Origin of the sequence: Sulfitobacter sp. M85 (assembly GCF_029285915.1) — a bacterium.
Taxonomy (GTDB): Bacteria; Pseudomonadota; Alphaproteobacteria; order Rhodobacterales; family Rhodobacteraceae; genus Sulfitobacter; species Sulfitobacter faviae.
The window spans coordinates 1-57,671 of the sequence record NZ_JABECQ010000010.1; the positions used below are offsets into that span (position 1 = coordinate 1).

Consider the following 57,671-nt stretch of genomic DNA (forward strand, 5'->3'; position numbering starts at 1 on the left):
TTTCGGGTGAACTTGGTCGCGCAATCGGAACCGCGAATATCTCAGGTAGCCCCAAGGACGAATGACGGCTATCGCAAACCGCATAAAGCGGACCTTAACAGCCAAAACTCGAACGGCAGCAAAGTCCCGCACTGTGTGATTTGATGCACATCGCGGCGAATGGCGGCTTTCACAAACGCAGGTTTGTGAAACGGATGTAAAATAGGCTCTCAGATAGCGAAGTCGTGCATCTCAGCTCCTGTCTCAATGTAAATTCCGCAAAGGGTGCCAGCGTCAAGGACAAATATTCCTTAACGTAGGATTTGGCACTGAGCCGGAGCAGACCCCCAAGAAGGGGCTCTGCAGACGCTGAGCAACTCGTCGAAAGCAATCCGTTTGAGCTGAATTTTTTAGGGAACGAAGGCTTCGCGGCGAACGTTTACATATTTTAACAAACAGGAAAAGGATATTAATTTCAATTATATAGTTCACCAATAGGATTTTATGTTGATAAGAAAATTTAAGAAGGTTATAGCTGACATCAAGGCTTCGAATGCGAAGCGTCCGAACCGAAAACTGAGTCTGTGGGCTATCGCGGCGCTCATCTTCTGGGCAATCGCACTTTCAAAAGTTTTTGCAGGTCTTGTCTTGTAGTTTTGTGCTCTGCAGCACGTGACTAATTCATTTTCAGAATAGGAGAAAAACACGGTAAGCGGTGTTCCGGTTACACGGTCTAGCAACTGTATCTTCAACTTTCTGGAACGGTCCATTTCTGGCTTGATTTACAGAGGGCGTTGACGATTGTGACGAGCTTTCGAGCGACAGCTGTAATGCTGACCTTGTGTGGCTTTCCTGCGGCCCGCAAACGACCGGCGAAGATTTTCAGGACTGGATTGTGATTGCTGGCGACGAGAGCAGCCTGGAACATGACATGTCGCAGCAGCCGCCGACCGCCTCCAATTGCACGCTTGCCTCGCATCGCCCCGCTGTCATGTGCAATGGGGGCCAAGCCTGTCAGGGCAGCAGCTTGCTCGCCACTGATCTGACCGAGTTCTGGCATTTCTGCAATTAACATTGTGCTGGCAACTGGGCCGATTCCAGGAACGGAACGCAGGATATCGGCAGTCATGGCAAGGCTCGCATCGGCCGCGATGATATCTTCAATCTGAGCTTCGAGCCCGGCAATTTGCCTGTCGAGCAAGCCTTTGAAGTCTTCGTCCATGGCTGCAAACATCTCGGTTGATCCGAGCTTCCCCTGCGCCTTGATCTGCCCAAGAAGGCGTTTTCGGGTTTTAACCAGCTGCGCCCGCTTAGAGGTCAAGGCTCTGAGAAGACGTAACTTTCCATGTGGGAGGGTTCGCCCGGCATCAGGTCTGAAAGCCACGAAACGCGCAATCAGTTCCGCGTCGATCCGGTCGGTTTTGGCCCGTGTGCCCCTGCTCGGGTCGTTTGCGGGAGAGTGTGAAATCCTACGCTAAGCTGACAGCGGTCGTTCGTGCAGCGCGCGGCGAAGGTCGGCTTCGAGCCCAAAGTCACCAATGCTGCGGAGCGAGTGAACGACCGCTTCAGACGTTTCACATGGGCCCAGGCCCGCCATCTGTTCCGTTTCGAAGCGCTGGAACGACCCCGTTGTAACGGTCTAAATGTTCCACTAAGAGGCTTTGTAAGAGCGCAGCCGATCGGGCCGTGGCCTGGAAATAGGTCGGTTTGGACCAGTCGATTCCGATACGCGCCGGTGCAGGTTTGTCCTCGACCTGCGATCCGTCAGGCTTATATTTCCGGCAGATATATCGAGGACACCGGCGTTGGGTAAACAGGTCATCCACATCACACTTGCGGCCTTGTCGTTGATGGCCTCGCCCCTCGGCGCCGAGGATATCGCTTCATCGGCTTGCCCTTATCACACCTCCGACGAGCCGATCCTTGTCTTTCCTATGGGGTTCGAGCGTTTTCTCGATGGTCCCGATGTGCAAGTCGCTGTGCCCGAGGGATACATTCGGCCTTTCGAGCGCAAGCGCTACGCTCGCGACGGCACCGATGGAGCGGCGCGCCTTTTCGTCGAGATACCTTCATTCGCACCGATGTACCTCGCGGACGGGCCATCCTCCTCCTTCAGGCTCGAGACCTCGGTGCCGCAAGAGGATCGGGGCACCATCCTTCTCGGGCCCGGCGTCCCCCTGGAGGAGCATCTTGCAGCGGTGGTGGGCCCGGATGCAGCCGCGTCGGCCATCAAGACGGGCGATCCGTCAGACGGCAGTTCGGCGACGGATATGCCTGACGGCCTACAAGCCGTTCCCGGAGCGCTCCTTGGCCAGACCCTCGTCGCCGTCGAAGACGGGACGGTGACATTCCTCGCGAACTGTCAAGATGGCCGGGTCCCGATCTGCACGGGTCGCGTTACGCGCGACGTCCTCACAGCGCAGCTCACGTTCCGCCGTCTCCATCTGGATGCATGGCGCGATATACGGCAGCGCACGGACGCCCTTCTACGATGCTTCCTCACCAATCAGCCTTCTCCAGCCCTCGAATAGGACCATCACAATGCCCCTCGCGCTGACCTATCGGATAGCTTCTTTGGAACAGGAGCCGGGTATGCGCGACGGCCGAGCCACAATGGATCTCGACGCAGACGGCTTCTTCGCCTTCACGAACGTGAATGGCGAGGTTTTCCTAACCATTGAGGAGTTCAACTTCGCCGATGCGGGCGTCTTCATTGAGGCCGGGCGGGAAGAAGATGCTACTATAGGCACGGGTGGACGCGACCGCATCTTCGGCGACGATGACGCCGACCTGATCGCTGCCGACGCTGGCGACGACATAGTGTTCGGGCGCGGCGGCGCGGACGAGATCAGCGGCGAGGGCGGGCGCGATCGGTTGTTCGGCCAAGACGGAGATGATCGGCTCTTCGGAGATCGAGGCGAAGACGCGCTTTACGGCGGCAAAGGCAACGACCTGCTCTCGGGCGGAGCGGACGACGATCGGCTCTTTGGGCAGAATGGCGGTGACATCGTCGTCGGTGGGCAAGGCGACGACCGGCTCTACGGCCAAGGCGGTGATGATACCTTGCTCGGAGGCTCTGGCGACGACCGCATTTTCGCAGGGTTGGGAAATGACAGCGTGGCGGGTGGAGCGGGTGACGATCGCATCTTCCTCGGCAGCGGAGACGACGTGCTGGTCTTCGCCAACGGCGGTGGAAGGGACCGAGTCTACGGCTTTGGGCAAGGCGATCAGATCGCCTTCGACATCGAGGGCATCGAGACCTTTACCGATGTACTAGCCTTCGCATCGGGCTCACGAGGGCGAACCGAATTTGAGTTCGACGATGTGACTACGCTCACGGTCTACGGACTCGACGCGCACACCCTTACGGAGGATCAGTTCCTCTTCACCTGACTGATACGACGTCGCCGGTTGCACGCAGTCTGGTTCGCTTGGGCATGGCCTATTGAAGCGGACCTTCGTCGCCGATGCAGCGAAAGCCCGCTCCGTCCGCAAAGCTGCCGGATGGCCAGATGGAGACTAAGGTCTGCTTTTCGCCACATCTGGACCGAACTCAGACGTTTATGTCACTGGCTAAATCCACCGTTTTTGACCTGCTAGTTATGACATGGGGTTTCTGTCCAATCTGCGAAGAACAAACCATGGTCTCTCAAGTCAGAACGACCGCAATGAATCTTTAAGTTATGAGTGTTGATCTCCCCCGTCATTTCTGCTGATTTGAACAAGGTCCAATTACGACAATAGATACCAGAGAAGAGGATCGCCGATTGCCTGAAGTACCAACTTGGTCTTGGGCTTTACCCCTGATTGCTTCACTGCTGGCGCTAGCTGGCGTGACTGCAACTATCATTGTTCAGTGGCGAAACTTCAATCGCCAGCTACGATCAGCACATGCGTTAAGAATCGCCGAGATGCGGCAGGCGTGGATAAACAATCTTCGAGACGCGATGGTGACTTTCCAATCGTATGGAGTGACGCCCGGCTTGGATCAAGAAGGTCAGCGCGAATTTTATGAGGCTGGCACGAGAATTGAACTCATGATGAACCGAAACGATAAAAACTATGAACGGCTAAATTTGGCGATGTACGCTTTTCTGGGAGCGGAAAGTACTAGAGAGAAGTATCAGCAGAACCCCGAATATCTATCTGTTTGTCAGGATATTTTAAAAGAGGAGTGGGAAATACTGAAGCGGGACGTAAAGGACGCCGCCAAACCTTAGGATCTCTTCTAACTGTCTACATAGTATTGGGTTGCGCCCTCCGAGAAAAGTTTCCAGCGGCCGTCCTCGCATCGTGGAGCAGAGATAGAAGGCTCGTCTCAGTCCCTCTCCGCATTGTAGGATGAACCAAAATTCAAACTTTTCTGTCGCCGGCAAAAAAACCGCTGTTAAAGGCTACCTACAAGAGAATCGACAAAGAGTTTTAAGCCACCTCGTCCTGAAATACCACAAACGCTGACTTCTATCGCTCGGATCAGAACACCATCTGCCGTAGCTCTGGCAAACTCGGTGGCATACCCGACCTGGTCCCGAATGGAAGGTGCACTGTTTACAGGTCTTGGATACACAAGCACAACCTCAGAAATTCCCGTTGCTCGGGAGAACGCGAGGGATTCATAAATGTCCGCGTTGGAAATTGATATGGCCGTGCGGTCCATGCGCCCCTTATATTTGGCGTCTACGATGACTTGGCGTGATCCTGAAACATCGGAAATCGTAACGATAGCATCAGGAACGACATTGAGCACCCTGACGGCCCCATCCTGCGTTCGCGTCCCAAGCCTATTTGGTGACTGGAGCAGCACATTCTGGGCTAGGAGTGCATTGCGAAGCGATAGCGAAACGAGTTGCTCCCAAACTTGCCACGTCTGCATGACGTAGCCTGGTGCAAAAGCATTCTTCGGATCATAAGCGCCACCGAGCCCCCGCAGAATGTCGAGAGAAAGATCGAACGTTGGTTGCCAAGCGCGTGATCGGCTAGGCAGCCGTCGATCCTGCAGACGTAACGGTCTTTTCTGATGCGGAAGATGCTGCGCAAGGCGCTCGAGACGCACACGGGTTTCAACGTCCGGAACGATGGGCGCCAGCCCCGCCGCAGCCGCTCTAATTACCGCATTGTAGGGGTTCTCGCGGGTGAACGACGTCACCGATTGCGGAAAACCTTCCTCCGTTGGAACAAATAAATTCTCGGGGTCAAAATCCCCTTCAATAGCAAACTCGCTGTGGGACAGGCGGCGATAGGTTCGCAGCGGTCTACGCTGGTTCTTCCAGTACATCTCGATCAGAGAGCGACCGATCAGCGTTGCAAGATCAGATGTCGCGCGGGCCGATGAATTCAGTCCCTCGTTGTCGAGTAGCCGCCCATGGTGTGAAAGCGTGGCCAGAAGGAAGAAGTCCTCGCGCCATCCGGGTGCATTTCCGAGAAATTTAGGCGCAATTTCAAGCTCTAGGCCTGACGCCAGGACAAGCAAACCCGCCACGTTCTGAAACTGAAAGCGGTCGGCATTGATGGATAGCGGAACGCTCTCCAGTCCGAGGATACCGCGCACACGGTCGCCGGCGCGGAGCAAAAGCTCGCGCGCGGTGGACGCCGAAACATCGCTGCGCTTGGCAATTTCTTCGTGGAGAGCCGAAGGCTTCGCATACTCAATAGCTGTGAAGCGCTGCCACGGGCGCATGACGATTAAACAGCCTTTTGGGACAGAGCGACGAACAGATCATAAACCTGCGAAGCATCAATGCTCACAGGACCATTGATCATAGCACGGGGTGCATCCCCGAAGGGCGTCTCTTCCAAGCTGTAGGGGTTTCCGGCAATGCCGCGATCTGCGTTCAAGACGATGGCAGTTCCGCGTACATCACCGAAGAACGCTTCATCGACGTGATTTTTGAGCGTCCGCCATGCCGTCGCAAAATGGGCAAGAGCGTCAGCCACGTTTGAAGGTTTGGCATTGTTGGCCATGAGCACGCCGTGACCAATCCTGAATTCAGACCCTCGTCCGAGCTCAATTCTTTGGTTTATCGCATCAAAAGCCTGAATCGCAGCCTCGCTCACATCGTCGGCGGAGCTTGGGCTCGGCGGCAAACTTGCCATCGGTGTTGCGGCAACACCGAAATGCGCCCGCAAGACCGAAGACTTGGGTTCCAGATTGAACGGAGCCCAACGCCGAAGGAAGGCTACATCCAGCGGCTCGACCGAGACATCCGCCTGGTTCATTGCTGCAAGAATGTAGAGCCGCGATGGAAAAGCATACTCGATCAGATCGCCGTTCACCGGATTGATCAAATCGAAGTACTGTGTTGCAGCCGTCGGCTTGCCGTCCGGCGCAAGGCGCTTATCGGATTCGATGGCCACGATAGCTCCGCCGAATACTTGTACGGTAGGGCCGCGGTTAATCTCATCAATAATGAAAAGCGCCGCGCTGTCCGGCTGCTTTGCATACTCACTGGCACGGTAGAGAATGCCTTCGGTAATTCTGAATGTGCCCGGCGGCGTGCCTGTGCGGACGTCCGGCATCACGCCAGTCAAGAAATCTCTGTACTTGCTAGACTGATGAAGAACGCAGCGAAAGACTTTCCGGTTGGAGGACGTGCCGATCGCCCCTGGCAGGGTTGTCGTGGGCGTTGGCGGGATGGGGACTGGTGCACCTGGTTGATGCGTCGGAGTGCTGGAGTACCCCTTAGCTTCAAAGAGGTTCGCAACCTCGCTCAGTAGCATGGACTTACCCGTACCCGGCGGTCCAGCGAGCAGGACGTTGCGGCGGTTCTCAAGCAGGTCCAGAATGTCGTTGGCATCAGCCATGTGGGTATTGCTCTTTTGTTACCAAGTCTAGAAAGGCTGACTTGCACCCGTCGTCGAACCAATCCTGCGCAAACCTCTTGATCTTCGGGTCCCAGTTTTGGCTAAGAAGGCTCGTCTCGGTCGTGAAATACAGCCAAATATCTCCATTGGCTTGCTGGAACATCATGAACACCGAACGACCGCCATTGGGATCGTTTTGAATCAAGCCATCAAGAGCATACTCAGAGATGCGTGCTATTCGGCATTCATTCGGGCGCGCATCTGTAGCAGGCCATATCTCCATCGTGGCGCTCTTGTGGCCAGTCGGCTCATGCCAAGTGACAGTGCCGCTCAGAACCTCGATTTGAGACGTGACTCCTTTTGCCCTGCGTGTCTTGGTTGTCTTGTTCGGGAACATGCGCTGGAAAAAAGGCAAGAACTCGGTTTCCGGTCGAAAACGCAGATCGCGAGCGCCGCCCCCGCTGTTGGCGTCATTTGACTTGGCGATAAACTTCCGGCGATCTCCGTCTTCAATATTTTGAAGGAGAACCCGCTCAATGGTCTGCGAACTACTTTTCACCGGGCAACCTCGTTGGATTTTTCTTGGATACTGCTGACAAACTCGGAGCTCACATAAGGTATAGCGCCTAGTTTGCGCGCGCGTTCTACACGATGGGCGCTTTTTTCATTTCCCGTTTCTGCGTTCCGGAGCCAAGCCGAAATCAGGACGTCTTCTGTGATGGTGGATGAGGTCTCGCCCCGTATTGGGGGTTGGCCGCGATCCAACAGAGGGAAGTCCCGCAACATGAGCCTTAGGTCATTTTCGGAACAACCATAAGCGCGTGCGACCAGAACGTCCGCTTCGCAGCGCAGTTCGGCAATGCGCCAGATATTCTCGAAGCCTGAATTTTTTGACTGGTCAAGCTCATGCAACTTTCGGGCGACGCCAATCAGGCGCTGCGCAGGGAGTGAATTGATATCAAGATTTGGGAGTCGAAGGGAAAGTAGGACAAAGTAATTTACAGTCGTCGTGACGATGCGCCGAAGAAGCCAATCGAAGGGAAGCGAGTTGACAATCGCAAGCCAAAGAAAAATCCGACTATCCGATGGATCATTGGGGAAACAAATCGTCGGAACCTTGTTTCCACAGATGACTTCTGGAGGAATCAATGCGGCCATCATAGACCGCTCGTTGGTTTGACCTGTAATATCACAAAAGCCCACGCGCATACGCTGAGAACGCCGCGTGGCTTCTGCAGATGCTGCGCTTAACGGCAGCCAGAACTGCGGGGCAACTTGGCTTTGTCCTGGCGGGAGATTGTGCCAAACGGCGCTTCGTCCTTCACCAGAGACGTAAGATTTGCACCCTAGACGGTGGGGTTGGACCATTCGGCCCTCAATGACCGGAAGGCATCCTTTTTCTGGCCGTTTAACAAAGTAGCGACGACCATGAGTCATGTCGATCTCACGGCAAAACTCAGGATACCAAGGCGAATCCTCTGATGAGACCACCAACCCGCCATTCTGCATTTTCTTGTACAGATGCCATTCCTCTGCCGAGCGCACCTCGGGCAGAGTAAGGTCGGAGCGCAAATGTCCGATATCCTTGAGCGAAAGACGTACCTGCGGTGCAGGTATCACTCGCTCGCTATCGGCGGTTGCATGGCCAATCTTTACTGCCGCAAGCGCCTTACTAGTCCTCGCCTTGCGGCTGTAATTCACGACAAGAAACTTAAACCGCGTGTCGATGGCGAAATGCCGTGCACGGTTTTCCATCACGGTGAAGGCAAGATCATCCGTACCCTCAATGAGCGCCCGCCGCAGAGTTTCAGTGCTGAGCGAGCGGATCAGACCTGCTGGAACCAAGAGAGCGCCGTGTCCACCTGCACGCGTCAGCTTGTATAGAAGCTCGGCAAAAGCGACGTAGAGATCAGGTTCGCCTTGCGCCAGGACAGGGTAGCGCTCAATGAGTGATCCCGCCATTGCGGCACGCTCGGTTTTGGCTTCTTCGTACCCAGCAAGTGATTGCAGGCGGTAGCTCGTTCCGTAGTCGCGGGTTTCGCCGTTCGCTTTGGCGTATTCATGCCTTGTAAGCTTGACCTTTTCCCAAGGAGGGTTCGCGATCACAATGTCAAAACCGCTCTTGCTTAACTCAAGCCAAGTGGCGTCAGGGGCAAGCAGGCTGTCTTGTGCTCGACAGTGGGCGTACATCGTTGCGATGGCATCCAGGTCATCGGTGAGCGATGCTAGTGAAAGCCGAGTGCCACGTAGAGCGAGCGGTGAAAGATCGGCGGCATAAACAGACTCGCGAAGCCATTCACTGGCCAGCAGGCGATCCGGCCCACAGGCTACGATTGAAACGGCAGTCAACAATATCCCGGCACCGCAGGCCGGATCGAGAACTTTTGCCCCTTTCGTGAAATGCGCCTCAACGCTGTGAGCGAGATGCAGGGCTAGCCGAAAGTCCGTGTGATACGCACCACTATTTCTCTGCTCACTGTGATCGAGAGCTTCCCGTGCCAGCGCGCTCAAGCAAAGCGAGGGGTGAATTTCGGTATCATCCAAAAGCTGAACAAGCGCTTTCGCATCGTCAAGCAGGCGCTCAGGTGCCATCAAGGGTTTGATCGCGAACTTCGAGCAAAATGCGTGAAAATCAAAGCCACCAAGGCGGGCGGATGCTGCTTCTAAGAGTTGGAAGCGCAACTCATCGTCATTCCCGCGATATCGTTTCAGGCATTGAGATATGTAGGCCTCGGCCTTTGCAAGGCGTTTACCTTCAACTGTACTTGATGGCTTCATGCGGCGGCGCGCTTTGCTTCCTTGGTCTTTTCGATGCAAAACAGCAGCTCTCCAACGTCGGAGGCAGCTTTGCTGGCAGCTTTATTAGGACGATAGCGACCAATATTCTGGAGCGAATGAACGCTAAGCTCTCCAATGCCAGCTAAAGAATCGGAAAGTGATTTAATCGGGACGTGACCTTCGGTGCTATAGGACAGGAAAATACGGCGAGCTGGAAGTTCCGAAACGAGGCGCTCGATAGCTTTCGCAGCCCTAACTTTATAACAAAAATCAGATGCTTTTTCTCGCCATGGACGAATACCGCAAACCCCTTCAACTTGAGGCTCATCTCCAAGAGCGATGGTTTCAAGAATGTGGTAATAGGCTGCGTATTGGCGCTTGGTGTAGGGTGGATCAAGATAAACTGTATCCTCCGGCGCACATGGCACCTGATGAACGTCCCGCGTGCTCATGGTCGCATGCTGAGAAGCTTCTCGATACTCTCCGGGCTCGATCACCAAGGCATCGAGCGATTGCCTCTGCCATTTAGACAGGAAGCAGCCATAGGTTCCGGCGGTGTTGGCGATGCGGTTTGAAGCCCGCATCAGATCGGCTATGAGAACACGCTCTTCATGTGACGTGATTACATCAGCTTGCCGCCAAGTACGGATTTTCTGCCGTATGCCATCGATCTTCTGAGCGTTTTCTTCGGTAAAATACATCCGAGATACCTCGCAATGATCCGATGATATCGGGCTATATTCGCGCCAAATGAAGCCTTGTACGGGCGGCGCTTCATTGAGAGCCGCAATTGCGTTGTGATATCCCGAAAGCCCTTCAAAAGGGAGGTCGGATTTTGACGTCACGCGCGCGTAGGACATAATAGCTGACGAAGCCAAATGATCGTTCACGTGAACAGGCCACCCCGCCCGAGACGCCGCTTCGGCAACTGCCCCTGTTCCAGAGAAAGCATCCACGAATACACCGCCATCGGGCGCGCCGATGTGATCAATGATGGCTTCCACTATACGCGCCTTAGAGCCGATGTACCGGAATGACATGCGTTTGGGCCTCCCTGCCTTATTTAGTTTTTGTTGTCATGCCGGGAAATGAGGTGGCATGAATCTTCTCTTAGCCCACGCAAACTGCTCAGGCGTTAATAAGGGTGGCGTGCTTCATCGGATAAGGCGGCCTAGACCTCGCGAACGGGGTAACCCGCTCTCAGCCAACATGGCATATGCAGCCAGCTGAGAGCAATATCTTGTGGGCTGATGCCGCACGAATTCATTCTCCGGAGCCCCACAAGCTGTCTCGCACCCAACCGGCGGAAGGTTGGTCCCGACAAAGCGGTCACTGTGGGAATCTGCGGCCGCTCAGAGGCGCGGATGCTGGACCAGGTGGCCAACACTACGCGGTAGATACTTTGGGAAGATGTCACTGGCTAAATCCACCGTTTTTGGCCTGGCGTTTGCTAGTACCTACTGCGCCTTCGATAACCACGCCGGGTGGGTTCTGCGAACTGGACCACTGGTAGCGGCCTCCCTTCACTAATCAATCTAGCGAACTCCGCCTTCGGGAAGTCGAAAAGGTAGCGGCTTCTGCTTTGTGCGGCTGTAAGCATGCACAGGTTATCACCACCAAAGTCAAATCCGACGATCTTGCCCAACGATCCCCATTCTTTGAGAAGCCGGATTTCCTGGCAATAAACGGTGTAGATGTCCACGCCGTCGAACCTTTGCGGGTAGTTTTCTGAAAGCATCCGTTCATATTGGGTCAGATCAGTTGGGCGACGGGTTCCATCGACAACCCAGATTACCTGGCCGTAGAACTTGGTACGCTTTTTCACCTCATCCGGCTTGATAGCAGAGTGCTGGAACTCGATCACAAGGCCATGGGGTGTTTTGATATCCGCTATATGAAGCTCGCCGGTTTCATCGCGAGCTGGCACCTCTTGCCAGTCGGTGACAAACCGGTTCTTCCATTCGCGGTGCCATTCGGTTTCGTTTTCCCACCAATGATCACAATGACGGCGGCCTTTGTGCGCCCAATGCCAGACCTTCTTTGTGCCGCATCGAGCTAGCATTTCTGCATCGCAGCTCGGACAGACACCCTGAGCACCAGGTGTCGCCTCAACTCGTTGACCATTCAAAAGTGCAAAACGCATTCTGTTTACGCCTAGTTCAAATCTGGCTTAGCGTCCTGGTCCGACGCCACCGGTAGTCACGCAGGTGAAACCCGCTTCAGAAATCTGAAGCTCGGCTCACCTGTCTCATCGTCCGTGACTTCTTCTGGCTCAATACCCAAAACATTGGTTGTCATGGCCACCGACGCTGCGTTGTCTGCCTCCACAAGACTCTCAATCCAGTAATCCGTAAGACCCTTTGCAGCCATATTCGCCTGAAAGTCTTGAAGCGCCACCGTCAAGACATAGCGACCGAGCCCTTTTTCACGCTGATCTTCTCGCACGGCGCAACCTATGTGAATGACGGGCAGATTTTCGAGCGGCTCAGTGATTACAACCACTGCAATTGCAGTAGCATGAGCACCTTTCATTCGCACATAGCTCAACCGCGGCGTCCCCTCAGGACTGTCTGCGTGAATGAAGACCTTTGGGTCCGTCGCTGTTGGCTGAACCTTTATCGCCCCCGCCTTCAGGGCTGCGTTGAAGCCTGTAAGGGCATCCATCATTTCGACGCGGTTCATAGGTCGCCTCCCTCTACTCGATCCGTTTGCAACCGAAGATGTCAGCTACTCGGCTGCATCCTCAAGCGCTGACTCGTGCAACAGCCATTTGTCTTTCATAGCTTCGAGAAGCTCTTTCTGACGCTTCTTGACGACCTTTGGCGTCCAATTCTCATGGTTGAGCACCTGGGTCGTCAGCGCGTATGAAGACACATTGTCCTTGCCCAGAAAGTAGGCTTGGCACTTTTTCTTGAACGGATAGTTTTGAGCACTTGAGTTACGACGCTTGTTCAGGGGCAAGAGATTGCCAATCCGATGCACCCACGCGGCACGCTTTTCCTCATCCGGCCACAGCTCAGCCCACTCGCTATCTTCCGTGACCGTTTGCGGCAGGACGTGCTCAATAGTCAGAATCTTAGGATCATAGACTGCCCCGCCATCAGAAATAAAAGAATCTAACCGCAACATTATGTAACTGCGCCTGCGAGGAGTGAGTTGATAAACATTTCCGTCGAGCACACCCACAAACTGTTCGATCTCTTCTTCGGACAGCTCCAACCAGGTTATCTCAGCGGCGGTTTTCCCATCCTCTATCTCACCCAAAACTTCCGCAAAAACCTCGATCCTCTCGTTCACGTTTATGCGGCAAGCGAGCATCCAGGCGGCGAGGCGTTCAAGGCGTTGAAAGAAGCCTAGTACTTCGACAGGCTCGTCTTTCATTCGAGACATGAATGCTATTGCTGGCGGAACCCAATCCGAGAAATCCAGGCGATTGAGCCACGTAAGTAGCTCATTGACTTCTTTTGATTTTTCTACTGCCACATATGAGCTTGTGCGGATCATATCGTAGGCGTTGGAATACGGCTTGAGTATTTCATCGACGAACTTCTTCGGATCAAGTTCATCTACCAAAACGTGCTGCCGAAACTCTTCCAGTAAAGACTTTCGAGCCTTCTCCTTGGCATAGATCATGCGGATGTATGAGAAGAGGTCATTGAAGCCTTCACGGCCCAGTTCCACCTCCATTTGCTCCCATTCATCATTGACATTGTCTTGGTCTGCCTCTGGGACGTTTCCGATGATGTCCGCTTTGATGATGTCGGTTGGCTGAAGTTCCATGCCTCGGCTGTTCATTACCGAGAACACCCTAAACGCCGAGTCTCTGTTCGGTGTCGAAACGGCGACTAGAAAACACCGCCCGAGGAGAAACTGGATGAAACGAACCAGTGCTTCTTCATCATCTGCAAAGGTTTTTGCTACGGCAGATCGAAAATATGCTGTGTTGGACTGGATGTTGCGCTGCGCCTCGTTCTCAAGGCCAGAAGCATCCAGCTTGTCCAGCTCATCGAGCCGCCACTCCTGCACGAATTTTCGGAAGAAATCATTATCTCGCTCTCGCAGTGTTAGGCGTGGCTTTGCCTTGAGGCCCTCCCACTTGTTACCAGGTTCGATCACGTAAGTTTTCAGGTTCTTTTTCTGCTCAGCATCCTCCTCCGTTTCCCCCGAAAGGAAGTCGACCAAGACCGCCAGAAGAATAGTCAGTGTGGTGAGGCGCTGCTGACCGTCGATCACTTCGGCATGCGGCTTTCCATCTTCCTTGATCAGCACAACGCTCCCAAGAAAGTAACCCTCATCCGGGGCCGCTTCCGCAAAATCCTTTAGGTCCTCAAATAGGTCCTGTGCTTGTTCAATCTGCCAAGCATATGGCCGCTGATAACGCGGTATAATGAACTCAAAATCTGAGCTGAAAATCTTTGCCAGTGGGTACTCAGAACCCGAAATCTTTTTCGACAATTGCAATTTCCCTTCCTAAACTCTTCAGGTCCAACGCACCTTCAGGGATGCATACTACCATTGAAAAGATGTCGCTATTTCCCGCCACCGTATTTACTCAGAGCCAACATTTGCCCATACATTCAGGGTCATAGTAATATTAAGCTGCGTATCTCGTCCGCTTCTTTGCCCCAGAGAGATTTATGCGCATCTGAATCACATCTCGCGTGACTCCCCATTCTTCCGAAAGACTGTAGAGGGTGTGGGTGCTCCCGCTAATCAGCTTGTAGGCACGAAGGGCAGCTGCGTCGGAGATCAATAACGTTGGTCCAAGCCGCTCTGCTTCCAGCTCATGCTCGGGAAGGAAGTCCCTGATGCCGTCTGGCTGAAACGGGTTTGCTGGTGGATGTCCAAGAAGGATGTGCGCCAGTTCATGGGCTATGTCTGAAACTTGTCGCTTCGGATCGTGGGCGTCATTGAGCAGGATGAACGCAGCTCTCCCCTCGAAACAGGCGGCTGCCGAAAAGTCATAGCCTGGGCGCTTCTCAAGAAGCGCCTGCTGCTCTTCACATTCTGGAAGCTTTGAAAGCGGATAGATGGGTACTTCAAGATGCCGTGCGAGCCGCTTTGGACACAGCGGGTCATGAGGGGCGAGGTCCAGCTCGCCCCTCAGATCATCGGCCCATCTATGTGCTTCAGCCACAAATCCACGGCGTAGTTTAGTCTTCGCCACCCACCTTCTCCTTACGGAACTGCTCGTAGGCGGCACGGATCATTACTTCGATTGCCTGTGCTCCTTCGGGTTTCAGGTTTTTATCCGCTCGAAGGTGGCCAACAATCTCGGCCAAAGGCTCAGGTTGCGCCGCAACTTCATCATACGCGATAAAGTCGTCTGCACTCAAACCAGACCACTTACAAAGTGCGGCTAATGTATCGACGTCCGGGCGTTTACCCTGGGCGATCCGTGTCAAGGTCGAGGCACTCACCTTGGCTTTCTCCGCAACGGCCTTCCACGTCAGTTTCTTTGCCTGACGATGGGCATCCAGCGCGTTGTAGAAGGCCTCATTGAGGAACTGCTCTTTCATGTCGATTTCACTCTTGCAATCTCCCTCCTATGTCGCAATATATGGCTTGATTGCGATCTTGCAATCGTTACTCCAACTCGCAACCGAAAGGAAAGCGAAAATGTCAAGTGGTAAGAACCAGTATGTCGTCCGCCACGGCGACAAGTGGGGCGTCCGGGGTGAAGGCAATCAGCGCCTGACCCGGGAGTTCGACACGCAGCGCGAGGCTATCGACCACGGTCGTGGCATCGCTCGAAACCAAGAGTCTGAGCTGAGGATTCAGGGCCGCGATGCGCGGTTTCGCGAAGCCTACAGCTACGGCAATGATCCCTATCCACCGAAAGGCTAATGCAATGATGAAGCTGAAATACAAAGGACGCACCTTCACGAATGGCCGCTCGCTTGCGAACGCCATTACCCGTGACTTCAACCAAGAGGTCGAGCGCAAGCTTCGGCAGGCCGCAAGTTCCTCGGGACTGCGGGTCCGCAAGACCCATAAAGGGCTCGAAGTTGAAGGGGATGCAGCAAACATGGACCGCTTCTACAAGCGGCTCGGGCGTTGAGGCCCCGGATAACCTCCTCCCATAACTTCTCAACTTAGGCGCGGTTCAGGTTTCTGATCGCGCCTTTTTTCTTTCGAAAAGCAAGAAAATATATGAGTTCTTTCAGCCTCATTGAAGTTGCACTAGCCATTACGTCGCCTCCGCCCCTTGGGGCGTCCGCGCAAAGCGCCGGGCCTGTCGGCGGGTAGCCTTCAGGTTGCCCGCCGACAGGTCACCCTGAAAACGCCACCACCTAGATCACGCCAGAACGCAAAAGCCCCCGCCTGCTGACGGGGGCCTCGATCATTGCGGCGGTGCGGGCTGTTACTCGGCGGCCACCCGGTCGGCCTGCGCGGTGCGCTCCATAATGTAGTCCACGGCCTTCTGCGCCTCGGACGCGGCCCGGAAAATCGCGCGGCTGTCTTCCTTCATCGCCTCCAGCCATCCTTCGACGTAGGCGGCGCTCTGATCGAATTCAGGCTCCACCCCGATCTGCGCGCAAAGCATGCAGTTGCCAATCTCCGCGACCAGTTCCTCGAACGCATAAGCCTTGCGGTCATTGAACCGGCCCAAACGGTCCAGCCGCTTCGTCGCCCCTGTCCAGTGGGTCAGCTCATGGGCCAAGGTGCCGTAGTAGCCTGCGGCCCGGTGGAACGTGCCAATCGGCGGCATGTGAATCCGGTCGGTCTTGATGTTGTAATAGGCGCGCGGCTCCTCGGTCACGTCGATCTGCGCGCCGGTCGCGGCAAAGAAGGCCTCCAACGCGGGGTCGGCTACGGTGTCAAGATCACGGGGCGGGTCGGGCAGGATGTAGAATTCAGCGGGCAAGCCCTCGATCTGATCGGCATTGAACACGCGGTAGGCCTTGGCATAGGGGATCTGGCGTTCCTCGCCGTTTTCGTCCTCGCGCTCGACGGTGCCGTATTTCACCACTGTTGCGGATTTTTCGCCCTTGCGAACATGGCCCCCAAGCTGCTTGGCCTGATTGAACGTCATCCAGCGGGCTGAGCTGTAATCCTTGGCCATTGCTGTCGCCCAAAGCATCAAGATGTTGATGCCCCGATAAGCTTCGCCGTTGAACCGTTCCGGCAGGCTGACCCCTACCCCGCCGCCAGTCCAAGGCTTGCGCCAGGGCGGCGTTCCCGCCTCGATCTGCGCGATGATCTGATTGGTGACATGGGAATAAACGTCAAACTTCTCTGCGGTCATTTGTGACCCTCCTTCGCGTGACGCGGGCCGGGTCTCTTCCCCTTTCCGCCGGTGGGCGGGCCTTCCTTCTCTGTTGTCTGGAATGCCCATGCATTCCGGACGGCAGAGCAGGTAAGGGCAAAGCCCGTCCTGCGGCCCGGCGGGGCCGTGACAACCGGGTGGAGGGCGTGAATTTGGGAGGGAACCGCGCGCCTCGCGCGTGGGAGGAACCGGAATTCTCGACCGGAACCGACGCCATCGGCGGCGCTTGCCGGTTTTCTCGGACCTGCCGGGATGGGAGGCGGATCAACAGAATTTGGAAACTGACAGGATTGGCCGTCAACCGAGGCTTTGCCCAAGTGATATCGCCCGCAAAGCTTGGAACCGCAGGTGAAGAGTTTGCATAAGTGCGCTCTTAGGGGCGCCGAGACATCTGGCAGCCTTGAATTTTCACGCTGTTCATTCGCGTCGCGAACGGCCCAAACCGGTCATCCACTGCGACCACCCTATGCCGCGGCGCGGCCCGTGAAAGCGGACTTTCGCCGCGGGGGCAAAGTCAGAGGAAAGTCGCGCTCCAAATTCAAGAGGCTTGTTCGATAATGTGCCAAGGGACACGATCAGGAAAAATAAGCGACGCGATCAGTGCAACACTACTTTGAAGCTGGTCTAGTTCCTGACACGCATGATCAACCCGAGGCCTCAAGTGCTTCTCGAAGAACGCAGCGAGTTCCGCAATCGTGAATACTTCGAAACCAAATCGGAAATAGAGATTGCTTCCCTTTGATATGATTTCACCCGAAAAACCTCGATAGCTTTCCGGCACGAAGGTGCCCACAACGGTACCATCAATCTCAGACAAGTCGTAGCGTATGATGTCTAATTCTTTCGAAACCCAGTAGTGAGCCAAGAGGGCGAAGAAAGCTTCACTCGGTCGGTCACAGTATTTTTCGTAATTGGGGTCTTCGTCGGAAAGACGGTGCCGTAAAAAGGAAAATGCGTCTTTGCTCGGCAGGTCATTCTTCGCGACCTTACCATTTCGATAGAAGTATGAATTGTATAGGCAGCCAATATGATTTTTGGCCCAGTCATCTTCTGCGTATTTCGCGCACAACGCAGAAATAACGACGATACAGGGTGCTTGCTTTTCGGTCATTAGCTCAAAGGAACCGGCATAGTCTCTAGCAAGGCAGGCAAGGATTTTTCTCATCGATCGTTGAACAGGCTCCGGTTCGAAGCCAACCACCTCGTGAATTCTTACGGCAGTAAGAGCCCATGCAGCGATCAGTGTGACACGTTGAGGAAGCGAGAAAAATTCGCTGTAACCCCCGGCACCATTTAAGAGAAACAGGGTGTCTGCTTCCATGTCCGAAGCCAACTCGGAGAGTGTGCTAGCGAGCTGTTCAGCAAGGACGCGAAGGAAATATTCACAAAGCTCCTCAGCTTTGTAGATATCTGCCGCGACCATAGAAAAGACCGAAGTCAGTATCACCGGCGCGAATGCATCGTCGGACTCGCGTGCTTTGTGAGAAAAGCTCTCAAACAATCCTGACAACATTGCAGACGCTACCGTATTGTCTTCAGGATAACCCAAAATGTTCGACAGGACCGAATAGAGCTTCCTTGGCTGCACCTGCTTGGACATCTGAAGGTAACATAGCCAGAGCTGTTCCCTTTGGTCTTGGGTGAGATCGGAGGAGATTGGGATTCCTTGAACGGGTGGTTCAAAAACTTCATCGCTACGGTTCCTAATAGCGTAGCAATTCCTGCAGAATGCCGGTGCCCCTTGAAGGTTGAAGGACCAGAACGATGCGATTTGTGAGCCACCTTGTATCTCGACCAGCTGCGCCACATCGGCCAAACTGAGTTCGCTTTTGTTCGTGCCAGTATCAATCGAGCCGAGCATAGTGTTCAACAGGGCCTTAGTACCGAAGCCGCCGGAACCATCGATTGCCTCACCGGCGGATTGGTTCCTAGAGCTCAAGGCAAGAAGGGAAATGCTTAGCCCCCCTGCTACACCCATTTCGAAACTCTTTGATATTGCTGGAATATCTACTGCGACACCGCCTGCTTCGCAGGCATCCACGATTACATTTACGTGGATGGAGTCAGACTCGTTCAACATCTGAAACAAATCAGTTAGTGACAAACCTGAGTGTGCGAGCTTCCTCGCTTCGCTGTCCGCGCATGCTAAATAGTAGCCTGACTTGGTTTCGCCGCCGTGCCCAGCGAAAAAGATAGTTAGGTTTGTTGTTGCAGATTCATAGATATACTCTGCAATCGCATCCCTTACTTGCTGAACGGTCGGGTTAAGCAAGAGGGAAGACTTTTCGGGGTCGCATACACCCGTTTCTTCGCCTGTTGCGGCCTCGAAGAATCCTCGCGCATCAACAACCGCTCCTGGAAGTCCCTGCAAGCGAGTGTCTTCGTATTCTGATACCCCAATTACAATGCAGGCCGTTTCATTCAATCTCACAACCTTTCAAATCGCGCTAACCGTTCTTGCTCCTTGATGCGAGCTTCCTTCCTCTTTTTCTCTTTAAGCAATTCAAACCTCTGTTCAAATTCAGGTCCCGCCTTGTCGAACTCTGCCATAATCTTGGGCGTTTGAGATGGGTGAATGAACATCGAGGGCATCGACAGTTCGCCATCTTTTCCTAGCGGTAGCTCCATTTTTTCGAGCATTTCATATATAGCTTCAGGCATTGGACGCCCCGCAGCGTTTACAACTTGCCCTGTTCGGTCTGTTGCTTCTTTCATGGTTTCGAACAGCATCCGTTCCATTTGGTCGTGCATGTCTTGCGTCACCTGATTAATTGCATCGAAAATCACATGAGCACGACCTTTGGCGATATCTGCGAGCCGTATCTCAGTTTCAGTACCATGATTTTGAATCGTACCCTTTTTGTCGCCAAGTTCGTTGGCTGGGGCCTCCCAGGAATGCCCGTGACTGAATTTGAGGTCATTTTGCGGATCCATGTATCGTTCTCGCAGATAACGGGTGTTTTCACCGACCTGCTCAGCAAAGCTGCGCATGAATTCGGAAGAGTCCTCGTTGGACAATAGCGGGCACTTCCCCATAAAAAATTCCCTAAGCAGCTTGGATCAAAATATGGCCCCGCACAACAATATCTACAACATCTAGGGTCAGGATTCCGCGAGTCACGTACTTACCGTAACCGTAGTGTTTGGGCGGTCCGCTTTTAACACTCGAAAAAGAACCAGCCTCACAAGCAGCGAAAGTCAGCTTTCCGCCCGCCGTACAGAAAAGCCATGCCCCGCCACCCTATCGAGCAACCAGCTTTTCGCCATCCCCCTCCTGCAGCATCGCTTCCATTTCAGCCAATCCATCGACTGCAGAGCGCATCTGCGCCTCATCAGCTACGCTCGCAGCTTCAGAATCCACAACGCTGCTGCCAAAATCCATCTCCATCTGGCGCTGTTCCTCGGCGATAACGGCTTGAACGACCGGCGAAGTTTTCTTTGGAGCGACATCAGTTTTCCCTGACGATTGGCCATCAGCAGCCTGGCGTTCGGCCTCAACGTCGGCCTCGGATCCGCCAGACCCGTCCAGTGGCGGTGTCATCGGCATGGCGCGCATGCTCAGCGGCAGCGTGCCTTGCGGCCCCCCTCCCCCCGGCTCTGGAAATGGCAACTCGCCTGTCTGCGCCGCATGGATGGCCTTAAACAGCCGGTCGTCAAAATACTGGATCCGCTTCGCCCGGACAGGCATTTGTGCATCGATCACCATGACGATCTCGTCGAGTGGCAGGCGGCGAGCCTCGTCTTCGGGGAGCAAAGAGCTTTCCTCGGTCCGTGTTGATTGGCTACGCCCCTCGAAGGGGTTCTTGCCGATGGATTGCGACCGCGTGACGACGGTTTTCGTGGTCTTACCGACCGCCTTGCTCAGCTCCTCGACGGTCTTCTCGTCAGAAGGCGTCAGATAGAGCTTAACGCCCGCGTTGCCCTGCAGGGCCCGGCGGGTGTTCTCGCCGTAGATTTCATCGAGGGCGGGGATGGTTTGGGTGACGACGGCCAGGTGACCTCGATAGGTGCGTAGGGTCTCGATGCTCTCGACCACTATGGGCATCTTGCCGAGGCGGTTGAACTCATCGAGCATGATCATCACCGGCCACGGCTCATCTGGCCCGGGGTCCTTTTCCTGCATGGCCGAGAGAAGATCGGAGAAGAAAAGGCGGATCAGCGGCGCTAGAGGTTTGACCATCAGCGGCTGGACCACGAGATAAACCGAAAAGGGTTTCTTCCGGATCGTCCGGAAATCAAAATCCGACACCGCCGTCGCCTCATCGATCGCCGGGTTCTGCCATTGATCGAGCCCCGAGGTCATCAGGAGCGAGACATAGGAAGTCAGGGTGTCGTTGTTGGTCGAAGCGAGCCGCGTGAAGATCAGCTTGGCAGCCCGGTTTTCCACCTCGTGGCCGCGCGCAAAATACTCCTTCTGCTTGTTCCCGCCCGAGGCAGCGATGCGGTAAATCTCGCCCAAGGTCGGGCGCTTGCGCTGGAAGGCCAAAAGCCCTGCCGCCACGAAGAGATCGATCCCGCCCTTGAGGAGGCCCTGCACCCGGTCGTTGTCACTCTGCAGGAACAGCGTCGCCAAGAGCTGCAGTTCCATCTGCTGGCGCGCAGGATCTTTCAGCTCGAAGATACGCAGGAGCGGGTTATAGCGATGGGTGCGCTTGCTCTCCCAATCCGTGGGAGCAAAGCGATAGACCTTGTCGCCCTGGGCTGCGCGGTGCCGCGCCGTGGCCTCGAAACACTCGCCCTTCACATCGAGCGTCACGGCAGAGCCTTGCCAGGTGAGCAGGTTCGGAATGACAAAGCCCGTGGTCTTGCCACGGCCCGTGGGCGCCACGATCAGCGCGTGCGGGAGTACTTTCGAGCAGATGTATTTTGCGCGGGAGCCGGGCGTCCCAAGTTTGCCCAGGATGAACCCGGTCCCGGGTGCGCCAAAAAACCCGTTGGCCTTCATCTCGCGCGCAGACTGCCAATGGGTCTGGCCAAAGCGTGTGAGGGCCGATCCCGAGAGGGCGAGGCTCAGCATCAGGCCGGCAGCGGCGAAGCTGCCGATGATCAGATGGATAAGTTGCGCGTCCTCCGGTCGGCGATCGCGGATCGCCATGTAGTTCTGCGCGATATAGGCGAAGTCGATCTCGGCGCCGAAGCCGAGATCCTGGTAGCTCAGCACTGCGGAGGCGATGGTATAGCCCATGGCCCCGGTCACCAGCGTTACCAGAAAGACCCCTGTGGCGATCCGCGCTTTTCCCATGGAGGGGCTCAATGGACCTGGCCCCGTTCGGTCTCGCCATCCACGTCTGTCGCGCGGTGTTTTTCATATTCGGCGTCGGCCAGATCATCGACCACCTGGCGCAGGGCCTCGGTATTGGCCGTCGCGGCATCCGATTGCAGATAGACCTTGGCGACATAGAGCCGGTCGAGGCGGTCCTCGAGTACCTTGTCCAGCGCATCGGCATCGCCGGATGTGAGCCGCTCAAGTTGAGGGTTATCAAGCACCCGCGCGATCTCGGTTCGGAAAGCATCTCGCTCCGCCTCCGTCTCGAAGGGCGCGGACAACTCTCCCGCCCGCTCATGGTCCAGAACACGCGCAATCTCGTCTGCGATGCGGTCGGAACGGTCAGACAGCGGCACCGTTTCATCGCGGGTGGCTAGACGTTCGTCACGCGTGCCAACCCCAAGCCCCTCGCGCAACTCGTTGTCGCGGCGAACCTGATTGATGGCCTCCGTGTCCCGGATCTCCACGACGGCCGCATAGGTCGCGCCGAGCCCACGGGCGAGGTGGGACGGCATGTCCGGATAGCGCTCCGAGACGTCATCCGCGACAGCATCTGCAACAGGCGTGCGGACATCGCGTCCCGCCATGATCCGATCGACTTCGCGGGTGATCTCGCTGGCGCGGGCCGCATCGGTGATGGTCTCCCGGTAGGGCTCAGACCGGTCGATCACATCGGCTGGGCGTGCGAGCAGCTCCGGATGTGCCTCGAGATACGCGCGTTGCTCCGCCGTGATCCGGCGCTCCGCTCGTGAGACCACCTCCCAATCCCGGTCCTCGATCTGCTGCGCGGTCAGACCCTCTGCGCGCATTTCCTGACGGATTGTCCCTTCCATCTCCCGGACCGCGTCCTCGTGATAATGGAACCGCTCGCTGACCGGTTCCGCTTCCACGACACCATCCCGGCGCAGCACGTTTTCCCGTTCCAGAAGCGTGCCGAGTTTGACATGCACATCATTGAGAATGTCGCGCGCCTGTTCCAGATCGGCACGGCGCTCGAGGTTCAGATCGCGCGCCTCGGCCACCTTGGAAAGATCATCGGCGATCCATTGATGTTCAAGCGCTGCATTTGACGCCCCGGTCTCGATCCGGGCGACCACTTCCGATGTGCTGATCCCGGTGCCGCGCAGCGCCGCGTCGATCCGCGACCGCAAGTGCGGCTCGGAAAGACGCTCTAACTGGCTCTCTTGGATGTTTGCCTCTGAGTAGACCCCGCCCTCCGAGGGCGCCTCTGACAACGTGCTCGAACGCAATCCGAGCGGCTGCATGTGCTGGACCTGCGTCTGGATCTCGATGAGGCGTTTTTCCAGCACGGGACGTTCCGTATCGGACTTCTCGGCGATCATGCCCTGCACCCGCGCCAGCTTCTCCGCATAGAGGCTTCTGAGATCCTCAAAGCTCTGATCCTCGGCCATATACACATCTCCTGTTCGGTCCACCTGCCCGCCATGCGCAAGCACCTCGCCCGCGCGGAAGAGTGCCGCCGCAATATCCTCGCGGGCTTCGCGCGAAGCCTCTGCAGCAAGCGAGTGGTAGACAGTTCTGGTGTTGGCGATCTCCGCGAGCGTCCGCGCCAGGTCGGCCCCCACGCGCTCCCGCCCGCGGGGCGCGCGACCCTCTTCTTTTGCCGCATAGACCTCGCGGGTCCGGGCGGGGTAATGCACAACACCGCGATCCACTCGGCGCGTGGCTTCCAGGCGCACGCCGTACCTTTCCGCCTCCTCGACCATGGCGAGGCGGAAGTCGTCATAGTTGAAGCGGTGGTTGCGCCCCAGAAAGAAGAACTCGCCTTCCTGCGAGCGGCGGTTCAGCACCAGATGCGCATGGGGATGATCGCGGTCCTCATGCACCGCGATGATGTAGTCGAAATGCCCTTCGCCCGTCTGGAAGAAGCGCTCCGCCACATCCGTCGCGATGTCGCGCACATCCTCGCCCCGCGTGCCGATGGGGAAGGACATGAGCATGTGCGTGGTCTGGCCCAGCTTGGGCTTGAAGCCTGCATCCCACCGCTTGGCGAAGCGCTCGGTAAGGTCCTTGATGTCACCCGCCTCGAGCTTCGCCTTGCCATCCAGGAACCCGCTGCTGTCGACGATATGGGTGGACTTGGTTGTGAGGTAATCGAGCTGGTTTGCGAGCTGCGATTTGGTATGCGTGCCCCCGCCCCGGATCGCCTTGAAGACCGCCGGACGGTGCCCTGCTGCCGCGCGCGTAAGCTGGGTCTGCTTGGCCACGTGCAGCCCTTGCATCGAGCCCCGGACGCGGCTCCAGCCATCCCGGAAGACCTCGCCCGTGACGACATGGACGGCATCATTCAGCCGCATGGGCAAATTCCCTCAGCGCGGCCGTTGCCTCCAGCTGCATCGCGTCGCGACGGCGCCGCAGGAGCAGGTCGATCTCGTCAGCAGAATCCAGAATGAACCGCGCCAGCCCGCGAATCTGCGCGAGGCGCAGTTCCGAAAACTCGGCACTCATGGAACCGTCAGCGCCCTGCCCCTGCCGGTTGGCCCGCGTCATCTGCTTGGCGATCTGTGCGACCCCGTTGCCAACCTCATGCAAAGAGGATCTGTATCGCGCCATCTCTGCTGCCATCTGCACGTCCGGAACGAACACCCCGCCTGCCGCCTGGATGAGCCGCCGCAGCCCCTCGGCACGGCTCTCGATCCCGGCCTCGGCCAGCACCTCGTCGAGCGCCACGAGCTCCGCAGCCGTGACCTTTACACTGACCGCTGAGACCGGAATTGCGGCATCCGTCTGGCGCTCGGCATCGGCTTTCAGGACGTAGCGCACGGCCCGCGATGTGACCTCGAAACGCCCAGCCAGCTCAGACGTCGACACACCCTCCGCGGCCTCGCGGACGATCTGCATCTTCTCCATCTCTGTCAGGCGTTTTGTTCGGGACATGCGGAAGAAAGACCCCCTATTTCCTGCCACCTTCCACCAAGGCTGCCCCCACCTTACGATAATATATCATACTGTCAATTATATACTTCTGTTGCATGCAGTCTCAGGCAGCCTTGGTGTCCGCTTCACGCCGCGGCCCGTAGGGACGCGGCCCTGCCGCCCCCACCACCGGGCGACCCACCTGTCCAATGGGTCCCCTTCCCCAGCAGCGCCCGGGGGTCTGGCCGAACACGCACGTGTTCGGACGGAACCGCGGGCGGGCGCAAACCCCACCGACAGGGCGGACAGGCAGGGTCAAGGAGGGCCAGATTTGGGCCCCAAATCTCTGCCGCAAAAACCGGGAGGCCCTGGCCGATAGGTTTTTGTGGATGGCCCCCTTGAGGCTGACTGGCCGGTCTGTCGCGGCCTGATCATTCCTAGCGACGACCGTCCTTTGAGCGCGCAGCGACCGGCACCAAGAGCAGGTCACCTCGGGCGATCTGACCGCCGGACACGGCATCCCTGGAACAGGGATCGGGCCGCCCCAAGATCGTCCTGGGGCGGCCCATCCTCGCCAGAGGATTTAGTCCTGGGGATCTTTCGCGCTCGGTGGGAACATCACCAGCTCCGAGACCGCGACCGGGAAGTCGAGCTTGAGGCTGAAGAACTCCGATCCATCCCCGTTGCGGGTGTTGCGGAACATCGCGCCCACGCGCTGAAAACGGGTGCGCTCCTGGCCATCGGTATCGGTGAACTTGACGGGAACGGTGGCGACGTAGTGGTTGGTCATTTGGGTTACTCCTTGTTGCGATAGGGATCACCCGGCACGGGGGCAAGAGGCCCGGTCGCAAGCGCAAATGCGGAGGGTCCGCGGCCCCGCCGTGGAAGCCGTATTTGTGCTTGCCGAAGCGTGAGCTGAGGGCACGATTGGGCCGACCCCGTGCGATCCACATCTATGAGCAAAAAGGAGTGATCCGGATGACCCCTGCCATCACGCCGCAGCCACCTTCCGCGTCCTAGTTCCGCCGATCCTGGCCGGGGTGCTGATGGAGCCCGCCCGCGTGGCTGCGATGTTCCGAAACACCCCCCGAGGGTTGTGCAGGTCTTCAGCCTCATGTGCGACGTTTCGACCCCTCGGTCTTGCGCTGCTGACGATGTGCGAGGTGCGCACCATCCCCAGCCCGTACCGATGCGGATGGGCCGAACTCTGACGGGCTGGGTAGAAGGATGACGGTGCTGGACGCCGTGAGCTGCCGATCAAGTGTGACCGATCGCACGCGCCATGAGACATGACGAAAGGGCCGCGCCAAACGCGACCCCCTCTCTTCAATCTTGCGCAGTCTTCTTCGCCGGGTCAGCAACCCGCATGACCGTCAGGCCTTTCGCTTCCGCTTTCTGCCCGAGGTTCAGCGCGACCCCGTTGCCGCCGAAGAGCACAACCCCCGTCGCCGCGAACTTGTCGTCCAGCATTTCGTCGTTGCATTTGAACGGTGCCGCCCGTCCGTGAGCGGACCAGCGCGGATCGAAGCGCGCCTGCGCGATACCCCGTGCCCGGGCCCACCGCGCCGCAATCATCTCCGCCCCGTGCTTGCCACCCTTGTGGCAGAGGAATATCTCCTGATTGCGGTTCTGCTTGATCCGCTCGCGAACCTTGTCGAGCGTATTGAAGATCACATCGACATCGGTCCAGTCGGTGGCGCCTGAGACGATCAGGGGCACCCCCTCGACTTTGGATTTCTCGGCAGTCTCGCGGTCGTGCTGCTCCAGGAGCTGCCGCGCCTCGAAGACCGCCCCGGTCTCTTGCGCCCGGGTGCTTGCGCGCGATCCGGCTGCCGGGATGAAGGCGTGGCCCGTCTCGACCTCGTAGCATTCCGCTGCGGCCTCGCTCATCACCTCGATTGCGCCGACGATATCGCGCAGCTGCAGAAAGCGCGACTGCGCCTCTTCGAGCGCGGTCTCGGCGATCTCGGATCCATCGTGGGATTTTGCGAGCGCGCCGATCTTGTCAGCGGTGCGGTCGACCTCCTTGCCGAGCGCCACCTTGCGGCGCTGCAGGATCGTGGCGAGCCCGTGCGCCAGCGGTTCGATTTCCGCTTCGAGCCCGGTCCCGCGCAGCTGCCCGAGCAGAGCCTCGAAGCTCTCGCGGATGATGCGGTCGGTCAGAACGTGATCCTCCGGGATCGGCAGCTGTGCGTCCTTCTCGGTCAGCCCGAAAAGCTCGATGGTCTCGTAGGTGTTTGCGGTGTCGTAAGCCATGTTCTTATCTCCAGTGTTCGGTTCCAAGGCCTCCACGTGAGTGTGGGGGCATGGCCGAATGCCTGGTTTCCGAATCTGCCCGGGTCAGGGACGGCGCAGCCGCCGGCTTGCCGGGCGCAAAAGTTTTCCGAGCGCAGCACCCGACACAGGCCCGCGCTCACGCACGGGATCGCCCCAAGCCATATGTACCGCCCTCGCCGAAAAGTTTTGCGATCCTTGACGCGGGCTGATTTGGGGGCCATCCGGAGGATATGCTTCCGCACTCATGTGTGTGTGTTTTGACGGTAGGTTTGCCCGACCCGAGCAGGCAAACGGCCCGACCGGACGCGGGAGACGGATGGAGTGGCGGGATCGTTTTGCTCTCAAGCAAAACAGAGCAGAGCGCAATCCGGCGGAGCGGCCGGGGAGGGACGTGCTCGCGAGGCGGGCAAACCGGGGGCCTAGGTGCAACGCCGCGGTGAGGCCGCATGGCCGAATGCGCGACGGACCGAAGGGCCGTTCTCCCCTGCGACACGCGAAGCCGAGCGGGGGAGGCCGCAAGGCAAGCATCCAAGTCGATGCTCGAGAGCACAAAACCGACACACTCTGCTTCCAAACAGCGCAAATTGTCTGGTCTGCTGAGGGGTTCGAATGTAGAAAAGACCTTAGTATCATTGAAAATGATCATTCAGAAAGAGCAACTCGACCTTGGCTTCCGCCCAACAACTCATCGGTCTCGTCAAGAGCCACGCAGAAGGGGACGCTGATCGTTTTTACGATCTGGCGATGCAACTCTCTGCGGCTGAAGAGCAGAAGGGACATACCCGGCTGGCTGAACAGTTGCGACAATGGGCCGAAGCGGGACAGAAGCCGCCTTCGAAGCGAACCCCTGCGATCACTCCTATCGCAACACCCCGCGGTGATCTGGCGGAGTTCCTTGCCGCGTCCTATCCGACCGAGCGCCTCGTCGATGTCATCTTGCCAGACAGGATTGAGAGCGAACTCGCGCATCTCGTTGTAGAGACACGAATGCGCGAAAAGCTCGAGGCGAAAGGGTTGAAGCCACGGCGGCGCGTTCTCCTCTCCGGTCCTCCCGGAACCGGCAAGACCCTGAGTGCTTCAGCGCTTGCCGGTGAGCTGCAGTACCCTCTCTTTTCGGTCATGCTCCACGGACTGATCACAAAATTCATGGGTGAAACAGCGCAGAAGCTGAAGATGATATTCGATACCGTCAAGACGACGCGCGGTATCTATCTCTTCGACGAAATCGACGCTTTGGCCGCGGCCCGGGGCGGTGAGAACGATGTCGGTGAGGCCCGGCGGGTTCTGAACTCGTTCCTGCAATTCCTGGATGAGGATACCGGGCCTTCGATCGTCATTGCCACTACAAACCTGCCGGGAATTCTTGACCGCGCTGTGCTGCGCCGCTTTGATCTTGTTTTGCCATATGTCATGCCCGATGGCCCTGCCATTCGGCAGGCGCTCGAACGCCGTTTGATCGGCTTCTCACTCGCTCGCATGGGATGGAAACGGGTTATAGACGTTGCCACAGGCCTCTCAACGGCCGATGTTGTGGCAGCGGCGGAAGATGCCGCTCGACGTGCTGTTCTGAATGATACCGACAAGATTGCGACACAGGATTTGCTTGATGCCCTCGAACGCCGACGGTCGCTCCAAGAACTAGGGACCGATGACAATGGCACGAGACCTTCGGCACTTCCACCTTCGCAATCTCGGACAACCTCGCCCGTTCCAAGCAAAGGGCGGGGGCGGGTCCAAAAGACCAAGTGATGTCCCCAATCGCGCGGCGCACGCCCAAGCATTGCTTCAGGCCATCGACGCGCTGCCAGATATTCCAGCAGCCGAACTTCCCGGCGTCTATCTGGAAGTACGCTCGCGTATCGACGAGCGCCTGAAGAAAGGCAGCCTCGACGCTAGTGGCCTGACTCTCCTTCGCGTCGCCGAGACCCCTGATCCCGGTGGCACCGAAGAGCGCGCGACGGTGTTTGCGACAGCCAAGGGTATTGAAAAGCTGCGCAAGAAGGTCGAGCAGTTTCGGACGGAAGACACACCCGACCGGGAAAAGGATGGTGAATTCATCCCAGGCCGTCCGAAGAACGCGGATCTAGTGCAGAGCGTCGCTGCCATCACGGAAGCGGGATTGCGTGCCCTCTGGCGCAGCCCTTCAGGCAAATTTCCAGCAGCGGATGTTGCGACCGTCTGGGAGGTTTGGCTCGAGCCTCAAATGACCGAAGGTTTCGTCGCGGCCGCACCAAACTATGGCGTTACCGTGGGAGCAGATCGGCTGGAGTTTCCCGAAGATATCGTTGTGATCGTAGAGGCCGATCGCAATCAGCTCGCCCAAGCCGTCCGCCGACTAGGCGGCGTGCGCGCCCTTGCTGCTCCCACCATCACAGCGGATTTCTTCGACGGCTTGCCGGTGGCAGAACAGGCGCAGTGGGTCGACGAACTCGCGGGTCGTACGACCTACACTGACAATCCCGATCCTAGCTACGTCACGCTTTTGGATACCGGTGTCAGTCGCGCGCATCCTCTCATTCAGCCGGCGCTCAGCGTGGATGACCGACATGCCGCCAACCCGGCCTGGGGGCTGGAGGATGTGAAGGGCCATGGCACGCAGATGGGAGGACTGGCGCTCTTTGGAGACCTGACGCCGAAACTGCACCAGGCGAATCCGGTTTCTGTCGTGAACCGTCTGGAATCCGTGAAGCTGCTGCCTGATGCAGGGATGAACCCGCATCATCTCCTCGGCGCGGTTACCAGGCAGGCGATCAATACAGTAGAACAGGTCGGCCCCCGGCGCCGGACCTTCACCATGACCACGACGACGGGTGAGGACACCCCGCATGACGGCGCGCCGACGTCATGGTCGACGGAGGTCGATCAGCTCGCCGCCGGTGTTTCAGGTGAGGTGAAACAACAACGCTTGGTGCTTGTCTCCGCAGGGAATACCGACAACTTCACCTTTGGTGCCGGAAACTACCTGGACCGATGCGATCACGAAGACAACGAAATCGAGTCGCCGGCCCAGGCATGGAATGTTCTGTCTGTTGGGGCCTTTACAGAGAAGACCGTACTGCCAGACGGAGAGCCGGCCCAGGCGCTTGCACCATTCGGCGATCTATCGCCAGCTTCGAGAACTGCATCGTGGTCGTCCCATTGGCCGAACAAGCCGGACGTCGTCCTTGAGGGTGGAAACTGGGCGCTAAGTGCCATGCCACCGCCAATGCGGCATGGATGGTTATCGCTGCTTTCGACTCACCACAATTACCCAGTCCGATCCTTCACATTCACCTTCGATACCAGCGCGGCGACCGCGCTTGCCGCGAAGGATGTAACGGAACTCTGGTCGGACTATCCGACGCTTTGGCCCGAGACAGTGCGTGGTCTCTACGTGTCGTCAGCGCGGTGGACGCAGCAGATGCGTGCGCATCTGCCGGCCCAGCCAAACAAGGGTCACTTCACGCCCCTTTTTCAGCGCTATGGGTATGGAGTTCCGGACATGGCGCGTGCCCGCCGCAGCGCGTCGAACGCGCTGACCCTCATCGTGGAAGATACGATTACGCCGTACGGGATTTCAGAGAAGACCGGCGGTGATGTCCACAATGAAATGAAGCTGTTCGCCCTTCCCTGGCCCGTTGAGGCTTTGCGCGCGCTCGGCAATGCCGATGTGACCTTGCGGGTGGCACTCAGTAGCTTTATCGCTCCGAACCCGTCCGAAGCCTCGCGCGGCGTTCGGTATCGCTACGCGTCCCACAACTTACGTTTCCAACTCAATCGCGCTGGCGAGAACGAAGCCCAATTTCTGGCCCGGATCAGCAAGGCGGCCGAACAGCCCGATGGTCCTGCAAGCGACGAAGATGATCTTTGGGACTTCGGTAGCAATCGGCGCCATGTCGGGTCGCTCCATATAGATCAGCTGACATGCAGGGCTTCAGATCTGGCGCGGCGCAACTTGCTGGCTGTTCACCCAGTCACCGGTTGGTGGAAGTCGAAAAAGCTTCTCGCTGAGAGTTTGCCTTCCGTACGCTACGCACTGATTGTGGAAATCGACGCAGCAGAGTTGGACACCGAGCTCTACGCCGAGGTTCAAGTTGCTGTTGACGCATTGATTGCCGCTCAAGCAGTTGTACAAGTCTGACTTTAATCGAAACTCCGCGCGGCACTTCCGATCTAGCAGTCTCATCTACACCGGAACGCCATATGAAGTGGCAGTTCGATCGCTCTATTGAAGCAAGCACAGCAAAAGGGGAACCGTGAACCCACGGCTCCCCTTGCAGTTCAGATGTTCAAGCCTCGTACCAAGGTCACGCGACCAGCGACAGCCCCGCGCCCGCATCGTGCGACGGCTCGCCGCTGTCGATGAACGGGATAATCGAGAAGGTCTGGCCGCCGCGCTGTTCTTCGTTCTGCACGGCGTTGACGCGCAGGTCGCCATCAGGCGTGTTGATCAGCAACGACAGGTAGTCATTGCCAGTGCGGCTGCTCTTGGCCATCCAGGCCGAGCCGACCCGGATCGGCTTGCCCCGGGGCGAGCTGACCTCGATCCGGTAGTCGGGGTGGGTCTCCTCGGTCTTGTAGCTGTTCTCGATCAACATGAACTCCAGATCGAACATCATGTTGGCGATGTAGCCGGTGAAGGCGTTGTCGGCGTCCATCGCGGTCAGCTCACCCGAGATCGAGCCGGATTTCATCAGGCCGTTCGAGACCAGCGGGATGATCTCGAATTCGTCGCTCTGCGCCGCGCGCGCCTCTTTCGTCTGCACCGCGTTGACCCGGAACGGGCCCAGGCCGACATCGATCTGCATCGAGATGTAGGGGTTGCCGCTGATATTGCCGGTCTCGTTCCAGGCCGTGCCGATGCGCACCTTGCGGCCCGACTTGTTGACCGCGGTCACATCAAAATCCGGGCTGCGTTCGGACATCTTGGCCCGTGCCTCGAGCTGGATGGCAATGTCAAAGCGCGTCGAATGGATCATGCCGGTGTATTCGGCGGCTGCGGTCTCGACGTTGCGGGTGAGGGTTCCTGCGAACATGGGATGGTTCCTTTTGGATTGGCCGGTGCCTGACGTCCTTGCCAGCGCATCCGGGATTGCTTTCTCGACCCCTCATGGGATCACAAATCAGAAAGCCTGCTTTCCTTTCAGCCCCGCCCACGGGTCAGAGCTGCCGTCCCAGTGGGAATGCCACGATGCCTCCGGGTGCGACGCCCCTCCCCTGCGCGTCTGGTCTTGATTGGCTGCCCGGATTTTCCGCGCTGTCCTTCGATCGCGCGATGAAGAACTCCGCCTCTTTTCCGTTCAACCCGTGCCCGCCCCGGTCGGTCAGACCGATGCAGCTACCGTTTGGCAGATAGGTGATGAGGTACTGACCGAGCCGGTCCTTGTGGACAACGTAGCCGGTATTGGCCCAATGAACGGTCTGACCGGCATCGACGGCCGCCTTGATGTCTTCGAGTGTCATGCGATCCTCCTCAAGAAGAATGGTGGGGAAACGACGCAAGAAGCCCGGTCGTCCAACCGGGCTTCCATGCAGCATTTGTTTGGCAAACGGCCGAGAGCTGTCAGGCACCTTGCGTGGCTTGCGTCGCGCGCGCCGCCATCCAATCTTTCAGGCCAAGAACCGTTCGTCCGGAGGCGACCTCGGAGGCCCAGGCAACCCTTGGATCGCCGCAGGGCTCGGAGCCGACATGCCGGTCGATATGGCCATTGGCCATCCATGGCTCGGGCTGGATCCGTCGCAGCCAGTCTGCCATGCTCGGGATGCGGCCCTGGCAGTCTTCGCGGACATGCTGTTCGCCGATCCAGCGCACGGGGATGTCCCGACCAGCGCTATTGGTCAGGGTCAAGCCGAAGACACGTTCGGCCTCAAACAGGCCTTGGGCATGATGACGCATGGCTCGGTGCGTGAAGAGCGCGAGGTGCTCTTTCGAGGCGTCAAACCAATCGTGCACGGCCTGATAGTCAGACGGCACCCCGCCGAATTTCCGGGCAGAGCTTTCAGCATGATGAAGCGGATGGGCCATCTCAAAGCCCCTCGTCATAGCTGTGCGAGCATTCGACATAGCGGTCGGCGTGATCGAGGGTGATGCTGTCTGCTGCAATGTCCCAGGTCAGCGTGCCGTAGCCGCCCTCGTTGTTCTCGAACCCCGGGTGATGGTGATAGGCGAGTGACCAGGCGAAATCACCGACCTCTGTCGCAAGCGCCTCCGACAGTTTGACCTCCGCAGGCTGCACCGTCACATCCTCGACATTGCCAGAATCGCCACAGCCTTCGTATTCGGCAGTGACCTCGTTGATGCCAAGCGCACGCAATTGCGCAAGCAGCTCCGTTCGGGTTGCTTTCAGGGTGGTTTCGCGCTCGGCGCGCCACTGAGCCGCCATTGCGGCATAGTCGATCTGGGGATTGGTCATGGGTCTGTCCTCTTGTCAGAAGTTAGGGGGCCAGGCGTCGCATTGGTCAGCGCGCGCCCGGAAAGCGCAGACCGGCCAAACCCCGATCCGCGACGCCCGACCCAAAGCCCGCTTTGACTTTTCAGGCGGCTTGGTCTGCCGCCTTGCTGGTTCCCTGCCCCACGATCCGTGCCAGAATGCCCAATGTATCGACCCCTTCCTCATGCGGCAGGAACACCCGCAGCTGGAAGGCGATGATCTCGGTGAAGCAGCCGAGGGCTTTGAGGCCATCAATCATGCCCCGATCCGCACCACCAAGCTCGAGGCGCATCTCGCCAGCGACCCGGCGGCGGGTCAGGGTCAGGCCGCGGCCCAGATCGACAGGCGCGGTGGTTCCGAGGGCTGCGGTCAGCATCTCCTGCGGCGTTTGCGGGTTGGAGACGAGGAAGCGGGCGCGCAAGGCCGCTGCCCCTTCCTCGCTCAGCGTCCGCCCGATCATGGCGGTCGCCCCATCTGGCGTCACACGGTAGATACGCTCATTGGTGGTCGGAATGTCCTTCCAGATTGGCAGCAAGAGACCAGTGAGCAGGTAAAGCTTGGTCGTGGTGGTTTTTGGCAGAGACGCAGCCTCGGCATCCCAAAGCCGCGCAAACTCAAGCTTGCCGATCTCTTCCCAGGCAGAGGCTTCAAATCGCGTCTCTCCGAGGTAGCTGGAACCGTTCGGCCGCACCGCCTTGCGCATCAGCGTGACGATATCCTCGTCATACATCTGCATGGGCCGCGCCGAGATGAGCGCCGCGCGGCCGGAAGCGCGATTGACCATGGGGAGCTTGTCGGGATTGCGCGACAGGGCGTCATCCGCCGACAGCACGTGAACCGGATCCGTCACCTCGAGCCCGATGATCCGCGTCACAGCGCCGGATTTCGGGCAGGTCCAGAGCTCCTCGGTGGAGACCTGCTCGATCTTTTCGCCACGCAGGGTTTCGACGCCGAGATCGAGCGTTCCCGCCGCGCGCGCCCGTTCGGTCTGATCGGCAATCCGCCTCATGAATTCGGCAAACAGTGCGTTCTGCATGTGGATGGGAAGGGCCAGAACCCGGTTGAGAAACCGCTGGATCGGCGGAAGCTCCTCGAGTAGCACCCCGTCCTTGTCGATCAGCCGCAGCGCGGTCCAGTCGGTGAAGCTCTCATAGCTCATCGCCTCGGCGCGACCGGCGGCAAGATCGGCGTAATAGCCGCGCAAAGCCGCCCGCGCGATCGGGCTTTCAAGATTGTCCTCCTCGCGGAACATGCCTTGCGAGCCGGTTTCTCGCTGGCCCTTGGTGAGCGCCCCCAGCTGGTCGAGGCGTTTCGCGATCGTCGAGGTAAAGCGCTTCTCGCCATGCACATCGGAGGTGCAGACCCGGAAGAAAGGCGCGCTGACCTGGGCCGATCGATGCGTGCGACCCAGCCCCTGGATCGCCGCATCGGCGCGCCAGCCAGGCTCCAGCAGGTAGTGCCGCCGCCGCTTCTGGTTCTTCGCCGTTTGGGCCGCGTGATAGGACCGGCCCGTGCCGCCCGCATCGGAGAAGATCAGGATATCCTTTTCACCATCCATGAAGGCTTGGGTCTCCGACGAATTGCTGCTGGCGGCGCGCTTTTCGATGAAGAGATGGCCATCCGCGGCCTTGAGGGGCCGGATGGACCGACCCGTGACTTCAGCGACGGCCTCGTCACCAAAGGCCCAGAGGATCTGATCCAGCGCCGACGCGATCGGGGCCAGCGTCATCAACTCCATCATGGCCGCATCACGCAGAGCGAGCGCCTCGCGCGAGACGACCAGCGCGCCGGTCTCGTCGCGTAAGGGTTCCGCTACCATGTTGCCGTCGATCTCGACCAGCTTTTGCGCGTGGATCGGGAAGGCTTGTTCGAGATAGCCCAGAACATAGTCGCGCGGCGTTAAGGCACCCTCGACGAGCTCGTCTTCTGCGTCCATCGTTTCAAGTCTGCGCTTCAACAGGCTTTCGCCCGTCGAGACCACCTGGACAACGCAGGCGTTGCCTGCGGCCAGATCCTCCTCGATGGCGCGGATGATGGTCGGGGCTTTCATGCCCATCAGGAGATGATTGAAGAAGCGCTGCTTCGTGCTCTCGAAGCGGGACTTGGCCGAGGCGCGAGCGGCCGAGGCATTGGTCTCGCCAGCGGCGTCATTGACGCCAGTCGCAGTCAGCGCCGCCTCGAGATTGTGGTGGATCGTCCGAAACGCGCCCGCATAGGCGTCGTAGATCTCGATCTGAGCCGGGGTGAGCGCGTGTTCGAGCACGTCATACTCCACGCCGTCGAAGCTGAGGGCGCGGGCCGTGTAGAGCCCGAGCGTCTTGAGATCGCGCGCGACCACCTCCATGGCAGCGACACCGCCCGCCTCCATCGCTGAAACGAAGCTCTCGCGGCTCGGGAAGGGGTATTCGGGTCCCTGCCCCCAGAGCCCCAGCCGCGCGGCATAGGCCAGGTTGTGCACGCTCGTGGCGCCCGTGGCCGAGATGTAGAAGACGCGAGCACGCGGTGCGGCCAGTTGCAGCCGCAGGCCCGCAAGACCCTGCTGCGAGGGTTTGGCCCCCCTGCCCTGCTCGGACCCTGCCGCGTTCTGCATGGCATGGGCCTCATCAAAAGCCAGCACGCCTTCGAACTCCGCGCCCATCCAGTCGAGGATCTGGCTCAGCCGCGTGGTGCCGCATTTGCCCGCGGACCGCAGCGTGGCGTAGGTGACGAAGAGGATGCCACAGGTCACGGTGATGGGCTGGTCCGGTTTCCATTTGGAAAGCGGCTGGATGTCGGCTGGCGAGCCGCCAAGGTCGGTCCAGTCGCGGATCGCGTCCTCGATGAGCGTGGCGGATTTGGAGACCCAGATCGCCTTGCGGCACCCGGCCAGCCAGTTTACAAGGATGAGCCCCGCGCATTCGCGCCCCTTGCCGCAACCGGTGCCGTCGCCGAGGAAATAGCCAAGGCGATAGGCACGAGCATCCGGGTCATCATCGGCGCGCGTCAGCTTGGTCTGGTCTTCGTCGATGGTAAACCGACCGGGCAGGTCGCGCCCATGGGCATCATGCGCCATGATGATGGTCTCGAGCTGCGCCTCGGAGAGATGTCCCTCCTCAATCAGCCTGGCGGGCAGGCGCAATTCCGCACTGGCCGCGCCAGAGGGCACGGGCGGCGCCACAGAAGCCATGGCGATGCTTTCCACCAGCGGCGTGGGATGTTCCTGTGCGCCCGCGATCTCAATCCGCTGCGGACAGTAGCGCGCATAAATATCCGAGACGGGCGTGTTGTCGCGCGCGATATCCAGGCTCGTGAAAGTGAGCGGGATAGCCGCATTGTCCCGAGGTTTGGAGATGGCGGCAGGCACAGCGGCGGTCTTGCGTGGGGCAAATGATGGAACGGTCGGCCGAGCAGGACTAACCACTGCCGCCCGTTGGACTGCGCGCATCTCGGTCCGGGTTGCGGCCACTGCATCGACATATGCCAAGGCCTCATCCAGATCCTGCGCAGGGACGCGGATCATTTCGCCGTCCTCCTGCACCTTGTCGAAGACCATCAGTTGGGTTTCCACCGAGGTGCCGAGCTTGCGGTAAACCTGTCCCGGCATCGTCAGTGCCAGGCGCGGCGTCAGGAGGCCGCAAGCGCGGCACCAATGCGCGGCATCGCGGTCGTGCGTGAACCCCGGCGGCATGATCGCCACCAGGCGCCCACCTGGTGCCAGGCGCTTTGCAGCCGCAATGAGATGTTTGGCAGCGATGTGCTTGTCGCGGGATCGGTCGACCGAGGAGGCAAAAGGCGGGTTCATCACCACGACGTCGGGTAGAACCGGTGTCTGCAGCAGATCGTCGATATGCTCGCCGTCATGGCCCGTCACCTCGCCGCTGAAAACCACCCGCAGGAGGCGCTGGCGAAAAGGGTCGATTTCATTGAGCAAAAGCGTGCCACCGGCCCGGGCGGCAAAAGCAGCCAAGGCACCGTTGCCAGCCGAGGGCTCAAGCACGGTCTCGCCTCTGCGAATGGCTGCCGCCCGCAAGACCAGCGCCGCAAACGGCAGCGGCGTGGAAAACTGCTGCAGCCGGATCTGCTGCTCTGACCGGCGGGTTTCCGTCAGAAGCCTTGAGGCAAGCAGCTTTGCAGCGGCGATGTCACATGCCGCGCCGTCCCCACGCAGCAGCACCTGGATGGCGGCGGCCTGCATCAGGTCGTAGGCCATGCGCCAGTCCCAAGCACCGCTGGCATCGCTGCCATGGAACGTCTCGCGCATGATACGCGCGAGCGCTGAACTGCGCAGGGGTTGGTGGTCGATCTCCGCGCCGATCTGCGCGAGGGCAGAGGTGAGGTTAGCGTCGGATTCAACAGGATTGGGGAGCGCTGAGAGAGGCTTGGACATGGGAAATTCCTTTGGATCAGGGTCTGAGTTCCAAAGGACAAAAAGCCCGCTCTACACTTTGAAGGCGTAGAGCGGGCAATTTCTTAGCGGGGGGCCTGCACCCCGATCATGGCCACTGCTGCGCAGCATGAAGAACGCGCAAAATGGTCACCATCTCAGGGCTTTCAGCATAAACCACGATGTAGTTCGGCCGAACAACCATCTCCCTAGTCCCGTCCACACGGCCCGCGCGGTACATCTGAGGGCGTTCTGGAAGGAGGGACGTCTTGTGTTCAATCTCGTCTTTGAGAACTTGGGCGGCATCCGGGTTGTCGTCAGAGATGTAGTCAATGATTGCCAGCAAGTCGGCTATGGCCGTGGCTTTCCATTCAAGATTTGGCAAGGCGCTTCCCGTCAATCAATGCCTGGGCGTCTTGCATCGCCGTGGCATGGGGCGTTGTGGGCCTTGGATCGTCCAGCGCTTCCTGTACCTTCGCCCGGAACCAGGCGTCATAGGCATCCGGATCAGCGGTCAATCCGGCAGGCAAGCCGCCCTCTGCGGCCACGCGGGTCAGAAGAATACGCACCGCGTCGGAGAGCGTCAGACCGACGCCCGCAAGTGCGTCCGAAGCCTGTGCTTTCAGCTGATCGTCAACACGGACATGAAGCATGGATGTTTGGGCAGGCATGGATGGTCCTCCTATCGTTCACATTGTGTATCTCATTTGAGATACGATTTCAAGTCGGCAGTATGTGCGCGCGCAGTCCCGTGGTGTTGTCTCAGCGGGAAACTCAGCCACCCTGCCCCGCCAGGAACTCGGCCAGCACCGGGCTGGCCGCCCCCTTCGCGGAGCTGAGCAGCTCCGAGCCCGCAAGCGAGGCCTTTGACAGGCGTACGAGCCCACCAGTTTCCTCGATGCGGTAGCAGCGGCGTTTTTGCCGCCCGCGCCTGTAGTGGGTCGCGATGACAATCTGGCAGGTACTGCCATCGGAGAGCGTCACAGGTGCTGCGAGCTTGATCTTGTCGCCTTCCTCGTAGTCCGGGATCGACGCCCAGTCCCGGCAGCGCTGACGCCAGTCCTGGGCGTAGCTGTCCGGGTCTTTCAGGTCGGAGAGGAGCTCGATCAGCCCAAGGGGAGCACGAGACTCGTTCGGGCCAGCGCTTTCCTCCATGTCCTTGTAGCCCCAGAAGCCGTCATCGTATCGGGTGAGGAAGACAGCGCCAAAAGTGATCGACCCGTCCGCATCGGTCACATAGGTCGTGTCTTCGACAGGGGTGCCGTCGAGATTGATGACCTTTGCCGCCGCGTACCAAGTCGAACCCACCTTGCAGGCTTTGACCAGTTCAGTTTTGCGCGTGTCGCCCTCGAAGGTGCACAGCCGAGCAATCTCCGCTTTCTCATCCGCGTAGGATTTGACGCGGCCGTCGGTGTAGAAAAGCCATCCCATCACGCCGCCCTCCGGTCATCGATTTCCATCAGCGCATCGAGTGGCACGCGATAGGGCTGCATGGCGTCGAAATCCTCGCAATTGCCGCAGTTCTGCACGATCGCGAAGGTGTCGCAGGCATCCTTGAGAATGACCCGGAAGGTGCCGCCGAGGCCCGAGGGCACCTCGTAGGTCCCGCCGATGAGATAGTCCGAAGCCCGGCGCACGAAGACGCGGATGCTGTGGCCATCGGTGGCGAGCCGGATGGCCCCCCGCCCCCGGTCGATGAGCACCTGCACGTCATCCAGGATGTCGGTGTAGAACTGGCCGGTCAGATCGCGAAACGCCATGCGGCGCTGCGCCATCCAGTCGGTGTCCCGAAACGGGTTCATGCCTTCGGCGAAGGCGAAGGACGGATCGGCCTGTTCGGTGGTGACGATGCGGGTGGTCGTGCCATCGATGCCGTTTGAGCGCAGATGCACACCATTGCCGACGATGAGGATCAGGGCGGGCCTGTCCACGGGTCCGTTCCAGTTGGGCAGGAAGGTTTTGCAGGCGCGCGCATGGGCGATTTGCGCCGCGACAGCGGACGCAGAGAACTTGAGAATAGCCATGGGGATGTCTTTCTGTTCGGTTTGGAAGGGTCGACCCGCGCGGGTGGCATGATCCACGCGCGGGTCGCGTGAGGACTCAGGCCGCTTGCGGGACCTCGCTGTCAGGCTCCGGGGTTTCCGCAGCGGGCTCCGCCTCATCAGAGGCGACACCGTTGGTCTGCATCATCGGCGGGCACCAGGCGGCCACGGCAGCGCGCTGCGCGTCCGTCAGCGTGGCGAAGGGTTCGGCGAAGAGCTTGTCGCAGAAGGCGACGATCTCCTTCTTGCTCGACGAGGCCAGCGTCACCGCCTCCTGGGCGAGACCCAGATCCTCGCCGAGGATCTTCAGGAGCCAAGCCTTCTTGAAGCGGTTGAAGAGCGCCGCATTCGGCGTCCAGTGGGCGCGGATGTCGGGCATGATCTCGATCTCGAACGCATGCATCAGGCTGTCGCGCTGGCGGTCTCGCGCGAAGCAGGACTGCGTGGTGCTGGCCGTGGCATAGGCCACGAGCTTGGCCTTCTCGCCGGCCTCCAGCGCGCGAAACGCCGCGAACTGATCGGCGGGCGCGCGGGCGTCATCGAGCCAGGAGAGATCAAGTGCATCATGCGCCGCCGCCACCTGCTCGAGCGAGGTCTCGTCGATCTCGTCCATCTTGGCATGGCTGCGGTATTCCTTGCGGGCATCGATCTTGATCGCCTGCGTGACACTCATGCCGCTGGCCAGAACGTCACTGACCAGCTTGAAGAGCGTCAGATCGAGCGTGGCTTCCGGATGCAGCGCCATCGCGGCCCCAAGCGCCATGGCTCGCTCGGTCTTGAGGTCCTCAGCCAGTGAGGCTGGATAGGTGATTTCGTCCGGGTCCGGGGCCTCCTCCCCGGTCGGGCTAGCCGAGGAGCCGCGCGCGCCCTCCTCTTTGACGGTGTCCTCTCGGCGGACGAGACCAACATGGAGCGTGATCTGCCCACCCTGCCACGACGCGATTACCCCAGACCGCGCTAGGTCCTCGGCGCTGTAGGCCTCCTGCAGATCGCGCGCTTCCTCTTCCAAGGCGTCCACGCGCTCGTAAAGCGCGTTGTAGGCACCGTCCTCGAGCCCCTCATCCTCCATCTCGAGCTGCAGTTTCTCGAGTTCGGCGGTGATCTCATCGATGCGCTTTTGCGCAGCCTCATCAGGCTCGATCGGGCCGGGATAGACGCGGCCGTAGTCGGCCATGGTCGCGTAATCATAGCGGACCATCGCATCGGCCCAGGCAAAGCCCAGCTTTATGCGGGCCTCTTCGGCAGCGGCACCGAGCTTTTCGAGCAGGATGGTCTCGACCAGCGCCGCATCCTCGAGCACGGAATGCTCTTCCAGAAGGTCAGCCGCGACTGCGCCGCCACGCGCCTCGTAGTCCGCGCGCACGAAAGCCCCGATATCATCGCTGACCTGCACCCCGCGGGATTTGAGCGCCTGACGGACGGAGTAGGCCTGCAGGTAGCTGTCTTCCTTGGTGAGTGCCTCGTAGACCTCCTTCTGCACCTCCTGGCTGGGATGCTCGGCAAAGGCCTTCATCGTATCGAGCGTGATCGTCTTGGCCCGGGCCACGGCGCGGATGTCAGCGTGGATCAGACCGTAGCGCAACCGGCCTTTCACAGCGGCGACGGTCGTGCCGAATGTCTTTGCGATCGTCTCGGGCGTCTGGCCGTCGACCTCCATCATACGGGCGAAAGCCTCGAACTCGTCGATGGCATTCATCGGCGCCTGGGTAATGTTCTCGGCGAGCGACAGCGCCGTGGTGGCGTCGCTCTCCTCAGGGACAAGGCGGCAGTCGACCTTGGTTTTCGCCGTGAACCCCTTGCTGGCCTTGTCAGCGATCAGCTCCTTAAGCGCGGCATGGCGCCGGCCACCGGCGAGGACAGCATATTTGCCGTCAAGCTTCTGGACCAAGAGCGGCTGGAGTAGGCCCAGCACAGCGATGCTGGCCTTCAGATGAGCGATGTTCTCAAGATCATAGGTTTCCGGCGCGTTGCTGCGCACATTGGCGGGGTGAGCTGTCAGATCGCCGATGGCGACGGAGACGGGTTTGAAACTTGCGGTCATGGGATATCCTTTTCGGTGGATGATGTGGGGCCCGCGCGTTCACGCGCGTGACCAATCCCCGGCATCGGGGATCACCACGACGAAAGGCCCACTCTCCCTTTAAAGGGCCAGCGGGCCTTCATTTGTTGGCTTGTTGGGGGAGGAGTCCCCCTGCCCCTCTACCAGTCGCGCGCCATCATGATGGTCAGTACGCGCATGGTGGTGGCGGGATTGTCAGGGGTCTCAGCCCCGTAGCGGAAGTCGGAATCCGCCTCATAGAGATCAATTTTCCAGAACACGGTCTCGCCGCGGATCTCAACCGGCCCGAAATCATGCCAGCCCTCCGGGTCGTTCTCGGGTTCGAACGTGTCGAACATGCCCGTAGCCTTTACCGCCTCGGCTATGAAGCCGTCACCAGCCTCCATAATCGAGCGGGTGACATGCATGCGGCCCTGTATGGGCTGCGCGGGCGGCACCCCGAGGCAAGCGAGCTTGCGAAACGCATCGTTTTGCGCCGCGATCACGGTCGGATCTGGACGGTCTGGCTGGGGTTGAACGATCATGGACATAGGGATCTCCTTTGAGAAGTTGAAACACCCTTCACGAAGTCCGCTTTTTCTTTTCCGCCGGGCGGAAGGTCCGTAGCCGAAGGTGCCTTACCCGAACAGCCCCTTGGGTCTGTAATTCGGGTTGGGGATGGTTTCGATCCAGCCGCCCTAGTCCTTGATGCTCTCAAGTGCCGCCGAGAGCGGATAAGCGCCCTCAGACGCGCTCCACCAATAGGCACCGCGTTTGAAGGTGATGATCTTGCGACGGCCGTCTTTGAGTTCGCGCCGGTCCGCGAAACGGCAAACTGTCCGGGGGACAGTTTGAGGCAAGAACGGGCGGAGCCCGGCCAGCCGCAGCGTCTTGGGTTCCTTGCGAGACATGCGAGTCTCCGTTCTCCGTGTGGTCAGGCGGCCTCGGCGCTGCGCCCTGCCCTGCCGGCCTCCGACCGTGCGATCAGGTAGTCGCAGGCGCGCTGCGCATCAGCGGCGTGCTTAAAGATCGCGCCCTTGTCCGACCGAAGAACGCGCAACCAGTTGTGAAGGTAGGCAGCATTCATCTCGAGCGTATGCGCCGTAAAGCCAAGTTCCTGACCCAGGAACACCGAGGTCAATTCCGCGACGATCTCCTCGCGCGCATAGGACGTGTTGCCAAACTTCGAGAACCCGAAATCACGGTTCAGTCGATGGGGGGCTTTCGTGGCATGGGCCAGCTCATGGGCCCAGACCCCGTAGAAATTGCGCGGATCCTGGAACCGCGTGATGGACGGCATGTAGACCTTGTCCACGGGCGGCAAATAGTACGCTTCTGTTCCTGTGAAGACGGTCGTGATGTCGATGGCGTCAAAAAACGCCTGCATGTGCGGGATGGGCTCGGACGGAGGATGCTCAAGCACCGGGTCCGGCTCGGGATGGAAGCTATCCGGCAAACCCTCGATCTGGCAGGCATTGAACACGCGGTAGGATTTCTGGAAGCGGAATATACGGGCTTCCTCGGAGTGATCATCCTCGTCACTGCGGTCATGCTCATCTGCGCCCGCGTCTTTCCGGCTTTGACCGTAATAAACGACGACAGAGGATTTTTCGCCCTTGCGGACCTTTGCGTCCAACGCATTGGCTTGCGGCAGCGTCATCCAGAAGGGAGAGCTGTGGCCCGCCATCACGGTCCGCATCGTCAGCAGGAAGTTGTTCACTCCCCGGTAGGGTTCACCGCCCACGCGCAAGGGTCTGGAGCTACCGCCAGCCGTCCAGGGCTTGCGCCAAGGCAGAACGCCGCGCTCGATGATACGGATGATTTCGTTGGTGATGAACTCGGAGGCATCGAATTTGGGCGTGCGGGATCGGGCCATGGCTGGCGTCCTTTCGAGTTTTGGTGAGAGGGAATGGAGATCAGATTGACCGACGGGGCCGCGGATCGTTGGTGATGCTGGCACCTAGCTTTTCGACCATGTCGATGTAGGTGGTCAGCGAGACGGACCTGCCGGCACCCGAACGGTCCGGGTCGACCGAACCGTCCCGCGTAACTTGCGGCAGGTTCGCGAAGGCGATGACATTGGTGACGGGTCGAATGTCGATGGCGGGTGTCCCTAGTGCGACCGCAAGCACGGCCAGGGGGAAGCGCTCGATAGGCGCGAGAGTCGACACGGTGGTCCAACCGAGATGGATGAACGTCCCACCATCCCCGCAGATCACATGCGCGTTTGGCACTGCCTGAGATAGCCGAGATCGCGGAGAACGGCTTTCCGCTCGAGCTGCCGTGCCAGCTCCGTCTCGCCGGTTCGACGCAGCTTTCTATGCCGCCACCAAGAGGCAGCGGTCGCGCGCAGCACGCGCAAGACACCTGTTTGCATGGGAATGCCCTTCATCCGGAATGGCAGACCGGAACTCGGCCCGGACCCATCCGAGGCACCCCAAAGGCCCTCATCCGTCAGTCACAAAACCCGAAGAACACTTTTACTTTTCGTGGACCAAACCCATTAAACACCCAACCTCCACCGAACTGTACTGGCACGACGGGATCAGAACTTCTACAGGGCCTATCGGCTAGACCTGTGGCGGTTTCTTCGTCACGAGATAGCCCAGACCGTTCAATCGGCCCGCAACTGCCAACTTCTGCGTAGAGCGTGCTAATTCTTCGTAGAGCGTGCTGATCCTTTGGCTTCCCGTCGATGTAGCGGATCGGCATCCTGGAAAGGGAAGCCACTTCGATGAAGGCTATTATGGGCATGATTTCTCGTCGCGAATACCAGAACGCAATAACCTATTGTTATTAAATTGTTTTCCGTTATCGGGCGGATCAGATCAGTCCGCGGCCAACATCAAAACACTCTTTTGAAGAGTTCGGGTGGCATGAAATCAAGAGATTAAGTTGCAACCGCTGTTCTGCGATGTCCTCGTCGTCCACTACGACCAAATCAGCGAAACGCGGGACCGCTGGCAACCAGCTGCTGCGCTTGAGGAGCCGATTGACTCGCTGGCTGTGTCGCCATTATCGAAGTGACTGAGAAGTTACCGGCTCCCCGCGCGCGGGAATTCGAGGATCGTGCCCTTGGTCAAACGGTTTTGGCAACTATCGATCGTCTGCTCCTTGTGCGCTACGGCCCGTAGCCGCGATATCATGCAACAGACATCCATAACCTACCTCTCAGGCATTAGCACCCATGAAGGCCAAGGGAATATCCGAGGCCAGGACCCAAATCGCCGTCAGCAGGCGCCGGATAGCGTTGAGCCAATTGTTGAGGGTATTCATCATCAGATCACAGACATCGAAAAGGGCAGGGGCCGCGGAGGCGCGCAACTGCTAGATTGGCTACAGCGCAACGCTCTGTATGTTCTTCGCTAGCTGCCTTTGCGCTACTAGCAGCGATGGTCACCAGCTGAGGTTTTACCATGATGATCGGGATGCCCTCGTCATCAGATCTTCGCCGCGACGAAAAGCGAAAGCCACTTTCACGATTTCAAATACCGCCACACCTCAACCCCCCCAACTTTTCTCTCTCGAACACCGTTTGTGTGCCGAGAGCCTACTTAACAGCTGTTAAGTTATGCCAAGCCAGCCGCAGCAGATCGGAGTTTAACAGCTGTTAAGCCGCGTTCCGCCCGCCAATCAATGCCATGACCATTGGGCCGCAGGAAAACTCGTTTGCCGCAGCTTTAGCAGTCAGAGCTCGCAAGTATCCACCAGGCGATCTTATGTCCGCGAAGCGTTCCAGCATGGCAGCAACGACGATCGACGCTTGCTCCGGACCCATGAACCGCTGTGCTTCTTCCCATGCAGACGCACTGATGCCCATGGCTGGCCGCACATGGCACGCCGCATCGAAGAGCTGATGCCAATGCCGGATCTCACCTTGGTAGAAGGTCTTGAGCGAGGGACATGCCGCGATCACTAGGTGCAGCGGGATCTTTGGCATGTGTCTTGTGTCCTGTTCATCAACGTCAGCCACCGGCTCATTCGTATCCACATCTGGCACACCCGCCGCTGCCCCGCTTTTTTCTAAAGCAGGTTCAAGATCTATGGATTCTTTTTTTGAATTATGATGGTGACGCTCAGATTGGGCATCATTGGTGTTCATTTCTTCTGTTTCAGGGCCATCAATGACGTTGCGTGCCTGGTCAAGGAGAGCTTCAAGGTCGGCTCGATAGGCCGCGAGGTCCTCAACTGAAAGCTTGCGGCGGAGCGCGCGAGCCGTGAGGGCAGCTTTGTCGCGAAGCTGATCCCAGAAGCCTAGGCCTGGCTGCATCTCGTCTCCGAACTCGGCGAGGGCCGCGAGATCGCGGCGCATGAGGCTTACGACCTCTCTCAGGCGCCTGACGCGCTCCTCAGCCTCACGTACGGCCTCTGCGGTCCGTGCTATCTCCTCAGACTGGCAGTAGAGAGGGGAAAGATCGAAGCCAAAGGCAACGCGGTCTTCGCCGTGCTTACGGACGTAGCGCTTCCCATTGGGGCTATCGCGCCGCTGGAGCAAGCCAGCCTCGACAAGACGCGCGAGGTGACGACGCATCGTGGAGCAGGGCATACCATTCAAGCGCTCACAGATCGCCTTGTTCGAGGGGAAGACGACCATCTCGGCGTTCCCGCCAAGCGCATCGTCCGGAAAGAAGCTGAGGAGCCCCTGCAAAACCGTCAGATCACGTTCCGAGACCCCAAAGGCCGCTTGCGCCTTGGAGAGCTCGCGCAGGAGTTCCCACTTGTTAACGGGTCTGGCTGGAACAGATGCCTCGGGTCGCTCAATGACGCGCAAATGGGCGTGCGATATCGGCCGCATAAACGGCGAGATTGGTGTGTACTCCATGAAAATGTCCACGAAGACAAAAATTCTAGGGCCCGCGAATCGCTTTGCGCTTGCGGGGTAGGGGCCAGAACGCTACATTCAGAAGTGCGAAAACTGAGATTTTGTAGCGGTCTGATCCCGGTGCGAAACCTTACAAAGGTCTCGTGAAGCTAGCTTCTCGGGGCCTTTTTCTTTTTGCCTGTATCGTGCCTCCTTCTTGTTGGTTGCTCTTCCTCAGTCTCCTGAACGCTTCCAGCGCTCATGAAGCTCGGTAATCAGCTTTGGGGCGTTGCCCTCCAACCAGCTGATAAAATCAGGTTCATCCGTAGTTAGATCAAGTTTGAGCTGCTTGCCTTGGCGGCCGGTTTTGACCGTCGCAGCTCCAACACCGGGGATGGCCAAAGCAGGCGCACCCTTTCTAGACGGGCTTGCTTTCCTCTCTGTGCTCTTCGCAGCTGCCAGAACTGCGAGAAACGCACGCTCAGAAACCTCATCGACCGAGCCGGAACTTCCGGACTTGGCTGCATGAGCTATGGCTAGCAGCTGGTCCCGATCACCGTCGTAGGCACCCAAAGCCTTTTTGAGCTCTTCCCATCTCGGGCGACCAATCCCAGGAGCTGCACCAATCGCCTGGATGAGATCCTCGCCGACCGTCCGAACGACACTCAAGAGCTGTGAAACTCCAGCTTCGTGGAGGTTAAGGACTTCGGCGACACCACGATTGGTGCGCTCAGCCCCTTCCAAATGGTCGCCGTCTAGAAGCGCCGTCGCTACAAGCGCACGTTCAATAAAGCTCAGATCACGACGCTCTTGGTTCTCGAGAAGCTGATCTCGAAGCGCTTGATCACCTTCAACCTCTGTGACGATGGCTCGAACTTTGATACCGAGTTCGCGACATGCTTCCAAGCGTCTGCGGCCATAGATCAGGTTGTAGCGATCGGCTTCCAGTGGGCGGACCAAGACAGGCACACGCTGACCGTTCTTGGAAATAGAGTTCTTCAGGCCCTCAACTTCAATCTGTAGTCTGTCATCCAACCGTCCTTCGGTAACAATCTGCGCCGGATCGATCTCAAAAACACCGCCACGCAGTCTGCGCCCTTCAAGAGCGTCAGGAGCGTTGCGAAGGGTCTGCAGCGGCAGGCCAAGTTTAGGCTTTCTTGCCATTCCGCCCCCATGTGTTCTGGATGATTTCAGCGATTTCATCGTTCACTGCGTTCATAGATTCGATCGCACGATCAAACGTCTGACGCGTGAAGTCCTTCTTGTCAGCTTCGTAGAGCGTTTGCTTGGTCAAGCCGGCATCAGAAATTGCGGTCGACTCAACCATGTGATTGGTCAGGACCGACCTCCCAAAGAGCCCGCGAATGAAGGCGATGACTTCGGTCTGTGGTGCGTCGCCGACTTTGTATCGCGTTGGCAAGAAGCGAAGCCAATCGAAGCGCAGATTTGCGCCTGCATCCCTGATTACTCCAAGGAGATCCGCAGTCATTCGCAGGAATTGGGACATCGACATAAGGTCAAGCATCTGCGGGTGAACCGTCACGAGCACACCCGAGGACGCGGAAAGTGCTGACATCGTCAAGAAACCAAGTTGCGGCGGACAGTCGATCACAACAACGTCGTAGTTCGCTTCAACACTATCGAGTGCGTCATGAACTCTCGCGAAGAACGCCTTCGCTCCGCCTCGCTGGATCGCAGCAGGCGTCTCGTGCTCGAACTCCATGAGTTCAAGGTTGCCCGGGATCAGATCAAGGCCGCGGATGTAGGTCTTGCGGATCACTTCGGCGATCGGAACCGGATCGTCATAGCGAACGGCATCATAGAGGGTTCCGCCCTCCATGAGGTCGAGTTCTGGCTGGATTCCGTGAAGAGCCGAAAGAGATGCTTGGGGGTCAAGATCGATCGCAAGAACCCTGTACCCCTTGAGCGCCAAGCGCTGAGCGAGGTGAGCGGACGTCGTCGTTTTGCCAGATCCGCCCTTAAAGTTCACCACTGAAATGACTTGAAGCTCGTCACTGTCGCGACGACCAGGCACGTAAGTTCCAGACTTTTTTGCGTTTCCTTCAAGCGTCTGCCGGATTTCCCAGATATCGTCGAGCGTATAGCGACGATGACTTCCAGCCGTCGTCTCGACATCGACGATCTTTCCTTCTCGATGAAGCTTCCGAAGATAGGTATGGTCGACGCCAAGGAGCTCAGCAGCTTCTCCGCTGGTCAAAGTGCGCATCACCTTCTTTGCATCTGGTGGGAAGTGTGCAGCGCGCTGAGCATGCAGGTTCGACGCGAGAAGTTCCGCGTAGTGCCCGATGGCGATATCTAGATCCTGTTCTGCTTCGCTCATGTGTGCCCCGACCCGTGGGCGCGTTTTTTATGTGACCGCGCGTTATTTTTCGAGACTATTGCCCGAGCAGCCAGATTCGTGCAAGCACTTTCTAGATTTGGTGGCAATCCGTTAGGCCAACACAAGTGTCGTGTTCAAAGGAGCCCCAACTTTTCCGCACGCTTAAGCAGCATTTTGACCGAAGACGGCTGCCAGCTTGCACGACCCCGAGGGGTGCGCTCACGCATCGATTCCAGCCGGTCGCAGATCGCCTGCAGTGTGATTTCGGGGTCCGCGCCTTTGATCGCTGCCACGATGGCCGGCAGGCGGTCATCGGTTTCGCGGCGTCCGGCGCGGCTAAGCACTGCATCTGGTAGAAACCCGTCGCGGACATAGGCTTTCACAGCACGGAGTAGGCGGCTTTGGGTCCAGTGCCGGTCGTGGGGCAGGGGGCCATTAATGATTCGCAAAACATCTTCCCAGGCCATATCCGGCCGCAGGCGGCGCACATGTGGCACCCAATCCTGCGCGGTTTCGTTCAGGCGCTCCATGTAGCCGTCCTGTCGCGCCAGCCGCACCTTGCGCAGCGCGGCGGGATCCTTGGCGCGTAGCCCAGGATTGCCACCAACGCGACCCTTGGCGCGCGCAGAGGCAAGCCCAGCCTTTGTGCGCTCACGTATCAGCGCGCGCTCGAACTCGGCCGCGGCGCCCAGAACCTGCAATGTGAATTTTCCTTGAGGGGAGGCGGTGTCGATTGGATCCTGCAGCGAGCGGAAGAAAGCTCCCTTGGCCTCCAGACGTTCGATCACCTCCAGCAAGTGCGACAGAGACCGCGCAAGCCGATCAATTCGCACGACAACCAGTGTGTCGCCGCTCTGGACGCGTTCGAGAACGCGCGCAAGCACAGGACGCGCGCGATTGCTGCCTGAGGCGTGCTCTTCGAAGATCTCGACGCAACCCGCAGTTTGCAGGGCCTCAGACTGGGGCAGGGGGGTCTGATCCTCTGTGGATACGCGTGCATAGCCTATCAAGGGCATGAAATCTGGCCGTTTGCAGTTTTAGGTATTACTACTAAACGACCGAATGACCGCGCGATCAGAGCCCCGCGGCCTTTGTCAGGTTCACGCGGAACCGATCGCGGCGGCGCTGGTAGCGCCGGGTCATCTCGGCCGAGACGTGGCCGAGTTGCTTCTGGACGTAGCGCTCGTCTACTTCGGCGGAGCTAGCGAGACCTGCGCGCAGGGAGTGGCCTGAGAAGAGAGCGAGGCGGTCTTTCTCGGGCAGCTCTGATCGGATGTCCGCGTCCAGCACGGTGCGTTTGATCAGGCGCGCCACATGTTTGTCGTTCAATCTCGTCTCCGTGGCACGCTTGCCGTCCCGCGAGGTCCCGACGAACACGGGACCGAAATCGATCTTCCCAAAGTGCAGCCACTGTTCCAGCGCATGCACCGGGCAGGTCTGATCGCTGGAGCCGCGCCCGATCTCCACTTCGCGCCATCCGGTTTTGGCGTTCAGTGTCAGTACTGCGCCGTCGTCGAGGATCTCGATCCAGCCGCCGCTGTCGGGCGTGTCGTCTTTGCCGAAGTCGAGGCTGACGATTTCCGAGCGTCTGAGACCACCGGCATACCCGATGAGAAGAATAGCCCGATCCCGCAACCCGCGTAGATCGAAGGGAAGGGTGGCGACCATGGCGAGGATGTCCTCCGGCAAGATTGCCTCTTTCTGCACCGGAGGGCGTGCATGCTTGCGTTTGATGCCCGCGAGCACGGTGGCGATGTGCCGGTCCTTGCGATCCAGCGTGAACCCGCGTTGCCCGTAGTTCCAAGCAAGCCCCGACAGACGACGGTCAATGGTCGAAACGGATAGGGCAGGGGCGCCGCTCGTCGGCGCCGCCAGGTCGGTCAGGTAGAGCCCGATCATCTCCGGCGACGGGGGAATAGGCTCTGTCCCCTTCAACCTGCACCATCGCGCAAAGTGCTTCCAGTCGGTGGCGTAAGCCTTGTTGGTGTTTTCGGCCGTCGAAGCTTTGGCGTAGTCTCGCGCAGTGTCGACCAGCCGGTCCAGTGTCCCGGAGCCTGCCACATGGGCGGGGAGGGCGATCGTGTCGCCGTCTGTAGGCATTCTCTCGTCGCGCTCATTGCCATTCTTCGTGTCATGGGACGCTGAGTGCGATTTCTCGGCATTTGCGGGCTTGTTTTTGGGCATTTTGCTCATGTTTCTGAGCATATCGCAGTAATGTCCGATAATGCAAACTTATTGGACATAGTGGAGAGTGGTAAGGTGGGGCGCTTTGTGCACTATATGTTGGACGAAAGCGCCGCCATGCAGTAGTATCGGGGCATGAACTATGCCCGGCATCCTGCCCGAAGCAACCCTGAGACTATACCCCGGCTGCCGCCCTGGATCACCTCTGGGCGGGCGCAAACCCCTGAAGATGTGTCCTTTTTGTCAGGCGCGGCGCTCAGCTATCTGCATGTTGTGTTGGGGCATGAGAGCGTCCCCAAACCCTTGTTGCGCAACAGATTGGCTTTGCGCGCGGCAGAGGTCTGTGTGGCGTTTTCCGGGCGATCCGAAAGGTCGGGGGAGTTGCGCGACGAGATCGCTTTGCTGCGACCGGGAGATCAGCCGGGGCCAGCGGGGCAGGTCTGTCAGATGTGGATGCGGGCGGTGGAGCGACCGGTCTCAATCCGGTCCCAGCATCGTGCGATGCCGCAGCATGATCCGGAACGGATTGCGGTTTGGCTCGACCAGCCCCACTCAGGCCAGGGTGGCCCGGTGGATCGGGCGGCGTTGGTGCTTGGGGCTGTGCTGGCTGACGCTCCGCAGCATGGGGCTGCCGCCTTGGTTCTGGCGGATGCGGCCCTTGCGCAGGCGCTTGGCTGGGATCACGTGATCCCCTTGCTGGCGGTCGGTATGATGCGTCGCGACTTGCGCAAGACCGATGACGACTTGCGCCTGGCCTGCCACGAAGCCATCGTTACGTCTGTGACCGAGGCAGCGCGGATGGCTGCTGATCTTGCGCAGCGCGCAGCGCGGCTTAGCGCGATTGCGCCGAAGCTGCGGGCCAGGGGGTCGGATGAGGCGGTTCAGATGTTCCTGAACCGGGATGCGGTGGCACCTTCGGCGCTTTCCTCGCTGAATTCGGATCGATCGGCCCGGCGGTTCTGTGATCGGTTGGTGGAGCTGGGCGTGGCGCGGGAACTGACCGGGCGCGATACGTTCCGGCTTTATGGGGTGTAACAATGGCCAAAGATCGGTCAGACTTGGATCTCGACAAAGAATTGGCTGGCCTGCCTCAGGCCTTGCGCTGGCGCGAATGGATGCGGCGGATCGAGGCTGTGCTGTTTGCCTCTGCCACGCCGGTGCCGCGGGAAGACCTGACCCGGGTTGTGGGGCAGGGGGCATCGGTTGATCTGCTGGTAGAAGATCTCGCGGCTGATCTCGAGGGCCGCGCCTTTGAGGTGGCCAAGGTTGGGGATGGGTGGACGTTGCGCACCCGCTCGATCTATGCGCCCGCGATCCGAGCCGCAGCGGATGTGGGCGAGCAGCTGTTGGATCTGCGAGAGTTCGACGTCGCGGTGCTTGCCGCGATTGCTTATTACCAGCCGATTACGCGCGATGGGCTGAAGGACATCTTCGGGCGAGAGATCAGCCGCGACCTGATCGGTCGGTTACATGATCGCGGGCTTATCGGCACCGGCCCGCGCGCGCCCAGGCGCGGCGCGCCCTATACGTTTGTCACCACCGAGACGTTCCTCACCGCGTTCGATCTGGAGACGCTTCAGGACTTGCCGGACCGGGAACAAATGCAGGATGCCGGACTCGGAGCCGAAAGCGGTTCGAATTCGATGTCCCTCTCAAGCTTGTCTCGAACGTCTGTTTGATTGAAGACGGCCGATGGCCTGCAATAGGTCTGTCAGATCGGGGCGAGCCGGACGTGTGTTCTGTTCCGCGGAGTTTCGAAGGATGACCCTCTTGCTGAAGGATGAGGCCAGCCCTGGAAAAGTCGGCGCGGTCCGGGCAATGCGTGCCCAGAGGGCTGCGCCCGGGTTTTCGCACTGCCAATGGAACGGCATCGGGCCGTCTGTCAATTGACGGAACAGACGGAGGCGATCTCGGATCGACAGGTGCGCCATGGATTTGAGCTCGTCGCCAAAAGTGAAACAGGCCGAGCCAAGCAGAGTGGGAAGGGAGGTTTTTCCTGGCAGCCGATGCCCCGCTACATGCAATCGCAGCAGGTCGTTGAGCAGCCGTTCGAGCTGCTGGACGTCGTGTTCGGCACGCGCAGTGGCTTTGCGGAGATCGCCACCGCACCAAACGCAAATCTGCTGTGGCACAAGCCGGTCCTGCCTGGACGGGGCAACACCACCTCCGCAGGTGGGGCATATATCGCGCAATTGGCAGCCATGCCGGAAACAGGTCACCCGCGTGGCCAAAGTCCAGCCGCGCCGGAAATAGGGTGCATGATCTTCCCTCAGGCAGGCAGGACAATATTGCAGGCGAGTGACCTGCGGCCCGGACGCCTGGCGCGCCTGAGACACGGTCAATAACCGCAAACGCAATCGAGCCAGCGGATCAGGTACAAGGGCCAGACCGGCGATATCCTCGGCAGGCACCCGGGTCTGTTCGACAAGAAAGTTGAGGACATGCTCGGGAAGAGCCCGGTCAAGTCGCGTCGACCAGCTCGCGCCTCTCAGTCCGAGAACGCGCCCGAAATATCGTGCCGGGACACCATTGGCCAATGCGAGCCGGTGCAGCCAACTTGACAGAAGCTCTCCCGGAGCCGGAGCGACATCCACGGGCCAGCCGCGTCCCACCTCGCTGGCATATCGGCGCGCAGGCGTGACGGTGATCCCAGGTGAAGACCGGTTCACGTCATCTCGTCGCGCAAAGCAGCGTTCCGGCGCCTCGACAGTGGAATGTAGTTAAGGGATGCAATGCTCGCTTCGGTGATTTGCTCCTCACCGTTCCTGATCGCGGCAATTGCGGCATTGCTGACAATGTCGACAACCTCTCCGATCAAACCTTCCGACAGATCATGAACGATCCTCGCCAGTGGCTGGCGCGAGAGCTCCGAGGGTAGGGCAAGCGGCATGCTGGCCTCAAGGCTGTCGAGGAGCGTTGCGAAATCCTCATCATACCCCCACCTCGGAATAGGGATCGTGTCAAACCGCGATCCCATCTCCTCGGTATTGTGGATTGCGTCGTAGACCGCGACCTCACCGACAAGCACAGGCGAAATGTCATGAACCCTGGCCATTCGGCGCAGGAACGAAAATATGGCTTTGACGTCCTGCCGTCGTCCCCGCAGGGCACTGTGGAATTCATCGAAAATGAGCACGCGGGGCTTCAGGCTTTCCAGCAGATGATCCACTTGCTCTCCCGCGCGTGACAAGCTTCTCCAGCCAGCTGCCTGAGGGGCGCGCAGGCCGGAAAGAATGCTGGCATAGAAATGGGATAGGCCGGCGCCTTCCCGGGTCTGGATTACCCAGACCCTTTGCCGATCCGACTGTCGTAAATGCTCGATGGCGAAGCGTTCGGCAATCATCGTTTTGCCGTTGTGATAGGGGCCCGCCAGCAACACGCCCCGCGGGCGCAAGGAGGATGGCCGGTCTAGCAGAAGATGCATGGCGTCGTGGGCTTTGCCAGCGACCGGGTGGCTGATCCAGCGCGGCCCTCGGATATGGGTAATCCGAAGCGCATCCTCGGAACCAAGTAGCAACGCGGCGGAGGGAAGGAGGTGATCCGCCATCTCACCAATCCTCCACCGGAAAGACCCGTCGCGGGCGGTCCCGGGCCGGGCCCTCGCGGGTGGGTGCCGGGGAAGGGGCAAGTTTCTGATAGGGTTTTGGAGCATCGGCCGCATGTCTGGCGCGGGTCAATGCCTTCATCTGCTGTTTTCGCGATGCCGACGCATCCACGGTCGCGGCGATTTCGCGCCGGATCGCCGTTCTGTCTTCGACCGGGCGTCTTCCGGATTCGCGCAGCCGGTTTCGTTCGGCCTTGTGTTGCCACAGGGTGATCGGTTCGGACAAGCCGTCTCGCCGGCCGACCGCGCGCCAGGCTCCGGTATCGGGATCCCTGAGGTAGACGTGGCTCATGTCGCGCGGGTCGTAGCGAAGATCGAAGGCCTCCAGCCGGTCGCGCCGGGCGATCGATGGGCCGAGCCAGGGATCGAAATAGTCGATGGCGAAAAGGCTGATGCCTTGAGGTGAAATCCTGCGGGTGGTGTTGGGGAGGAAATTGAGCAAAACATCCATGGGATTGTCGGCGGGGCCTTCCATCACACGGCGCTTGCGTTCCCAATCATCCATCGGCACGGTCAGTTTCCGAGCGTTCTGGCTGAGATTGTGGTCAATTATCGCCAGTGCGATACAGCGTTCGAGGTCCGAGAAGCTGAGCTTCGCCCGGTCCGCGGATAGGTATTCACCCCGGTCCGCGATGGAGCGCCCGGTCTTTCCTGGCAATGACCGCAGCACTGTGTTCACCTTGCCGAGAAGGCGTTCGACAACACCGCCACGATGGACGGTCCCCTTGTTCCGGGTTTGAATGGCGATGCCATACTCCGCACATCCTCGGGTGAAACTGGCGCTTTTGAATTCCATTGCGGAATCCACCACGACCTGCTTCGGACGGCCAAACATCGGCCAGGCATGATTGATGTTGCGTTCGGCCAGCCAGTCTTCCTTGCGGCACATCGCCTGCGCCAGACAAAGCGCGACCGACAGGCGCGACGGTTGCTCTAGGGTCAGACAGAACCCGATGATTGCGCTTGTCGCGACATCCGCTGCGATCGTAAGGTAAGGCCGACCGACAAAGATACCCTGACCGTCGATGATTTCCACGAACTGGATATCGGCAGGGGTATGGTCGATCTGGACCACGTCAAGGGCGTGCTTGGCCCGGATATAGCCAGGTCGAGGTTTCAGACGGCGCAAGCTTTTTCCGCCGGAGTGTCGCCGACGTGCGATCTCTTCTGGTGTGAACAGCAGCGGGATGCGCTTTGCGACGGTGACGTAGGCTGGCGGAGAAAGCCCCTCGCTGGCACAGCGTGCGCGAATTTCCTCGATGATTGGAGCGAGGTCTGGTTGCTCGGGCCGAAGCCACATTTCCCGCAGCGTTTGCGCAATGATTTCCTCGACGGCCTGGCTGATCCTTGTGCGTCTGGCACCGCTCGTTCTTGGCAGAAGGGAAGACACTCGGCGTTCGTCACGGTATCGGCTCAAGTGGTTGTAGATCTGGCGCGCCGACAGGCGCAATTCGGACGCCGCGCGCGCGACCGCGTCTCGCATTGGTTCCGTGCCATCTAGAATGCGGTCCAGCTCTCGCGCAATGCGCGTGGCCTTGCTCCAGGCCTCGTCAGAGGGTTCCTGTCCGTTCAGCGTCATAAGCCGGTCGTCTCAGAGTGTCTCAACATCATTTTCCGCCCTAATTCTCTCGCTTATTGAAATGCGAGATAAAAATTGAAATCGCAACGTAATATTCTACGTCTATTTCCGCCTCATCCTGCTGAAATCGTTTAAGAACCTTTTGATGAAACGACAATGCAATTGCGACAAAGAGGATCTCTGGTTTCTGCCTGGGCCACTCGAGGAAGAACCGGATGATTTGCTTCCCGGGCCACGGGCAGAACCGCCCGACACTGCTGTCATCGCAGACTGGGCAAAGGCAGAAAGCGTTCACGCTGCTCGACTGGCACGGGTCGCTGGACGTCTGGGTGCTCTGGATGACCGGCTGCTGCGTGGCCCGGAAGGTTGGCGGCATAGGCTCGCGTTGATCGAGGCGGCGGACCTCAGCTGGTTCGCAGGGGATCGGGTGAGTTCTGATCGTCTGGCGCTCTGGGTATCGATGCGGTTGTCAGGCGCACAGGATGACCCAAATGCCCTGGCAAGAGTTGGATGGGCTGTTCGGCGCCTGACAGGCGGCCCCGGACCAAAGGGCGATTTGGCCGCCTTCCTGGATCGCCGTGATCCCGAGAACATTGAGGACAGTGCCGAGCGTCTCAAAGATCGCGCGGGCGGATGGCTGAAGGTATTGGCAGCTGCGGCCGATCTTCATCCAATCACGCGGGCTTGCATGGGGTATCACCTCTGGAGCCTCGCGGGCCTCGGACAATACGGAGACCAGATCGAAGCCGCCGTCACCGCGTCCAGGATCGCGGCAAGCGATGGCACCGGCGCCATCTTCGCACCGCTCGCTATGGGCGGGGCAGGGGGGCTGCGTGCCTCGGGCTTGCCGCCCGAACGTTTGGCCCGCTGGCTGGATGGGATGAGCAGCGCGATTTTATCGGCGATGCGAGTACTTGACGATACTGAAAGGTGGGCGGCGCGGGCGGAGTCCGACATGGCGCATTTGTCGGGTCGCACGCCGGTCGCCTTGCGTAAAGCTTTCTCTCAGTGGCCATTGGTCTCTGCACCAATGGCTGAATCCGTGACCGGAGCCAGTCGCG

Annotated in this window: 49 protein-coding genes and 2 pseudogenes (1 of these 51 running past the window's edge); 11 read left to right on the forward strand and 40 right to left on the reverse strand. The window is 59.0% G+C overall.

Annotated elements, in window-relative coordinates:
• Positions 1 to 727 precede the first annotated feature (727 nt).
• Positions 728 to 1,213: a transposase gene (locus HKX24_RS15780; protein WP_276154168.1), complete on the reverse strand. Its 486-nt coding sequence runs from the start codon at positions 1,211 to 1,213 to the stop codon at positions 728 to 730.
• Positions 1,214 to 1,784: 571 nt separating this feature from the next.
• On the opposite strand from HKX24_RS15780, the gene HKX24_RS15785 reads away from it, so the two are divergent.
• The 3 genes from HKX24_RS15785 (at position 1,785) to HKX24_RS15795 (ending at position 4,199) form a co-directional block, all read left to right on the forward strand.
• Complete coding sequence (locus HKX24_RS15785; protein ID WP_276154169.1) at positions 1,785 to 2,510, forward strand: hypothetical protein; 726 nt, start codon at positions 1,785 to 1,787, stop codon at positions 2,508 to 2,510.
• A 10-nt stretch (positions 2,511 to 2,520) separates the two neighbouring features.
• Complete coding sequence (locus tag HKX24_RS15790; protein WP_276154170.1) at positions 2,521 to 3,372, forward strand: calcium-binding protein; 852 nt, start codon at positions 2,521 to 2,523, stop codon at positions 3,370 to 3,372.
• A 374-nt stretch (positions 3,373 to 3,746) separates the two neighbouring features.
• Positions 3,747 to 4,199 carry a hypothetical protein gene (locus tag HKX24_RS15795; protein WP_276154171.1) on the forward strand — a complete coding sequence of 151 codons (453 nt, stop codon included), beginning with the start codon at positions 3,747 to 3,749 and terminating at the stop codon, positions 4,197 to 4,199.
• Positions 4,200 to 4,366: 167 nt separating this feature from the next.
• On the opposite strand, the gene HKX24_RS15800 is transcribed toward HKX24_RS15795, so the two are convergent.
• From HKX24_RS15800 to HKX24_RS15845, 10 genes are all read right to left on the reverse strand, one after another.
• Entirely contained in the window at positions 4,367 to 5,656 is a 1,290-nt protein-coding gene (locus HKX24_RS15800; RefSeq protein ID WP_276154172.1) for a hypothetical protein, read from the reverse strand.
• A 5-nt stretch (positions 5,657 to 5,661) separates the two neighbouring features.
• Positions 5,662 to 6,780 (reverse strand): AAA family ATPase, encoded by a 1,119-nt coding sequence (locus HKX24_RS15805; protein ID WP_276154173.1) that lies wholly within the window; start codon positions 6,778 to 6,780, stop codon positions 5,662 to 5,664.
• Positions 6,773 to 7,339 (reverse strand): hypothetical protein, encoded by a 567-nt coding sequence (locus tag HKX24_RS15810; RefSeq protein WP_276154174.1) that lies wholly within the window; start codon positions 7,337 to 7,339, stop codon positions 6,773 to 6,775. The genes HKX24_RS15805 and HKX24_RS15810 overlap by 8 nt, the downstream gene beginning before the upstream one ends.
• Positions 7,336 to 9,558 carry an N-6 DNA methylase gene (locus HKX24_RS15815; RefSeq protein ID WP_276154175.1) on the reverse strand — a complete coding sequence of 741 codons (2,223 nt, stop codon included), beginning with the start codon at positions 9,556 to 9,558 and terminating at the stop codon, positions 7,336 to 7,338. The genes HKX24_RS15810 and HKX24_RS15815 overlap by 4 nt, the downstream gene beginning before the upstream one ends.
• Complete coding sequence (locus HKX24_RS15820) at positions 9,555 to 10,598, reverse strand: DNA adenine methylase (protein WP_276154176.1); 1,044 nt, start codon at positions 10,596 to 10,598, stop codon at positions 9,555 to 9,557. The genes HKX24_RS15815 and HKX24_RS15820 overlap by 4 nt, the downstream gene beginning before the upstream one ends.
• Positions 10,599 to 11,008: 410 nt before the next feature.
• Positions 11,009 to 11,701, reverse strand: a complete 693-nt coding sequence (locus tag HKX24_RS15825; RefSeq protein WP_276154177.1) for a competence protein CoiA family protein — start codon at positions 11,699 to 11,701, stop codon at positions 11,009 to 11,011.
• A gap of 56 nt (positions 11,702 to 11,757) precedes the next feature.
• Positions 11,758 to 12,240, reverse strand: a complete 483-nt coding sequence (locus HKX24_RS15830) for a hypothetical protein (protein ID WP_276154178.1) — start codon at positions 12,238 to 12,240, stop codon at positions 11,758 to 11,760.
• A 45-nt stretch (positions 12,241 to 12,285) separates the two neighbouring features.
• On the reverse strand, positions 12,286 to 14,019 hold the full coding sequence (locus HKX24_RS15835; protein ID WP_276154179.1) for a DUF262 domain-containing HNH endonuclease family protein: 1,734 nt from the start codon (positions 14,017 to 14,019) through the stop codon (positions 12,286 to 12,288).
• A gap of 133 nt (positions 14,020 to 14,152) precedes the next feature.
• A complete protein-coding gene (locus tag HKX24_RS15840; RefSeq protein ID WP_238373377.1) occupies positions 14,153 to 14,725 on the reverse strand; it encodes an ImmA/IrrE family metallo-endopeptidase in 573 nt (190 codons plus the stop codon).
• Positions 14,712 to 15,077, reverse strand: a complete 366-nt coding sequence (locus tag HKX24_RS15845) for a helix-turn-helix transcriptional regulator (protein ID WP_276154180.1) — start codon at positions 15,075 to 15,077, stop codon at positions 14,712 to 14,714. Before HKX24_RS15845 ends, HKX24_RS15840 begins: the two co-directional genes overlap by 14 nt.
• A 100-nt stretch (positions 15,078 to 15,177) precedes the next feature.
• Between HKX24_RS15845 and HKX24_RS15850 the strand changes: the two genes are divergently transcribed.
• Together HKX24_RS15850 and HKX24_RS15855 are read left to right on the forward strand one after the other, a co-directional pair.
• Entirely contained in the window at positions 15,178 to 15,405 is a 228-nt protein-coding gene (locus HKX24_RS15850; protein WP_238373376.1) for a DUF2188 domain-containing protein, read from the forward strand.
• A gap of 4 nt (positions 15,406 to 15,409) precedes the next feature.
• Positions 15,410 to 15,619, forward strand: coding sequence for a hypothetical protein (locus HKX24_RS15855; RefSeq protein ID WP_276154182.1), 210 nt, complete (start codon positions 15,410 to 15,412; stop codon positions 15,617 to 15,619).
• A gap of 303 nt (positions 15,620 to 15,922) precedes the next feature.
• On the opposite strand, the gene HKX24_RS15860 is transcribed toward HKX24_RS15855, so the two are convergent.
• From HKX24_RS15860 to HKX24_RS15895, 8 genes are all read right to left on the reverse strand, one after another.
• Entirely contained in the window at positions 15,923 to 16,807 is an 885-nt protein-coding gene (locus HKX24_RS15860) for a zincin-like metallopeptidase domain-containing protein (protein WP_276154183.1), read from the reverse strand.
• A gap of 559 nt (positions 16,808 to 17,366) precedes the next feature.
• Positions 17,367 to 19,253: a caspase family protein gene (locus tag HKX24_RS15865; RefSeq protein ID WP_276154184.1), complete on the reverse strand. Its 1,887-nt coding sequence runs from the start codon at positions 19,251 to 19,253 to the stop codon at positions 17,367 to 17,369.
• 2 nt (positions 19,254 to 19,255) lie between these two features.
• On the reverse strand, positions 19,256 to 19,819 hold the full coding sequence (locus HKX24_RS15870; RefSeq protein ID WP_276154185.1) for a hypothetical protein: 564 nt from the start codon (positions 19,817 to 19,819) through the stop codon (positions 19,256 to 19,258).
• A gap of 250 nt (positions 19,820 to 20,069) precedes the next feature.
• A complete protein-coding gene (locus tag HKX24_RS15875; RefSeq protein WP_276154186.1) occupies positions 20,070 to 22,070 on the reverse strand; it encodes a type IV secretory system conjugative DNA transfer family protein in 2,001 nt (666 codons plus the stop codon).
• 8 nt (positions 22,071 to 22,078) lie between these two features.
• A complete protein-coding gene (locus tag HKX24_RS15880) occupies positions 22,079 to 24,412 on the reverse strand; it encodes a relaxase/mobilization nuclease domain-containing protein (RefSeq protein WP_276154187.1) in 2,334 nt (777 codons plus the stop codon).
• Positions 24,399 to 24,992, reverse strand: coding sequence for a transposase (locus HKX24_RS15885; RefSeq protein ID WP_276154188.1), 594 nt, complete (start codon positions 24,990 to 24,992; stop codon positions 24,399 to 24,401). The genes HKX24_RS15880 and HKX24_RS15885 overlap by 14 nt, the downstream gene beginning before the upstream one ends.
• 562 nt (positions 24,993 to 25,554) lie before the next feature.
• A complete protein-coding gene (locus tag HKX24_RS15890; RefSeq protein ID WP_007120662.1) occupies positions 25,555 to 25,761 on the reverse strand; it encodes a hypothetical protein in 207 nt (68 codons plus the stop codon).
• 536 nt (positions 25,762 to 26,297) lie between these two features.
• On the reverse strand, positions 26,298 to 27,227 hold the full coding sequence (locus tag HKX24_RS15895; protein ID WP_108887248.1) for a DUF2493 domain-containing protein: 930 nt from the start codon (positions 27,225 to 27,227) through the stop codon (positions 26,298 to 26,300).
• 687 nt (positions 27,228 to 27,914) lie between these two features.
• Between HKX24_RS15895 and HKX24_RS15900 the strand changes: the two genes are divergently transcribed.
• Complete coding sequence (locus HKX24_RS15900) at positions 27,915 to 28,997, forward strand: ATP-binding protein (protein WP_276154189.1); 1,083 nt, start codon at positions 27,915 to 27,917, stop codon at positions 28,995 to 28,997.
• Positions 28,903 to 31,368 (forward strand): S8 family peptidase, encoded by a 2,466-nt coding sequence (locus HKX24_RS15905; RefSeq protein ID WP_081536349.1) that lies wholly within the window; start codon positions 28,903 to 28,905, stop codon positions 31,366 to 31,368. The genes HKX24_RS15900 and HKX24_RS15905 overlap by 95 nt, the downstream gene beginning before the upstream one ends.
• 166 nt (positions 31,369 to 31,534) lie before the next feature.
• Here HKX24_RS15905 and HKX24_RS15910 read toward each other — a convergent pair whose 3' ends face one another.
• The 19 genes and pseudogenes from HKX24_RS15910 to HKX24_RS16000 form a co-directional block, all read right to left on the reverse strand.
• Positions 31,535 to 32,263 (reverse strand): DUF736 family protein, encoded by a 729-nt coding sequence (locus tag HKX24_RS15910; protein ID WP_276154190.1) that lies wholly within the window; start codon positions 32,261 to 32,263, stop codon positions 31,535 to 31,537.
• A gap of 124 nt (positions 32,264 to 32,387) precedes the next feature.
• Positions 32,388 to 32,690 (reverse strand): hypothetical protein, encoded by a 303-nt coding sequence (locus HKX24_RS15915; protein ID WP_234163389.1) that lies wholly within the window; start codon positions 32,688 to 32,690, stop codon positions 32,388 to 32,390.
• Between the two features lie 100 nt (positions 32,691 to 32,790).
• Positions 32,791 to 33,252, reverse strand: coding sequence for a hypothetical protein (locus HKX24_RS15920; protein WP_234163388.1), 462 nt, complete (start codon positions 33,250 to 33,252; stop codon positions 32,791 to 32,793).
• Between the two features lies 1 nt (position 33,253).
• On the reverse strand, positions 33,254 to 33,640 hold the full coding sequence (locus tag HKX24_RS15925) for a DUF6878 family protein (RefSeq protein WP_276154191.1): 387 nt from the start codon (positions 33,638 to 33,640) through the stop codon (positions 33,254 to 33,256).
• Between the two features lie 121 nt (positions 33,641 to 33,761).
• Positions 33,762 to 38,024, reverse strand: coding sequence for a strawberry notch-like NTP hydrolase domain-containing protein (locus tag HKX24_RS15930; RefSeq protein WP_276154192.1), 4,263 nt, complete (start codon positions 38,022 to 38,024; stop codon positions 33,762 to 33,764).
• A 106-nt stretch (positions 38,025 to 38,130) separates the two neighbouring features.
• On the reverse strand, positions 38,131 to 38,406 hold the full coding sequence (locus HKX24_RS15935; RefSeq protein ID WP_071974127.1) for a type II toxin-antitoxin system mRNA interferase toxin, RelE/StbE family: 276 nt from the start codon (positions 38,404 to 38,406) through the stop codon (positions 38,131 to 38,133).
• A complete protein-coding gene (locus HKX24_RS15940) occupies positions 38,393 to 38,692 on the reverse strand; it encodes a type II toxin-antitoxin system RelB/DinJ family antitoxin (RefSeq protein ID WP_276154151.1) in 300 nt (99 codons plus the stop codon). Before HKX24_RS15940 ends, HKX24_RS15935 begins: the two co-directional genes overlap by 14 nt.
• Positions 38,693 to 38,795: 103 nt before the next feature.
• A complete protein-coding gene (locus HKX24_RS15945) occupies positions 38,796 to 39,452 on the reverse strand; it encodes a hypothetical protein (RefSeq protein ID WP_276154152.1) in 657 nt (218 codons plus the stop codon).
• Complete coding sequence (locus HKX24_RS15950; RefSeq protein WP_276154153.1) at positions 39,452 to 40,045, reverse strand: regulator; 594 nt, start codon at positions 40,043 to 40,045, stop codon at positions 39,452 to 39,454. The genes HKX24_RS15945 and HKX24_RS15950 overlap by 1 nt, the downstream gene beginning before the upstream one ends.
• A gap of 76 nt (positions 40,046 to 40,121) precedes the next feature.
• A complete protein-coding gene (locus HKX24_RS15955) occupies positions 40,122 to 42,104 on the reverse strand; it encodes a ParB/RepB/Spo0J family partition protein (protein ID WP_276154154.1) in 1,983 nt (660 codons plus the stop codon).
• 158 nt (positions 42,105 to 42,262) lie between these two features.
• Positions 42,263 to 42,652 carry a DUF3768 domain-containing protein gene (locus tag HKX24_RS15960; RefSeq protein ID WP_276154155.1) on the reverse strand — a complete coding sequence of 130 codons (390 nt, stop codon included), beginning with the start codon at positions 42,650 to 42,652 and terminating at the stop codon, positions 42,263 to 42,265.
• An 87-nt stretch (positions 42,653 to 42,739) separates the two neighbouring features.
• A pseudogene (locus HKX24_RS15965) lies at positions 42,740 to 43,012 on the reverse strand (DUF6330 family protein).
• Between the two features lie 23 nt (positions 43,013 to 43,035).
• Positions 43,036 to 43,977: a zincin-like metallopeptidase domain-containing protein gene (locus HKX24_RS15970; protein ID WP_276154156.1), complete on the reverse strand. Its 942-nt coding sequence runs from the start codon at positions 43,975 to 43,977 to the stop codon at positions 43,036 to 43,038.
• A gap of 40 nt (positions 43,978 to 44,017) precedes the next feature.
• Positions 44,018 to 44,493: pseudogene (locus HKX24_RS15975) on the reverse strand (hypothetical protein).
• A gap of 1,218 nt (positions 44,494 to 45,711) precedes the next feature.
• Positions 45,712 to 46,923 (reverse strand): plasmid replication protein RepC, encoded by a 1,212-nt coding sequence (gene repC, locus HKX24_RS15980; protein ID WP_276154157.1) that lies wholly within the window; start codon positions 46,921 to 46,923, stop codon positions 45,712 to 45,714.
• A 213-nt stretch (positions 46,924 to 47,136) separates the two neighbouring features.
• Positions 47,137 to 48,066: a plasmid partitioning protein RepB gene (gene repB, locus HKX24_RS15985; RefSeq protein WP_276154158.1), complete on the reverse strand. Its 930-nt coding sequence runs from the start codon at positions 48,064 to 48,066 to the stop codon at positions 47,137 to 47,139.
• Entirely contained in the window at positions 48,050 to 49,243 is a 1,194-nt protein-coding gene (repA, locus tag HKX24_RS15990; RefSeq protein ID WP_058243484.1) for a plasmid partitioning protein RepA, read from the reverse strand. The genes repB and repA overlap by 17 nt, the downstream gene beginning before the upstream one ends.
• Positions 49,244 to 49,377: 134 nt before the next feature.
• Positions 49,378 to 50,259 (reverse strand): recombinase family protein, encoded by an 882-nt coding sequence (locus HKX24_RS15995; protein WP_276154159.1) that lies wholly within the window; start codon positions 50,257 to 50,259, stop codon positions 49,378 to 49,380.
• Between the two features lie 58 nt (positions 50,260 to 50,317).
• Positions 50,318 to 51,343 (reverse strand): tyrosine-type recombinase/integrase, encoded by a 1,026-nt coding sequence (locus HKX24_RS16000; RefSeq protein WP_161353881.1) that lies wholly within the window; start codon positions 51,341 to 51,343, stop codon positions 50,318 to 50,320.
• A 219-nt stretch (positions 51,344 to 51,562) separates the two neighbouring features.
• On the opposite strand from HKX24_RS16000, the gene HKX24_RS16005 reads away from it, so the two are divergent.
• The 3 genes from HKX24_RS16005 to HKX24_RS16015 all read left to right on the forward strand — a co-directional run bounded on the left by HKX24_RS16005 (position 51,563) and on the right by HKX24_RS16015 (position 53,772).
• Positions 51,563 to 52,462 (forward strand): DUF1403 family protein, encoded by a 900-nt coding sequence (locus tag HKX24_RS16005; RefSeq protein WP_037932051.1) that lies wholly within the window; start codon positions 51,563 to 51,565, stop codon positions 52,460 to 52,462.
• Positions 52,463 to 52,464: 2 nt separating this feature from the next.
• Positions 52,465 to 53,106 (forward strand): SMC-Scp complex subunit ScpB, encoded by a 642-nt coding sequence (locus tag HKX24_RS16010; protein WP_037932048.1) that lies wholly within the window; start codon positions 52,465 to 52,467, stop codon positions 53,104 to 53,106.
• 207 nt (positions 53,107 to 53,313) lie between these two features.
• A complete protein-coding gene (locus HKX24_RS16015) occupies positions 53,314 to 53,772 on the forward strand; it encodes a hypothetical protein (RefSeq protein ID WP_276154160.1) in 459 nt (152 codons plus the stop codon).
• Positions 53,773 to 54,092: 320 nt separating this feature from the next.
• On the opposite strand, the gene HKX24_RS16020 is transcribed toward HKX24_RS16015, so the two are convergent.
• Together HKX24_RS16020 and HKX24_RS16025 are read right to left on the reverse strand one after the other, a co-directional pair.
• Positions 54,093 to 54,974 (reverse strand): TniB family NTP-binding protein, encoded by an 882-nt coding sequence (locus tag HKX24_RS16020; protein ID WP_037932044.1) that lies wholly within the window; start codon positions 54,972 to 54,974, stop codon positions 54,093 to 54,095.
• Between the two features lies 1 nt (position 54,975).
• Positions 54,976 to 56,610 (reverse strand): Mu transposase C-terminal domain-containing protein, encoded by a 1,635-nt coding sequence (locus tag HKX24_RS16025; protein ID WP_037932042.1) that lies wholly within the window; start codon positions 56,608 to 56,610, stop codon positions 54,976 to 54,978.
• A 145-nt stretch (positions 56,611 to 56,755) separates the two neighbouring features.
• On the opposite strand from HKX24_RS16025, the gene HKX24_RS16030 reads away from it, so the two are divergent.
• On the forward strand, positions 56,756 to 57,671 hold the 5' portion of the coding sequence (locus tag HKX24_RS16030) for a hypothetical protein (protein ID WP_161353827.1). It continues 98 nt past the right edge of the window; the window shows 916 of its 1,014 coding nt (coding positions 1–916); the start codon lies at positions 56,756 to 56,758; its stop codon lies beyond the right edge, outside the window.

Coding starts and splice junctions, on each gene's coding strand:
- HKX24_RS15780 (WP_276154168.1), bottom strand. CDS start 1,213: ATGTTTGCAGCCATGGACGAAGACTTCAAAGGCTTGCTCGACAGGCAA.
- HKX24_RS15790 (WP_276154170.1), top strand. CDS start 2,521: ATGCCCCTCGCGCTGACCTATCGGATAGCTTCTTTGGAACAGGAGCCG.
- HKX24_RS15800 (WP_276154172.1), bottom strand. CDS start 5,656: ATGCGCCCGTGGCAGCGCTTCACAGCTATTGAGTATGCGAAGCCTTCG.
- HKX24_RS15805 (WP_276154173.1), bottom strand. CDS start 6,780: ATGGCTGATGCCAACGACATTCTGGACCTGCTTGAGAACCGCCGCAAC.
- HKX24_RS15815 (WP_276154175.1), bottom strand. CDS start 9,558: ATGAAGCCATCAAGTACAGTTGAAGGTAAACGCCTTGCAAAGGCCGAG.
- HKX24_RS15820 (WP_276154176.1), bottom strand. CDS start 10,598: ATGTCATTCCGGTACATCGGCTCTAAGGCGCGTATAGTGGAAGCCATC.
- HKX24_RS15825 (WP_276154177.1), bottom strand. CDS start 11,701: ATGCGTTTTGCACTTTTGAATGGTCAACGAGTTGAGGCGACACCTGGT.
- HKX24_RS15830 (WP_276154178.1), bottom strand. CDS start 12,240: ATGAACCGCGTCGAAATGATGGATGCCCTTACAGGCTTCAACGCAGCC.
- HKX24_RS15845 (WP_276154180.1), bottom strand. CDS start 15,077: ATGAAAGAGCAGTTCCTCAATGAGGCCTTCTACAACGCGCTGGATGCC.
- HKX24_RS15850 (WP_238373376.1), top strand. CDS start 15,178: ATGTCAAGTGGTAAGAACCAGTATGTCGTCCGCCACGGCGACAAGTGG.
- HKX24_RS15855 (WP_276154182.1), top strand. CDS start 15,410: ATGATGAAGCTGAAATACAAAGGACGCACCTTCACGAATGGCCGCTCG.
- HKX24_RS15860 (WP_276154183.1), bottom strand. CDS start 16,807: ATGACCGCAGAGAAGTTTGACGTTTATTCCCATGTCACCAATCAGATC.
- HKX24_RS15870 (WP_276154185.1), bottom strand. CDS start 19,819: ATGCGCAGCTTTGCTGAGCAGGTCGGTGAAAACACCCGTTATCTGCGA.
- HKX24_RS15875 (WP_276154186.1), bottom strand. CDS start 22,070: ATGGGAAAAGCGCGGATCGCCACAGGGGTCTTTCTGGTAACGCTGGTG.
- HKX24_RS15880 (WP_276154187.1), bottom strand. CDS start 24,412: ATGCGGCTGAATGATGCCGTCCATGTCGTCACGGGCGAGGTCTTCCGG.
- HKX24_RS15885 (WP_276154188.1), bottom strand. CDS start 24,992: ATGTCCCGAACAAAACGCCTGACAGAGATGGAGAAGATGCAGATCGTC.
- HKX24_RS15890 (WP_007120662.1), bottom strand. CDS start 25,761: ATGACCAACCACTACGTCGCCACCGTTCCCGTCAAGTTCACCGATACC.
- HKX24_RS15895 (WP_108887248.1), bottom strand. CDS start 27,227: ATGGCTTACGACACCGCAAACACCTACGAGACCATCGAGCTTTTCGGG.
- HKX24_RS15905 (WP_081536349.1), top strand. CDS start 28,903: ATGGCACGAGACCTTCGGCACTTCCACCTTCGCAATCTCGGACAACCT.
- HKX24_RS15910 (WP_276154190.1), bottom strand. CDS start 32,263: ATGTTCGCAGGAACCCTCACCCGCAACGTCGAGACCGCAGCCGCCGAA.
- HKX24_RS15915 (WP_234163389.1), bottom strand. CDS start 32,690: ATGACACTCGAAGACATCAAGGCGGCCGTCGATGCCGGTCAGACCGTT.
- HKX24_RS15920 (WP_234163388.1), bottom strand. CDS start 33,252: ATGGCCCATCCGCTTCATCATGCTGAAAGCTCTGCCCGGAAATTCGGC.
- HKX24_RS15925 (WP_276154191.1), bottom strand. CDS start 33,640: ATGACCAATCCCCAGATCGACTATGCCGCAATGGCGGCTCAGTGGCGC.
- HKX24_RS15930 (WP_276154192.1), bottom strand. CDS start 38,024: ATGTCCAAGCCTCTCTCAGCGCTCCCCAATCCTGTTGAATCCGACGCT.
- HKX24_RS15940 (WP_276154151.1), bottom strand. CDS start 38,692: ATGCCTGCCCAAACATCCATGCTTCATGTCCGTGTTGACGATCAGCTG.
- HKX24_RS15945 (WP_276154152.1), bottom strand. CDS start 39,452: ATGGGATGGCTTTTCTACACCGACGGCCGCGTCAAATCCTACGCGGAT.
- HKX24_RS15950 (WP_276154153.1), bottom strand. CDS start 40,045: ATGGCTATTCTCAAGTTCTCTGCGTCCGCTGTCGCGGCGCAAATCGCC.
- HKX24_RS15955 (WP_276154154.1), bottom strand. CDS start 42,104: ATGACCGCAAGTTTCAAACCCGTCTCCGTCGCCATCGGCGATCTGACA.
- HKX24_RS15960 (WP_276154155.1), bottom strand. CDS start 42,652: ATGTCCATGATCGTTCAACCCCAGCCAGACCGTCCAGATCCGACCGTG.
- HKX24_RS15970 (WP_276154156.1), bottom strand. CDS start 43,977: ATGGCCCGATCCCGCACGCCCAAATTCGATGCCTCCGAGTTCATCACC.
- repC (WP_276154157.1), bottom strand. CDS start 46,923: ATGGAGTACACACCAATCTCGCCGTTTATGCGGCCGATATCGCACGCC.
- repB (WP_276154158.1), bottom strand. CDS start 48,066: ATGGCAAGAAAGCCTAAACTTGGCCTGCCGCTGCAGACCCTTCGCAAC.
- repA (WP_058243484.1), bottom strand. CDS start 49,243: ATGAGCGAAGCAGAACAGGATCTAGATATCGCCATCGGGCACTACGCG.
- HKX24_RS15995 (WP_276154159.1), bottom strand. CDS start 50,259: ATGCCCTTGATAGGCTATGCACGCGTATCCACAGAGGATCAGACCCCC.
- HKX24_RS16000 (WP_161353881.1), bottom strand. CDS start 51,343: ATGCCTACAGACGGCGACACGATCGCCCTCCCCGCCCATGTGGCAGGC.
- HKX24_RS16005 (WP_037932051.1), top strand. CDS start 51,563: ATGAACTATGCCCGGCATCCTGCCCGAAGCAACCCTGAGACTATACCC.
- HKX24_RS16010 (WP_037932048.1), top strand. CDS start 52,465: ATGGCCAAAGATCGGTCAGACTTGGATCTCGACAAAGAATTGGCTGGC.
- HKX24_RS16020 (WP_037932044.1), bottom strand. CDS start 54,974: ATGGCGGATCACCTCCTTCCCTCCGCCGCGTTGCTACTTGGTTCCGAG.
- HKX24_RS16025 (WP_037932042.1), bottom strand. CDS start 56,610: ATGACGCTGAACGGACAGGAACCCTCTGACGAGGCCTGGAGCAAGGCC.